Annotated in this window: 50 protein-coding genes and 1 pseudogene; 6 read left to right on the plus strand and 45 right to left on the minus strand. The window is 42.0% G+C overall.

The window, feature by feature from the left end:
- Window positions 1–219 precede the first annotated feature (219 nt).
- Window positions 220–423: a hypothetical protein gene (locus tag ABLT31_RS31060; RefSeq protein WP_367759016.1), complete on the plus strand. Its 204-nt coding sequence runs from the start codon at window positions 220–222 to the stop codon at window positions 421–423.
- A 391-nt stretch (window positions 424–814) separates the two neighbouring features.
- On the opposite strand, the gene ABLT31_RS31065 is transcribed toward ABLT31_RS31060, so the two are convergent.
- The 10 genes from ABLT31_RS31065 to lipA all read right to left on the minus strand — a co-directional run bounded on the left by ABLT31_RS31065 (window position 815) and on the right by lipA (window position 12,153).
- Window positions 815–2,695 (minus strand): sigma-54-dependent Fis family transcriptional regulator, encoded by a 1,881-nt coding sequence (locus ABLT31_RS31065; RefSeq protein WP_462976558.1) that lies wholly within the window; start codon window positions 2,693–2,695, stop codon window positions 815–817.
- A 347-nt stretch (window positions 2,696–3,042) separates the two neighbouring features.
- On the minus strand, window positions 3,043–3,867 hold the full coding sequence (locus ABLT31_RS31070; RefSeq protein ID WP_367759018.1) for an MIP/aquaporin family protein: 825 nt from the start codon (window positions 3,865–3,867) through the stop codon (window positions 3,043–3,045).
- Window positions 3,782–4,147 (minus strand): HPr family phosphocarrier protein, encoded by a 366-nt coding sequence (locus ABLT31_RS31075; RefSeq protein ID WP_367759019.1) that lies wholly within the window; start codon window positions 4,145–4,147, stop codon window positions 3,782–3,784. The genes ABLT31_RS31070 and ABLT31_RS31075 overlap by 86 nt, the downstream gene beginning before the upstream one ends.
- 49 nt (window positions 4,148–4,196) lie before the next feature.
- Window positions 4,197–5,252 (minus strand): 2,3-butanediol dehydrogenase, encoded by a 1,056-nt coding sequence (locus ABLT31_RS31080; protein ID WP_367759021.1) that lies wholly within the window; start codon window positions 5,250–5,252, stop codon window positions 4,197–4,199.
- Window positions 5,253–5,330: 78 nt separating this feature from the next.
- Window positions 5,331–6,098 (minus strand): acetoin reductase, encoded by a 768-nt coding sequence (locus ABLT31_RS31085; protein ID WP_367759106.1) that lies wholly within the window; start codon window positions 6,096–6,098, stop codon window positions 5,331–5,333.
- Between the two features lie 188 nt (window positions 6,099–6,286).
- Window positions 6,287–7,666, minus strand: a complete 1,380-nt coding sequence (lpdA, locus tag ABLT31_RS31090; RefSeq protein ID WP_367759023.1) for a dihydrolipoyl dehydrogenase — start codon at window positions 7,664–7,666, stop codon at window positions 6,287–6,289.
- 16 nt (window positions 7,667–7,682) lie between these two features.
- Window positions 7,683–8,924, minus strand: coding sequence for a dihydrolipoamide acetyltransferase family protein (locus tag ABLT31_RS31095; RefSeq protein WP_367759025.1), 1,242 nt, complete (start codon window positions 8,922–8,924; stop codon window positions 7,683–7,685).
- A gap of 27 nt (window positions 8,925–8,951) precedes the next feature.
- Entirely contained in the window at window positions 8,952–9,986 is a 1,035-nt protein-coding gene (locus tag ABLT31_RS31100) for an alpha-ketoacid dehydrogenase subunit beta (RefSeq protein ID WP_367759027.1), read from the minus strand.
- A gap of 23 nt (window positions 9,987–10,009) precedes the next feature.
- Window positions 10,010–11,005 (minus strand): thiamine pyrophosphate-dependent dehydrogenase E1 component subunit alpha, encoded by a 996-nt coding sequence (locus tag ABLT31_RS31105; protein WP_367759029.1) that lies wholly within the window; start codon window positions 11,003–11,005, stop codon window positions 10,010–10,012.
- Between the two features lie 278 nt (window positions 11,006–11,283).
- Window positions 11,284–12,153 carry a lipoyl synthase gene (gene lipA / locus ABLT31_RS31110; protein ID WP_367759031.1) on the minus strand — a complete coding sequence of 290 codons (870 nt, stop codon included), beginning with the start codon at window positions 12,151–12,153 and terminating at the stop codon, window positions 11,284–11,286.
- A gap of 320 nt (window positions 12,154–12,473) precedes the next feature.
- Here lipA and ABLT31_RS31115 point away from each other — a divergent pair, with 320 nt between their 5' ends.
- Window positions 12,474–12,677: an aspartyl-phosphate phosphatase Spo0E family protein gene (locus ABLT31_RS31115; RefSeq protein WP_367759033.1), complete on the plus strand. Its 204-nt coding sequence runs from the start codon at window positions 12,474–12,476 to the stop codon at window positions 12,675–12,677.
- 55 nt (window positions 12,678–12,732) lie between these two features.
- Here the strand turns inward: ABLT31_RS31115 and ABLT31_RS31120 are convergent, their stop codons facing one another.
- The 5 genes from ABLT31_RS31120 to ABLT31_RS31140 all read right to left on the minus strand — a co-directional run bounded on the left by ABLT31_RS31120 (window position 12,733) and on the right by ABLT31_RS31140 (window position 18,052).
- Window positions 12,733–13,860, minus strand: coding sequence for a GerAB/ArcD/ProY family transporter (locus ABLT31_RS31120; RefSeq protein ID WP_367759035.1), 1,128 nt, complete (start codon window positions 13,858–13,860; stop codon window positions 12,733–12,735).
- Between the two features lie 47 nt (window positions 13,861–13,907).
- Entirely contained in the window at window positions 13,908–14,135 is a 228-nt protein-coding gene (locus tag ABLT31_RS31125; protein WP_367759037.1) for a hypothetical protein, read from the minus strand.
- Window positions 14,132–15,313: a Ger(x)C family spore germination protein gene (locus ABLT31_RS31130; RefSeq protein ID WP_367759039.1), complete on the minus strand. Its 1,182-nt coding sequence runs from the start codon at window positions 15,311–15,313 to the stop codon at window positions 14,132–14,134. The genes ABLT31_RS31125 and ABLT31_RS31130 overlap by 4 nt, the downstream gene beginning before the upstream one ends.
- Before the next feature lie 3 nt (window positions 15,314–15,316).
- The gene (locus tag ABLT31_RS31135) at window positions 15,317–16,891 is read right to left on the minus strand and encodes a spore germination protein (RefSeq protein WP_462976559.1); all 1,575 of its coding nucleotides are present in this window, start codon (window positions 16,889–16,891) and stop codon (window positions 15,317–15,319) included.
- A gap of 339 nt (window positions 16,892–17,230) precedes the next feature.
- Complete coding sequence (locus ABLT31_RS31140) at window positions 17,231–18,052, minus strand: lipoate--protein ligase family protein (RefSeq protein ID WP_367759041.1); 822 nt, start codon at window positions 18,050–18,052, stop codon at window positions 17,231–17,233.
- A 348-nt stretch (window positions 18,053–18,400) separates the two neighbouring features.
- On the opposite strand from ABLT31_RS31140, the gene ABLT31_RS31145 reads away from it, so the two are divergent.
- Entirely contained in the window at window positions 18,401–19,882 is a 1,482-nt protein-coding gene (locus ABLT31_RS31145) for an aldehyde dehydrogenase family protein (protein WP_367759043.1), read from the plus strand.
- A 406-nt stretch (window positions 19,883–20,288) separates the two neighbouring features.
- On the opposite strand, the pseudogene ABLT31_RS31150 reads toward ABLT31_RS31145, so the two are convergent.
- From ABLT31_RS31150 to ABLT31_RS31230, 17 genes and pseudogenes are all read right to left on the minus strand, one after another.
- Window positions 20,289–20,708 (minus strand): annotated as a pseudogene (locus ABLT31_RS31150) (tyrosine-type recombinase/integrase); the annotation flags it as partial.
- A 233-nt stretch (window positions 20,709–20,941) separates the two neighbouring features.
- Window positions 20,942–21,073 carry a protein YhfH gene (yhfH, locus tag ABLT31_RS31155; protein ID WP_367759045.1) on the minus strand — a complete coding sequence of 44 codons (132 nt, stop codon included), beginning with the start codon at window positions 21,071–21,073 and terminating at the stop codon, window positions 20,942–20,944.
- An 89-nt stretch (window positions 21,074–21,162) separates the two neighbouring features.
- The gene (aceA, locus tag ABLT31_RS31160) at window positions 21,163–22,443 is read right to left on the minus strand and encodes an isocitrate lyase (protein WP_367759047.1); all 1,281 of its coding nucleotides are present in this window, start codon (window positions 22,441–22,443) and stop codon (window positions 21,163–21,165) included.
- A gap of 159 nt (window positions 22,444–22,602) precedes the next feature.
- On the minus strand, window positions 22,603–22,896 hold the full coding sequence (locus tag ABLT31_RS31165) for a hypothetical protein (protein WP_367759049.1): 294 nt from the start codon (window positions 22,894–22,896) through the stop codon (window positions 22,603–22,605).
- A 578-nt stretch (window positions 22,897–23,474) separates the two neighbouring features.
- Window positions 23,475–25,238 (minus strand): phosphomethylpyrimidine synthase ThiC, encoded by a 1,764-nt coding sequence (gene thiC, locus ABLT31_RS31170; RefSeq protein ID WP_367759051.1) that lies wholly within the window; start codon window positions 25,236–25,238, stop codon window positions 23,475–23,477.
- Window positions 25,239–25,474: 236 nt separating this feature from the next.
- Window positions 25,475–26,596 (minus strand): glycine oxidase ThiO, encoded by a 1,122-nt coding sequence (gene thiO, locus ABLT31_RS31175; RefSeq protein ID WP_367759053.1) that lies wholly within the window; start codon window positions 26,594–26,596, stop codon window positions 25,475–25,477.
- A 21-nt stretch (window positions 26,597–26,617) separates the two neighbouring features.
- Window positions 26,618–27,502, minus strand: coding sequence for a pyridoxal 5'-phosphate synthase lyase subunit PdxS (gene pdxS, locus ABLT31_RS31180; protein ID WP_367759110.1), 885 nt, complete (start codon window positions 27,500–27,502; stop codon window positions 26,618–26,620).
- Between the two features lie 103 nt (window positions 27,503–27,605).
- Window positions 27,606–28,331, minus strand: coding sequence for a GntR family transcriptional regulator (locus tag ABLT31_RS31185; RefSeq protein ID WP_367759055.1), 726 nt, complete (start codon window positions 28,329–28,331; stop codon window positions 27,606–27,608).
- A 78-nt stretch (window positions 28,332–28,409) separates the two neighbouring features.
- Window positions 28,410–29,177, minus strand: coding sequence for a sulfite exporter TauE/SafE family protein (locus tag ABLT31_RS31190; protein ID WP_367759057.1), 768 nt, complete (start codon window positions 29,175–29,177; stop codon window positions 28,410–28,412).
- Between the two features lie 85 nt (window positions 29,178–29,262).
- Window positions 29,263–29,967, minus strand: coding sequence for a GntR family transcriptional regulator (locus ABLT31_RS31195; RefSeq protein WP_462976560.1), 705 nt, complete (start codon window positions 29,965–29,967; stop codon window positions 29,263–29,265).
- Window positions 29,968–30,184: 217 nt separating this feature from the next.
- On the minus strand, window positions 30,185–30,535 hold the full coding sequence (locus ABLT31_RS31200) for a hypothetical protein (protein WP_367759061.1): 351 nt from the start codon (window positions 30,533–30,535) through the stop codon (window positions 30,185–30,187).
- 89 nt (window positions 30,536–30,624) lie between these two features.
- On the minus strand, window positions 30,625–31,413 hold the full coding sequence (locus tag ABLT31_RS31205; RefSeq protein ID WP_367759062.1) for an ABC transporter ATP-binding protein: 789 nt from the start codon (window positions 31,411–31,413) through the stop codon (window positions 30,625–30,627).
- A gap of 20 nt (window positions 31,414–31,433) precedes the next feature.
- A complete protein-coding gene (locus ABLT31_RS31210) occupies window positions 31,434–32,477 on the minus strand; it encodes a taurine ABC transporter substrate-binding protein (RefSeq protein WP_367759064.1) in 1,044 nt (347 codons plus the stop codon).
- 20 nt (window positions 32,478–32,497) lie between these two features.
- Complete coding sequence (locus ABLT31_RS31215) at window positions 32,498–33,451, minus strand: ABC transporter permease (protein ID WP_367759066.1); 954 nt, start codon at window positions 33,449–33,451, stop codon at window positions 32,498–32,500.
- Between the two features lie 487 nt (window positions 33,452–33,938).
- Window positions 33,939–35,219, minus strand: coding sequence for a Zn-dependent hydrolase (locus ABLT31_RS31220; protein ID WP_367759112.1), 1,281 nt, complete (start codon window positions 35,217–35,219; stop codon window positions 33,939–33,941).
- Entirely contained in the window at window positions 35,186–36,850 is a 1,665-nt protein-coding gene (locus ABLT31_RS31225; protein WP_367759068.1) for an amidohydrolase, read from the minus strand. The genes ABLT31_RS31220 and ABLT31_RS31225 overlap by 34 nt, the downstream gene beginning before the upstream one ends.
- Before the next feature lie 29 nt (window positions 36,851–36,879).
- Entirely contained in the window at window positions 36,880–38,379 is a 1,500-nt protein-coding gene (locus tag ABLT31_RS31230) for a sodium:solute symporter family protein (protein WP_367759070.1), read from the minus strand.
- A 285-nt stretch (window positions 38,380–38,664) separates the two neighbouring features.
- On the opposite strand from ABLT31_RS31230, the gene ABLT31_RS31235 reads away from it, so the two are divergent.
- Both ABLT31_RS31235 and ABLT31_RS31240 read left to right on the plus strand, forming a co-directional pair.
- Window positions 38,665–39,999: a helix-turn-helix domain-containing protein gene (locus ABLT31_RS31235; protein ID WP_367759072.1), complete on the plus strand. Its 1,335-nt coding sequence runs from the start codon at window positions 38,665–38,667 to the stop codon at window positions 39,997–39,999.
- A gap of 378 nt (window positions 40,000–40,377) precedes the next feature.
- The gene (locus tag ABLT31_RS31240) at window positions 40,378–41,253 is read left to right on the plus strand and encodes a DMT family transporter (RefSeq protein WP_367759074.1); all 876 of its coding nucleotides are present in this window, start codon (window positions 40,378–40,380) and stop codon (window positions 41,251–41,253) included.
- A gap of 158 nt (window positions 41,254–41,411) precedes the next feature.
- Here ABLT31_RS31240 and ABLT31_RS31245 read toward each other — a convergent pair whose 3' ends face one another.
- The 11 genes from ABLT31_RS31245 to ABLT31_RS31295 all read right to left on the minus strand — a co-directional run bounded on the left by ABLT31_RS31245 (window position 41,412) and on the right by ABLT31_RS31295 (window position 55,049).
- Complete coding sequence (locus ABLT31_RS31245; protein ID WP_367759077.1) at window positions 41,412–41,717, minus strand: GreA/GreB family elongation factor; 306 nt, start codon at window positions 41,715–41,717, stop codon at window positions 41,412–41,414.
- 1,183 nt (window positions 41,718–42,900) lie between these two features.
- Entirely contained in the window at window positions 42,901–44,451 is a 1,551-nt protein-coding gene (locus tag ABLT31_RS31250) for a BCCT family transporter (protein ID WP_367759079.1), read from the minus strand.
- Window positions 44,452–44,476: 25 nt separating this feature from the next.
- Window positions 44,477–44,920, minus strand: a complete 444-nt coding sequence (locus ABLT31_RS31255; RefSeq protein ID WP_367759081.1) for a RidA family protein — start codon at window positions 44,918–44,920, stop codon at window positions 44,477–44,479.
- A 63-nt stretch (window positions 44,921–44,983) separates the two neighbouring features.
- The gene (locus tag ABLT31_RS31260; RefSeq protein ID WP_367759083.1) at window positions 44,984–45,727 is read right to left on the minus strand and encodes an IclR family transcriptional regulator; all 744 of its coding nucleotides are present in this window, start codon (window positions 45,725–45,727) and stop codon (window positions 44,984–44,986) included.
- Window positions 45,728–45,761: 34 nt separating this feature from the next.
- Entirely contained in the window at window positions 45,762–47,210 is a 1,449-nt protein-coding gene (locus ABLT31_RS31265) for an aldehyde dehydrogenase family protein (protein WP_367759085.1), read from the minus strand.
- A gap of 21 nt (window positions 47,211–47,231) precedes the next feature.
- Complete coding sequence (locus ABLT31_RS31270) at window positions 47,232–47,987, minus strand: Ldh family oxidoreductase (RefSeq protein ID WP_367759086.1); 756 nt, start codon at window positions 47,985–47,987, stop codon at window positions 47,232–47,234.
- A complete protein-coding gene (locus tag ABLT31_RS31275) occupies window positions 47,978–48,988 on the minus strand; it encodes a dipeptidase (RefSeq protein ID WP_367759088.1) in 1,011 nt (336 codons plus the stop codon). The genes ABLT31_RS31270 and ABLT31_RS31275 overlap by 10 nt, the downstream gene beginning before the upstream one ends.
- A 1-nt stretch (window position 48,989) precedes the next feature.
- Window positions 48,990–50,705 (minus strand): hypothetical protein, encoded by a 1,716-nt coding sequence (locus tag ABLT31_RS31280; RefSeq protein ID WP_367759090.1) that lies wholly within the window; start codon window positions 50,703–50,705, stop codon window positions 48,990–48,992.
- A 475-nt stretch (window positions 50,706–51,180) separates the two neighbouring features.
- Entirely contained in the window at window positions 51,181–52,374 is a 1,194-nt protein-coding gene (locus ABLT31_RS31285) for a Ger(x)C family spore germination protein (RefSeq protein ID WP_367759092.1), read from the minus strand.
- A complete protein-coding gene (locus ABLT31_RS31290; RefSeq protein WP_367759094.1) occupies window positions 52,367–53,461 on the minus strand; it encodes a GerAB/ArcD/ProY family transporter in 1,095 nt (364 codons plus the stop codon). Before ABLT31_RS31290 ends, ABLT31_RS31285 begins: the two co-directional genes overlap by 8 nt.
- 22 nt (window positions 53,462–53,483) lie before the next feature.
- Complete coding sequence (locus tag ABLT31_RS31295; protein ID WP_367759096.1) at window positions 53,484–55,049, minus strand: spore germination protein; 1,566 nt, start codon at window positions 55,047–55,049, stop codon at window positions 53,484–53,486.
- 341 nt (window positions 55,050–55,390) lie between these two features.
- On the opposite strand from ABLT31_RS31295, the gene ABLT31_RS31300 reads away from it, so the two are divergent.
- Entirely contained in the window at window positions 55,391–56,002 is a 612-nt protein-coding gene (locus tag ABLT31_RS31300; RefSeq protein WP_367759098.1) for a YitT family protein, read from the plus strand.
- A gap of 91 nt (window positions 56,003–56,093) precedes the next feature.
- On the opposite strand, the gene ABLT31_RS31305 is transcribed toward ABLT31_RS31300, so the two are convergent.
- A complete protein-coding gene (locus ABLT31_RS31305; protein ID WP_367759100.1) occupies window positions 56,094–56,558 on the minus strand; it encodes a hypothetical protein in 465 nt (154 codons plus the stop codon).
- Between the two features lie 832 nt (window positions 56,559–57,390).
- A complete protein-coding gene (locus ABLT31_RS31310) occupies window positions 57,391–57,513 on the minus strand; it encodes a hypothetical protein (RefSeq protein WP_367759102.1) in 123 nt (40 codons plus the stop codon).
- Window positions 57,514–57,671: the final 158 nt, after the last annotated feature.

Here is a 57,671-nt window from a genome sequence, read left to right on the forward strand (position 1 = left end):
GAGTAAAGCGTTGATGAAGATACTTCCTGATTTGTTCTTCCATTTCCATCCTCCTCCTTTTGCCCTTTTACAGTCATTATAGCACATGGAAAGTGGGAGTGTCCCCATCCGTGTTCGTCCTCCGATTACGGAAGAACGTTTTACACATCAACGAAAGATAACCCACGCCTATTTCCACGTATTCTTCGCGACAGTGAAGAATGGAAACAGCGATACGCTTTGAGAACCGGAGTGGAACGCTGCATCAAGCGCCAAAAAACAGATTACAAACTTGAAGCTTCGAAGGGGCGTAGTTCCCGCCATTGGACGATTCGAATTTACCTGATTGCCATGTGTCAGCATGCAGATGCCTGGTTGGAAGAAGCGAAGAAGGCGCAACTTCCTTCCATCGATCAATGGTTTGACACACATCAAGCAGCCTAATTTTAAAAAAACGATCCAGTGACATTTATTTGGCATGCACTTTTTTGAAAACTGCATTCATAATAAGTACCCAGAAGCCAAAATAACTATCTTACCCCTCAGTCAGACCCAGAATTAAAACCTTAATTCCGAGACTCTACCTTTTTTAAGCAATAACTGTGCCAAAGATATAATTCTCAATATATCAACAGAATACTATGTTCCATGGGTCGTGGTTACCTCATTTCCTTGTATACAAAATAAGAAAATGTCTCATTCTGTTCCATTCTGTCCACTTACCAAAATTGAAAGAGTAAAAAATAAAGAAGAGATTCAAAAGAAAAAAGGCGGCCCTTAGAGCTTATTAGCCCTTTGGGACAGCCTTTTATGACACCTTTAGTGGTAGAACCTTTTATAAATTGAATTTCTGTAGTCTTTTATAGAACGTACTTCTGGGAACACCTAATAATTGAGCCGCCAACGAAACATTTCCTTTGGTTTTTTGCAAAGCATCAATCATTTGCTCTTTTTGGATTTTTTCTCGTAAAGAAAGCGAATAGTTGTGATTTGAAACTCCGATTTTTTGGTATTCAGTATGAGATGAGGAACATCTTTTATTCCAATCAAATGAATCCAGCCAGTCCAATATTTGGAATGACTCTTTCCTTCCACCCTGCGATAGGATTTGAAAACGCTCGAGCACATTCCACAGTTCGCGAATGTTTCCCGGCCAATGATATTCCATAAGCCTGTCAAAAAATTCAGAAGGCAGCTCTGCGTTCCAATGATGCGTTTGGCAAAAATATCGAACTAAATACGGAATATCTTCTCTTCTCTCCCGTAAAGGCGGAACTTGGATAGGATAAACATGGAGACGGTAATACAAATCTTCTCGGAATTTTCCCTCGTTTACAAGTTGTCGAAGGTCGCGGTGTGTCGCGGCAATAATGCGAATGTTTAAAGGAATCTCTTTCATACCCCCGACAGGAGTAACCTTGCGCTCTTGCAGAATCCGCAAAAGGGCTACTTGCATCGAATGCGGAATTTCACCGATCTCATCGAGAAAAATGGTTCCATGGTTGGCTTGCTCAAACTTTCCCTTGTACCCTTGACGACGCGCTCCTGTAAATGCCCCTTCAACATAGCCGAACAATTCACTTTCCATCAGTTCCTTTGGAATCGCTCCACAATTCACGGCAATAAAAGGCTCATGTTTGCGTGAACTGTTTTCATGGATCGTTTGAGCGATTACTTCTTTTCCCGTTCCCGTTTCCCCCAAAATATAGACGCTTGCATCTGTCGGTGCCACGCGTTTCATATCATCTACCGTTCGCTGAAAGGATTTACTTATGCCTACTTCACCTTTGAAATAGAACGGCTTGGTAAAAGACAGGGCATAGTTTAGTATATTCTCTTCTTTTCGTGCCGTTTTCATTAGATACATGCACGTTCCAATAAAACCGCCATGATCGTTTGAAAACATAGGTACTTCCATTTGAATTTGAAAACCATATTCTTTCATCTTATCGACTTTCATTCCCATCCATTCGGGTAGCTGGCGGATGGGTTTGCTTGCAGCAACCACGACTTGCTTACGATTGCAAATCAAAACAGGCTGATCCGTCTCGATGACATCCATAGAACAATGGATGAGTTCCATCTCATCCTTATGAAGTCGAATGCTTAAATCGCGCTCAATCGAATAAGCAGTCGATGTAACCATGCCAAGCATATAAGGATGGGTACGGTCTACCGGACAAGTCACATCAAGCACGCCAATGACCGTTCCATCATCGGTACGAATGGGAGCTGCAGCGCAGCTCCAACGGTGAGAAGCAATCGAATAGTGTTCCGTACCGGTGACCATAATGGGTTCTCCCGTTTGTAGTGCCGTGCCTATCGCATTCGTTCCCACCTCACCTTCTGTCCAACGTACTCCCTGCACAAAATTGATTTTTTGGGCCTCACTTTTGACTTCTCGATTCCCCGTTAAGTATAGAACATAACCTTCCGGATCAATCAATAGAGCCATCATACCCAACTCTTTCGTTAATGGTTTCATTCTTTCTAAATGAGGTTGGGCCATATCCAGAAGCAATGAATTCTTTTCTTTTTGGAAATGAAATTGATCATGTGTTAAAACATAACGTCCCCTATCCAAGTTCGGATTAACCTGCGCATCTCGGGATCGGTACCAGGATTCCATGATCTTTTTATTTAAGCGGGACGAATCAAGCACCCCTTCATTAACAAAACGCTTCCATGTATTTAAAGACAATGTTGTTTCCATCATTTAACCCTCTCCTATAACTTGTTTAAATATTACACTAGTACTATCTACATTTATTAAAATTAAGAGAAATTACAAGATCAAATTTCTACGTTTTAGCCATCCTACTTTTTCGAGACTATCCAATATGTTGAATAAAAAGCATAGAGGGAGGGATGATTGTGGGGTAAAACGGATGTCATGCAGACCTAATCTTATTATAGATGATAAAAGTTAGCGCTTTCAATATATATAAATTTACCTATAATTTGAAAACTGCTATTATCCAATCTTAAGGGTTTCATTTTGGATGAAACCCTTAAAAATTAAGTATTAAATATTTCTAATTTTAGATGTATAATAAACTTTCATTACGCTATTTTCGTTTGTTCTTTACTATATTTTTCGGACTTTTTATTTTGTAAGTGTAATACGACAATACATACAAGTAGAATTATACATAGTTCCAAGATGGCAAGTGAAGCATTTCCCTTATAAAGTTCCTGATAAAAAATGGCTCCTCCGACCCCTCCAAATATGGGACCTAACACTGGTATCCAAGCATATTTCCAATTGGAAGATCCCTTTCCTGAAATAGGAAGTATAAAATGAGCGATCCGTGGACCTAGATCACGTGCGGGATTTATAGCATATCCTGTTGGTCCACCAAGAGAAAGACCGATACCAACAACGAAAAGTCCAATAATTAATGGATTAAGTCCTTCTGTAAATTTATTTACACCAATGCCCAAGACGCCAAATACCAGAACGAACGTGCCAATTATTTCACTTAATAGATTCGCAAACGGATTTGAAATGGCAGGGCTTGTTGAAAAAACAGCTAATTTTAACTCTGGGTTTTCTGTTTCCTCCCAGTGCGGATAGTAAAGTAAGAACACAACGGTCGATCCTAACATAGCCCCCATCATTTGGCCTAAAATATAGATCGGAACCTTAGCCCAAGGAAATAAACCAATTGTAGCCAAACCCAACGTGACTGCGGGATTTAAATGCGCACCACTAATTCCACCTGCAATATAAATCGCAATCGTGACTGCTAAGCCCGCTCCTAATGTAATCACGATCCACCCTGAATTTTGTGCTTTAGATTTATTCAAAAGAACCCCTGCTACAACGCCCCCGATCAAAATCATAAGGATCATTGTCCCAACCATTTCTCCCAAAAAAGGTGTCATACGTCTTCGTCTCCTTAACTTCTGTATTATTTCCTTCGAGTTTAAAAACACTGGATAGATGCTCTATCGCCTCTAATGCATCAGGTCCGTCAGCTCGAATCATAATGTGTTTACTTTTTATTACTGCTAAAGAAAAGCTCAGAAGACTCTTAGCATTGGTTTTAAAATGTCTCATATCAATTATGACATCACTTTCATACGTGCTTGCCTTATTTACAAATTGAATAATTTTCTCCATCGATAAGTTTTTCGGAATATGAATGAACATCTCCTTTACCATAATCAACACCTTAACCTAAAGTCTCTTAAAATCACGTATACACCACGAATTACTTTGAATCTGGTGAGACAAGTATTTTTATATGTGACTTGTTTTTAACTAATTCTTCAAACCCTTCTTCAGCTATATTATTGATATTAATCTTTTGGGTAATCATTGAATCAACTTCTAATCTCCCTTCTGAAATTAACTGGATGACAGCAGGGAAAATATTCCGATAACAGATGATTCCTTTTAATTGGCGTTCTTTTAATACAAAATGATTCAGATGTATGGATACAGGTTTTTCCCATATACTTACAACAATAACTTGACCATCTGTTTTTGAACTGTTAATGGCAGCATTGATACATGGTTCAACACCTGTTACTTCAAAGCAAACATCCGCTCCACCATCGGTTATTTGATGAATGGTTTGAACGACATCTTCCTTTAATGGATTAATGGTATAATGAGCACCTAATTCTCTGGCCATTTTCTGTCTTTCTTCTGAGATCTCAACAGCAATAATACAACTAGCACCAGCCAATTTAGCCGCTTGGATGACGAGTAACCCAATGGGACCTGTACCAAAAACGACGCAGGTATCTCCCGCTCTCAATCTACTTTCTCTAACAGCATGTACCGCGACCGCTGTTGGTTCAACCAAAGCTCCTTGTTCGTAGGTCATATTATCTGGTATTTTATGTACCATGGTTTCTTTAACCATAGTGATTTCGGAAAAACCGCCTCCCCCACCACTTAACCCGTGGAACCCGAGTTTATCGCAAGCATTATATTTTCCATTTTTACATGGCTTACAAGTCCCGCATGCCAGTACTGGTTCTACGGTCACACGGTCGCCAACTTTTACCCGGGATACTCCTTCTCCAACTTCAATGACCTCACCGGAAAATTCATGTCCCAGAATTAGGGGAACCTTTTCATTCGTTAAAGGATGGGGTTCCTTAGGAAGAAAAATAGGCCCAGCTAGATACTCATGTAAATCCGTTCCGCAAATGCCGCACCATTTCACGCGAATTTTTACCATTCCTGGTTCAATCTTCGGTTCCTTCACTTCTTCCACTCGGACATGACGAATGTCATACCATACCGCAGCTTTCATATATAATCCTCCTAGTCAATATAAATATCGATTTTTTTGAATGGTGGGGAGTATCATCACGCTTTTGAATCTAAATTTTTAACTCATGACAATCCCGCCACAGATATTAATAGACTGACCCGTCATATAGTCTGCATCACTGGATGCAAGATAGGAAACTAGACATGCGACATCCTCTGGCCTTTCTACCCTACCGAGCGTGATCAGCTCAGAGTATTTTTTCAACGTTTCCCCTTTGGGTAAACCCAGATATTCCCCCATTTTCTGGTCAATAAGATCCCACATATCCGTACCTACAATTCCTGGGCAATAGGCATTTACGGTAATACCGTATGGTCCCAGCTCCTTGGCTAAAGCCTGTGTAAACCCAACAACAGCAAATTTGGTTGCACTATAATGCGACAATAAGCTAAATCCTGAGTGTCCCGCTATACTTGCACAGTTAATGATTTTTCCGCCTTTTTGGTTTATCATTTGTTTGGCAGCTGCCTGAGCACACAAAAATACCCCTTTTGCATTCACTGAGAAAACTCTATCCCAATCTTCTTCTGTTAATTCAATGGCTGGCTTCACTTGGGCTATTCCTGCGTTAGACACCATAATATCCAGCTTTCCAAACTCACTGACAACCTGGTCAACCATTCCATAGACTTCCTTGCTAACGCTTACATCCGCAACGATTCCCATCGACCTGCGTCCCAAATCTTGAATCTCTTTAACCACCTGATTGACCAATTCTTCATTAATATCATTGACGACAACATCTGCTCCGTCTTCGGCTAATCTTAATGCAATTCCTCTGCCGATTCCTCTTCCTGCTCCAGTAACAATAGCCACTTTACCCATTAGTTTCAATTTTATTACCTCCTGGTAATTAAGGGTTCTTGTCGAGTTGCATGGTCATGTAGGTTATCACACCCGATTATTTTTGAACAACCCCACCGCAGTGGGGTATTTCATAAGTTTCGATAAGTATTTAAAAGGGCTGACTTTCTATCGATATTCTTCTATCTTTCAAATTTAAATCGTTTTACCTAACTATGCACAGAGTGACCGACTGTACTTAACAGTGCTTCATGTATCGCTTCGGACAATGTAGGGTGTGCTGCTATAAAGTTTTCCATCGCATCCACCGTCATTTCCGCGTGCAGCATGACCGTTCCCTGCCCAATCAATTCGGTGGCACGGGGTCCCACGATAGAGATGCCAATGATCTCATTAAATTGTGGCTCCACCATGACTTTTACTTTTCCTATCTGTTCATTCAATATCAATGCTTTACCATTGGCAGCGAATGGGAATTCTCCGACCCGAATATCTCCATATTGCTCTCTAGCTTGTTTTTCCGTCATTCCAACACCAGCAATTTCAGGTGATGTATAAATACAGCGAGGAACAGCGCGGTAGTTTACTTTCACATCTTGTCCACAAGCATGGGAAGCGGCAATCGTTCCTTCATGAAAGGCAACATGGGCCAGCTGGATTCCTCCAACGATATCACCGCAAGCATAAATATGAGGGATATTGGTTTGCATATGTTCATTGACTTGGATCCCTTGCTTAGAAAAGAGAACCCCTATCTTTTCCAAACCTAATTCAGCCGTTCTAGGTTTTCTTCCAATGGAAACCAACACATAATCCGCGCTCTGTTCATGAAGTCCGTCCTTATTTTCAAATACAGCCTTCTTCTCCTTTGCATTCTGATTTTTTAAAGCCGTTGAAGTATAAATCTGAACGCCGGCCTTCTCCAGTTCTTTATGAAGCACAGCAGCAATGTCTGCATCTTCTCCCGGCAGAAGTTGATTTGCCATTTCTACAATCGTGACTTTGGTTCCCATCCGACTATAAATACTGGCGAACTCACAGCCAATCACACCTCCACCGACAATAAGCAGGGAAGAAGGGATGGAGGGCAGGGACATTGCTTGTCCGCTATGAATTACCCATTCCCCATCAAATGGGGCAAAAGGCAATGCAACAGGTTCCGAACCAGAAGCAATAATGACTTGACCCGCTTCAACCACTTCTTGTTTTTCTGCATCGTCTACCTGGATGCGATACCCGTCCAGAAATGAAGCTTTCCCCCTAATGACTTTGATTTTATTTTTCTTCATTAAATAGCCGATACCTTGAACTAGCTTTTTTACAATTCCGTTTTTATGCCCTTGAACTCCACTCCAATTGACCTCTACTTGGCTTAAAGGAATTTGTATTCCAAACTGCTCGACATGCATGACCTTTTCAAACATTTCAGCACTTTCAAGCAGCGACTTCGTTGGCATACACCCTTCATTTAAACAAGTCCCCCCTAAATCTTTTTGTTCAATTAGAGTCACTTGTTTTCCCTGCTGGGCGGCGATAATCGCCGCCACATATCCTGCAGGTCCTCCTCCAATAACCGTTAATGCCGTCATGAAATCCACCTTCTTTCTATAAGAGCATGCGAAATGGCTCTTCTAAATGTTGTTTGATTGTAAGAAGGAACTCCGCGGCAGGAGCTCCGTCCAATACCCGGTGATCGAAGGTAAGACTTAATGGTAAGATGCTTCGCTTTTGTAATTCTTCGCCTTTATAAACAGGTGTGTCTTGGACCGCTCCAACCCCAAGAATCCCCGTTTCAGGCAAGTTCAACACAGGTGTAAAATGTTCAACCCCATAAGCACCAAGATTGGTAATCGTAAAGGTTGAACCCTGCATTTCTTCACTGCCTAACTGACCTTGTCTGGCTTGCCCGGCCAACGATTTAATATTTTTGGACAAGTCTATCAATGAGCAATTCTGCGCATGACGAATGACGGGAACAACTAATCCTTTATCTAACGCAACGGCCATTCCCAGATGCACATGGCCAAACTCATGGATTTGATCTTCCACATAAGCGCTGTTCATGGACTTATGTTTTTGAAGGGAAAGAACAACAGCCCGTGCAACAAAATCCGTAAGCGTCAACTTGACTTCATATTGCTTCTGGGTCACTTCACTCATTTGTTTTTGAAGGACGACCAGATCAGTTACATCGGCTTTCATGGTTAACGTTAATTGAGCACTGTGACGCAGGCTGTCGTGCATACGGCTAGCAATCACTTTCCGTATGCCACTGACTGGAATTCGCTTGACTTGTTCCACATCTTGATTGACACGCTGCTTCATTTCTTCTTCCAGTTTGGATGGAGATTCAGATGAAGATTGACCCGCAATGGCCTGTTCCACATCTTCCTTGGTGATCCTGCCTTGCGGTCCTGTTCCTCGTATCAACTCGATGTTCAATCCAGCGGCTTCCGCCATTTTCCGTGCTATCGGGGAAATTTTAATCTCCCTTCTATTGGATTGAATGTTAGAAGAGGTGACAGGCTCTACTTCCGCCACAGCTGCAGCCACCTCCTCCTGCGCTATAAGGTTTGGTGAAGTCTTCGTATTTCCTCCCACTTTTTCATTGGGATTTCCGAGATAGCAGATGACCGTTCCAGGAGGTACACCTTGCCCTTCTGGCACAATAATTTCCAGCAGAGTTCCCTCTGCAGGAGACTCGTATTCCATTTCAATTTTCTCTGAATTGATATTCGCAATGATTTCCCCTTTAGATACAAAATCCCCCACCTTTTTAATCCAAACGGAAACCGTTCCTTCTTTCATAGATAAACCTAATTTAGGCATGACAACTTCTGTAGCCATTTGACTTCTCCCTCCTATCTGGTTGAATTATACATTGAGCAACGATTTGTCTCCGATGAGCTCCGATACCACTTCGATCACCTTTTGCGGTGTAGGCAAATAAAGATCTTCAAGCGGAGGAGAGAATGGCACGGGCGTATGCGGTGCCGTAATGCGCTTAATGGGCGCATCCAGCATATCAAAGGCTTTATCTGCAACCAAAGCCGCAATATCCGTTGCGATGCTGCATCTTGGATTCGCTTCATCAATCACAATCAGGCGATTGGTTTTCTCCACAGAGGCAAGAATCGTGTCCTCATCGAGTGGGGACAGGCTTCGCGGATCCACCACTTCCACTTCGATCCCTTTGCTCGCGAGTTGTTTTGCTGCAGTAAGAGCCGTATGAACTTGTTTACCAATCGCAACGATCGTGAGGTCTGTACCCGCCCGTTTAATGTCCGCTTTCCCTAATGGAATGGTGTAATACTCCTCTGGAACATCGCCGGTCATGTTATACAAAGTTTTGTCCTCAAAAAAGATGACAGGGTCATTATCTTCAATGGCCGCAAGCAATAATCCTTTGGCATCATAAGGTGTGGAAGGAACCACCACTTTAATGCCGGGAATGCTTGTGAATAGGGCATATAAGCTTTGGGAATGCTGAGCAGCTGCACGGAATCCAGCCCCATGCATGGTTCGAATGGTAACCGGTACTTGTGCTTTTCCTCCAAACATATAGCGGAATTTAGCACCTTGGTTCAATACTTGATCCAAGCAACTTCCAATAAAATCATTAAACATCAGTTCGGCGATCGGTCTGAGTCCAGTAGCCGCCGCTGCCATGGCTGCCCCCATATAACCAGCTTCTGCAATCGGAGTGTCCAAAACCCTCTCACGGCCAAATTCTTGAACCAATCCCTTGGTTACCCCCAATACACCGCCCCAAGCTTCATCGTCTTGCAAGTGGTCCACGGCAGCTCCGCCGGCCACGTCTTCTCCTAATAGAATGACATCTTCATCTTTTCTCATTGCGAGCTTCATCGCTTCATTAATTGCTTGAGACATACTTAATTTTCTTGCCATGTCATTTCCCTCCTCAAATTGGATTAATAAGATACATAAACATCGGTTAACAATTCTGATGCATCCGGATACGGGCTCTTTTCTCCAAATTCGGTCGCCTTTTCGATGGCTAGTTCTACCGCATTCTCCATTTCAACCAATTCGTTTTCCGACATGAGCTGTTGGTTGAGTAAATATTGTCTAAAGGTTTCGATGGCATCCCGTTCCTTCAGATGTTCTCTTTTTTCTTCTTCTTTTTTATATTTTTGAGCATCACCTTCAAAATGGCCGTAATTTCGATAGGTTACACACTCAATTAACGTCGGTCCCTCTCCCCTGCGAGCTCTTTCAATCGCTTCTTCCGCAGCTTGATAGACAGCCAGTACATCTTTTCCATCTACGCGAACGCCCGGCATATTGTAAGCGATTGCACGGTCGACAATTTGCTTGCAACTCGAAGCATATTCAAATGGCGTTGCTTCCCCATATCCGTTATTCTCGGCAACAAAAACGACCGGAAGCTTCCAAATCGCAGCTAAATTCAATCCTTCGTGGAAAGTACCTTCATTATTTGCCCCATCCCCAAAGAAGCAAACGCTTACAGCATTAGTCTTCTTGTACTTCGCAGTCAACGCCGAACCACATGCGAGTGGATATCCGCCTCCTACAATCCCATTTGCTCCGAGCATTCCTTTATCTAAATCCGCGATGTGCATCGATCCGCCTTTTCCTTTACATAGCCCAGTTGCCTTCCCGAAGAGCTCCGCCATCATCCCATCCAAATCACACCCTTTGGCAATACAATGGCCATGACCACGATGGGTACTGGTAATACTGTCCTTATCATCCAGGTGTGCACACAAACCAACCGCAATCGCTTCTTCCCCCGCATATAAGTGAACAAAACCAGGCAATACTCCCTGCGCAAAGATATCATGAACCTTATCTTCAAACTTACGAATTTCCAACATTTTTTGATACATCCAATTGGCTTTTTCCCGAGTCAATAAGGCACCCTTTTCTTTTTTTACTTTCAACATGTTCAGCCTCCTGTCTTCCTTTTTTATTAGATGAAAAGGTCTTCATTTATGAACCATGGATAGGAACCGTTGGTTTGACCTCTACACTCTTTTTATTTTGCAAATAACGTGCCAACTGTTTTATAGCGTTAAAATACGGATTGCTCTCCTATTGGATTGGACAAAATGAGATGGTGTCTCGTTTTGTCCAATCCTGTTTACTATGTACACCTCATTCTATCAACTTGGTTTTAAAACAAAAAAAAACGTGCCTGATAGGCACGTCGTTCATGAACATATCATTTCGTTCTGGATGCTTGAACTTGTTCATGGGCATGATAAGAACTTCGCACTAAAGGACCCGACTCCACGTGCTTAAAACCTCTTTTTTCTCCCTCTTCTTTTAACCATTGGAATTCTGTAGGAGAATAATATTTAACGACTTCGAGGTGCTGTTTGGTTGGCTGTAAATACTGCCCAATCGTAAGGATATCACAATCCACGTTGCGCAAATCATTCATGGTCAGTAAGATCTCATCCAACGTTTCTCCGATTCCAATCATCAGACTTGATTTGGTGGGAATAAGAGGAGATAACTCTTTTGACTTCAATAACAATTCCAACGAACGCCTGTATTTCGCCTTAGAACGTACGCGATCCGATAATCGTTCCACTGTTTCCATATTATGATTTAATATATCCGGCTTTGCATCCAATACCACACGGAGAGCATCCCAATTCCCAATAAAATCAGGGATTAATACCTCTACACTACACATTGGGAGTCTTGAACGAATAGCCCTAATGGTTTCAGCAAATATGATGGCTCCTCCATCCTCCAAATCATCCCTAGCCACTGATGTGACAACAACATGCTGCAATCCCATTTGCTCAGTCGCTTCAGCGACTCGATCCGGCTCAGCCCAATCTAGTTCAGTAGGTCTTCCTGTTTTGACGGCACAAAATCTGCAGGCTCTGGTGCAAATATCCCCTAGGATCATAAAAGTAGCCGTACGATTAGACCAACATTCATAGATATTCGGACATTTCGCCTCTTCACAAACGGTATGCAATGTTTTATTTCGCATCATCTTTTTCAGTTCTTTATAATTTTCATTCGTCGTACCCATATTTACTTTTAGCCAACTAGGTTTCCGTTCTCGTATCATAGCACACCTCCTATATTTCGTTTTTTAAATATGCAAATATAATGCCAATGGGTTAATGAATATACAAATAAGTTCATCTTTCTTACCTAACCAAAAGCAGACATTAAGAGAACCTTGTCTCATTTTGTTTTAAAAATGATGTCATGATATACAACCATTCCGATTCTTTTTTCAATAAAAAAAGACCATCAAAATGATTGACGGTCACAAAAGAGGTGTAAGTCCACGAAGCCACTTTCGATAAACGGCTAAGGACTCTAAAAATGTATTTGCAAATCTAGTGCCAACCTAGAAACTGGCATATGTTTTGCTTATTTAAATTGACATCTAAAGAAAAGGCAGGAACTTCAAAGATGAAAACAACAGATGATTTAATGGATAACATCAACAGGATGAAAAACCAATTAAATGTAATGTATAAAAAATATGAGGGTAATCTTCTTCATCCCGAGATATTAACATTAAGCCAAAAACTCGATTTACTCATTGTCTATTCACAAAAAGGAAGAAACCTAAAAAATTAAGTTTGGTGAATAGGTGAGGGTTGAAACCTTCACCCACAACCATATTTCGGTGCTGCTAAGTGCGATTATCCACCAAATTTGAATCCTCATCTGCTCCCATTAGCTTTTTACGGATAACGGCCACAAGCAGCATAAGCCCGGGGAAGACGGTTGAAATCAAGGTACCATAAAAAGGGTAAATGTTTGTTAGAAAATGGTTCATATCCTGCAGACTGGGTGCCGCCCAAAGTCCGCCTACAGCGGAAATAAAGCCGAAGGGAAGAACCAATTGCTTGTAATCGGATAGATTTAGCCATTGGGCTACCCCTAAGACAAGAACATAATAAAAAAGGGATAATTTGATAAAAATGCCTGTCACCCAAATGGCCATTACGATTGCTTCAAGATGCTCAAAAAAATGGGCGATGCTAATATGACGGGCTGCAGACATAAGAGGATACGTGATGTCAGCCGTGGTTTTAGCGCCATATAGGAAAAGAATGGTCAGATTTGTAGCCATTAACGTGAGCGTTATGGCAAGGATGGAGAACATTCCCCATTTCATTCCCTTTTCAGGATCTGTCAAAAAAGGAAGCAGCATGGAGATAAGAAAGGATTGGCTGAACCAAGTCTGTGGCAGGGCAGCTCCCATGAGCGGGGGCAGTAAACCATTCTCCATCATCGGAAACATATGTTTAGGGTACATATCCTGTATGAGTAAGACCATAATCAACACTAGCAAAAAAATATAAAACGGCAAAATGACATTGGCCGTTCTCCCCACAGCTTCTAGTCCGCTCCGAACCGTAAAGGCACAGATCAAAACAAGGCTCCCCATAATGACCATAAGCGGGGTTTTAGTCAGAAAAGCAGTCGCAATGAATTCACCATAATCTCTCACGATCAAGATGTCCGAATGAAAGATAAGAAACAGGAAGATAAAGCCCAATGCTTTTCCTGGTATTTTCCCCAAAATGCGCTCACTGTATTGGATAATCGTTTGGTTGGGGTAATATTTATGCAGCTGACACATGATAAACACGGTTAAAAATCCAATTAAGGAACCAAATATCGGCGAGAGCCACATATCTCGCTCGGCAAACTTGGCTGTAATTCCTGGGATAGTCAAAACGGCAGTCGCCAATACCCAGAGGTAAACAAGGCTCGCCATTTGAAAAGCTGAGATTTTTCCTTTTTCGATCATCTTTAATACCTCTTTTTTGTAGTTAACACTCCACAGGAGTTTAGGTTTTATCTATCAAGAATCTTCTCCAGCGGTTTGAAGATCGCGCGGACTAGCTGGGTAGGACCAAGCAGATCCGGAATAAAAAGAAGCAGGACTGCCAGTATCCATCCCAAAGCTATGAAGGTGATAAAGCTCGCTTTTTCCTTCTTCTGGGTCGGTCCCATCTTAGGCCATTCATACAAGGAGATAAAAATTACAATTCCCGTAATACCTATTACTGCTCCTAAGTTCAATCCTTTTCCACCTCTGCTCTAGACAAACTCGTTGGCTTTGTGGTCATTCCTGGCCTACGCACATTTGCCTTGATGTCGTATTCCACGGTTACATTTGGAAATATATCATCCCAATGAGACTTGGCTTCCTTCCACTTTTCAGGATAATTTCGATGAAAGGCCTCTGCAAAGCGGAAGACGTCCGTCCTCATTCCTACCTGTACATGATCAAGGGACTGGCTGATTCGTTTCTTGATGTCTTTCTCTATTTCCTGTTCAACTTCCATTGATTGTTCGGGATCCGTTATATCTAGACGGCTTGCATTTTGCACTAAAGCTCCTTGCGCTCTAATTATCGCCTTTATTTTCCATTCCCCATTTTCGATTTTGGGGATAAGTTCCGTATGTTGTTTAAACGGATCGAAGGATAATGTTCCTCCGCCCTCTGGAGAGTCTACGGTAAGTCCTACTACTTCAATATCATCCCGCAGCCATAATATTCCCCGTGTAGTTGGAAGATCCACTTTTCCGATCATTCGATCCCTCTTAAAGATAGCCGTTCCGACAATATTGGCAATGGTCTCCTCCTTCTTTTCGCCATGCTTGGGCGGCAGGTACCTTATTAGCGGAAGGACCGCTCCCCCTGAATCTGCGGTTGTCATCTGCTGAAAATCCTTTATTGTGACATTAACCCCTATCTCCTTTTCAGCTAACTTTCGGAGCACTTTGCCAATGTTACCCTCCAGAGGTGGCTGCAACTCCAATATATCCGCAGCCTTTCCTTCACTGACAAATAAGTGTGTTCTACCGCGTGGTTCCGGATGGCGCAGCAAATAATCCAAATCTCGATGAAGCCCATCTAAGGCATACCTCTCTCCAAAGATGTACACCTTGCAGTGCCCCCAGAAAATATGACGAGGGAGCTTTGAGTGAAGCTTGGACAAGGCATCAGCAAAGTTTTCCCCCTTTGCGGATCTCAGCACGCTTTGGGGTTCGCCCGCCCCTTGCTGCCCGTTCCCGGCTACACGAGGTATCAAAACTTGAATTGTCAGATCTAACTGATTATCTTGATCCTTGTCAATCGCAGCGGATTGTACAATTGCCATATCGTTAAGTTCCTTTCGGTCCCAGCATCCCGAAAGGAAAAGGACCGATAAAAAGAATAGAAAAACAAGTGAATTTCTCCTGCATATCGCCACCTTTCATTCATCTCCTCTAGTTGGATCCGGTTTCTGCCCCGACGTCTCCCGGTAAGCGTTGTACTCCCCTGTAAAGTGGGGGCGCGTGTTCATCATCCACCATGGGGATCGGATAAGTACATCTTTCCACTGCCGAAATTTCATCGGGGCCATGGGCGTGAGGTAAGGAACCCCGAAGGACCGCAATGTGCACAAGTGAGAAATGATAGCCAAGACTCCAAGCATGATCCCAAGCAAACCGAGTGAACCAGCAAGAAGAATGATAGGAAAGCGCATGATTCGAAAAGAAATTCCCTGAACATATCGGGGAACCATAAAGGAAGAAATCCCGGTTATGGCGACCACGATCACCATAGGTGCAGAAACGAGTCCTGCTTCAACAGCCGCTTGACCAATGACGAGAGCTCCAACAATGCTCACGGCAGCACCAATCTGTTTAGGAAGTCGAACTCCTGCTTCACGCAAGGCTTCGAAAGTAACCTCCATGATGATCGCCTCTACGAGTGCCGGGAAAGGAACGTACTCCCGGGAAGACGCAACGCTGACCAGCAAATCCGTGGGTACCATTTCCTGGTGAAACGTCAGAACAGCGACATAAAGAGATGGAAACAAAAGCGACATCACGAGGAAAATATATCTCAGCCAGCGGATCAACGTACTTGCCAAGAACCCATGATAATAGTCCTCTGGAGACTGAAGCAGAGAAAAAAAAGTGGTAGGAGCAATCAATACAAAGGGAGTTCCGCCAATAAGAAGGGCTACTCGCCCTTCAAGGAGATTGGCTGCCGCGACATCCGGCCGTTCCGTACTCAATAATTGAGGAAATGGGGAAAAGGGATTGTCTTGTATGAATTCCTCGATATATCCACTTTCCAGGACACCATCTATATTAATTCTCTGTAAGCGATTTTTCACTTCTTCAATGAGGTTTTTTTCAGCAACGCCTTCAATATACGCGATGTTGATCGCGGTCTTCGTGTATTTTCCGATTTTCATAGACTCCATTTTAAATGCTGGACTTTTAATGATCCTACGCAACTGGGAAATATTAACCTGTATTGTTTCGGTAAAACCTTCCCGGGGTCCGCGTATGGTGATTTCGGCCGAAGGTTCTTCAATTCCCCTTTTCTCCCATTTGGTCAGGCCCAATGCGATTCCCTGGTTTTCTCCTTCCCATAACAGAACCGGATTTCCATTAGAGAGAAATTCTACACATTCTGCAAAGTTTCTGATTTTTTCCGTATGCGAAACCGGAATTTTAGCTGATACCATTTCATGAATACTAGAGTAACCATCTGTAACTTGAAGCATAAGCGGACTTAATGCATTTCCATGCAACTCCTCCATATTGCTTAGACCTTCAAAAAAAATGAGGGCTGCCGGGGTTATTCCGCCGATTTTAAAAGAATGGAAAATGATATCCGAACATTTTTCATAAATCGACTGAAGGATCTTCACATTATAGTCTAAACTTGCATCTAATGATTCCTGCAGTTTACTATCCTGCTGACGGAGAGCAGGCTTTTCGTTTACTTGCAGCGTTTTTTTTCTCAGCCATTTGCTAAAGTAACGAACCACGGCGTTTACCCCCTTCCCTGTTTTGATGGAAAATATGTAAATGTATAAAACTTCGTTTACCAAACCTTTCTTAATTATTAATATTTCAAAGAGTCTCTTATCCTATTCGGATTTTTCTGTTCTTCCTTGGCGATAAAATTATGCTATCTTTACCGACTATTCCTGTATATAATTAATGATTCTTGGTAAATGATCTGTATGTTCTAAAGCAGTAATTACAGGCGTCTGTGTTTACACCCTTAGTTGTCACCCTTCAAAAGGGAACAAAAAGGAGTAGATTTATCAAATCAATGATAAACCTACTCTTTTAGACAACTTTAGCAATTTATCCCTAATTCCCTACCTTTCGCGTTTTTCATACCTATTCCTCAACTCAAAGATTGTCTTTTGAATTTCATCGTTATATATTGGATCATACTCCTTTATCTCTTCTATTTCGCCATAACTTTTAAGATACTCTTTTAAGAACATAACAAACATTTCAGAAGTAGAAATATCGGTCATTTCTGAAAGACTAGACATACTATACGGTTTAACAATGGGATAGCCTAGAGTTGAACCGTTTGAAGCACGTTCATAGAATTCGCGTACAATCGCCCCCCTTTTCTTCCCTCTTCCTTCAACCAATACAAAAGCTTGAACGACAACAGCCTTCGTTTGGCGCCTTTGCGCAATTCCACAAAACTTCTTGCCTTTTATACTCAAATCAAAATCTCCCGGACAATATGCTCCCTCAACCTCGCCTCTGTTGACTAAACCGATTTCACTCTTCAAACTTTCACATATTAGCTGGTACATTAACTCAAAATCCTGGCGAAATTCCATTCCTCCTTTGAGATTAGGCAATATAATTGAAATGTTAACGACCCCAGGATCTAATGGGACTGCGGCTCCCCCCGAATTACGGACTGTAACAGAATAACCTTGTCGTTCCAGCCATTGCATAGTTTCCAGCGCATTTGGAAGTTTACGATCACGCAGTCCCATGATAAAAGCCTTAGGATGGCGCCAAATATGAATAATGGGTTCAGATCTCTCCATTCCTACTTCCCGTCCGTAAACTTCGTCAAAGGCAAAAGGGAATAATATATCATGTGAAAGTAAAGTTGAGAATGTATCTACAATCTTAATTTTAAGGGGAAAATTAGTAATCGGCATCATCAAACAGACTCAACTCCTCTATTTAGTAACCTCTCCATTGTTCCTTAACCTCTATTTCCTTCTAGTTTAAGTTTCTTAAAGCAATAAACATACCAATCATCAATCTACTATTAGCAGGAACATCCTTTATCTAGTGATAGCTTTATTGGAGATAGACAAAATAGGAATAAGTCTCATTATGTCTAATCATGTTCATTCCTCTGGTATACAAACTTTTCTTATTTTTATTGATGATTAACCTCCTTCCCAAGGATTCGTAAGGGTTACCTATACTTATTGAAGATGGCATAGATCTTGCTTAATAAGTTGATCAGAAAATACTTACATCAATTTAGAGGAGGTTCTACTATGGAACAAACATGGAAAATTAGCAATCGAGTTCAGGAATTTTTAAAGGGAACGAAAAAGCTTTTAATTAATGGGGAATGGGTGGAAGCAATTTCGAGAAACACCTTTGAAACCCTAGATCCTTCGAATAAAAAAGTATTGGCGGTTGTAAGCCAAGCGGGACCGGAAGATGTGGATAATGCTGTAATAGCAGCTCGTCAGGCTTTTGAAAATGGTCCTTGGAAAAAAATGAGCGCTTCTGAACGTGGACGTTTGATTTATAAGCTAGCCGACTTAATGGAGGCTCATCAAGATGAACTAGCCCAGTTGGAAACCTTAGATAATGGAAAGCCTATTCGTGAAACAAGCAATGCAGACGTCCCCCTTGCCATTGATCACTTCCGCTATTACGCTGGGTGGGCCACCAAAATTGTGGGACAAACCATTCCGGTTAGTGGAAACTTTTTCAACTATACGCGACATGAAGCGGTTGGTGTAGTAGGAGCGATTATTCCTTGGAATTTTCCCCTTCTCATGGCTGCTTGGAAATTAGGAGCAGCCCTCGCTACGGGATGTACCATTGTTTTAAAACCGGCTTCCCAAACTCCTCTTTCCGCATTATATTTAGGACAATTAGCGCTTGAGGCAGGTTTCCCCGCAGGTGTGATCAATATCATTCCGGGCGCCGGACGTGCGGCAGGATCGGCTCTAGTGGAACATCCAGATGTAGATAAAGTGGCTTTTACCGGTTCGACAGCAGTAGGAAAAACCATTATGCGCCAAGCTGCCGGAACCATAAAGAAGATCTCTCTTGAACTAGGCGGAAAGTCCCCTAATATTATTTTGCCTGATGCTGATATGAGTAAAGCCATTCCCGGCGCTTTAATGGGGATTATGTTTAATCAAGGACAAGTATGTTGTGCTGGATCACGTCTCTTTATTCAAAAGAAATCCTACGATAATGTCGTCGCTGATTTAGCCTCTCTTGCCCAAAAAATTAAGCAAGGGGCTGGGATTGATCCTACTATCCAAATGGGACCATTAGTATCTCAAGATCAATTGGAAACGGTCAGCAGCTACATTGAAAAGGGCAGACAGGAAGGAGCAGAAGTAGTAGCCGGTGGAATCTACGGACATGGGGATGGCTATTTTGTAGCTCCAACGATTTTCGCTAATGTAAACGATAACATGACGATTGCCAAGGAAGAAATTTTCGGACCTGTCGTAGCTGCTATGCCTTTTGATGATTTAGATGATGTCATTCGTCGGGCGAACAATTCCGAATATGGTTTAGCCGCAGGTTTATGGACACAAGATTTGAAAAAGGCTCATTATGTAGCCAATGAACTCAAAGCAGGAACAGTCTGGGTGAATTGTTATAACGCATTCGATGCTGCTGCTCCTTTTGGTGGTTATAAACAAAGCGGAATAGGTCGGGAAATGGGAAGCTATGCTTTAGAAAATTATACAGAAGTCAAGAATGTATGGATTAATTTAGATTAATTAAGATTATTGGATTATAATTTCTGAACAGTGGAGAAGCTCAGCAATAGCTGCTGAGCTTCAATATTAAGAGTAAGAAGCAGACTACATAAATACAAGTATTGCTAGTTCCTGTCATGTCAGTTCATAGATTAGACAGGAAAATGGAGTACTTGTTACTCTAGATACTCTACTCCAACTTAGGAAGAATTCGTATCAATTCTTCCATTTTTTTCTTTTTAATTTGAACTTTGAACCTATTAATCAAGAAAATAATAAGCTTGTTTGATAAAGCCAGATAGTATTTTCTTTCAATATTGATACAGTCGATCAGAATTTGTATTTGTTATTTTGCCTTTTTCAAGCGTATCTTTTACAACATCCGCCGTTTTACTTCAAACAAAGCATACTCTTGAACTTTCAGCTACTACAACTTCGGTAAAGAATCAACTGCATCAGCCAAATCTTGATAACTATCCTTTAAATACCGGGAAGTGGTCGCAATGTTGCTGTGCCCGGCCAATCGCCTTACCTTCTCAATATCATTTCCGGTTGCCTTTAACATCCATTTGCAGAAGGTGTGTCTAAACATATGAGGGGTTAGCTTTCTTTTAGGAGTACTATAATTTTCGATCATTGTTTGGATCCCCCGTACTGAAAGCTATTGGTTCGCTGGCTGTAAAAAAACATAAGGGGAATTGGCTACATGATCCTTCTTTTTAGCTCTCTCTGACCTGAACTTTAACCAATCTTGCAGTTCATGAAAGAGAATATTAGCAATGGGGATGGTCCGCACTTTGTTCCCTTTCCCCAGTACCTGAATCCGTTTTAAGTCTAAATCCAAATCTGCTGATAACTAAATGACAGCGTGGTTTTATAATGCTGTTGATAACAAAATATTTTGGAAATTAAAAGACTTAGATATCTACCAAGAATTTTCAGCCGGAAAATACGTGTTTAATATAGCAAAAGTATTATTGAAATTAACCGCCTTATAACAAAAAAATATCCTGTCTATCCCTAATTTTAGGAACAAACAAGATACTATACCTCGTCTTCTAATTCCATTCCAGCACCTCTTTAATCTTCCCTTCGTCCAAAACAACGTTCACATTCATAGATATAAGATTCTGCTTGCTCTTCAAAATGCTCACCGCATTCTATACACTCTTTTGGCGGTATATTCTTATAGAAGTCTAGGTTTTTTGTCATTTTTATTCCCTCCGTCTATTGTTTCTTTATTAAATTAAGGAGAGTAGAGTATCATTCCCTACTCTCTAGCTTATTAATCTGTAATTGTTTTAGTTGTGTTGGAATTGTTCTTCTTCGGTAGAACCAGCCAATGCCGTTGTAGAAGACTTTCCACCTGTAACTACAAGAGATACTTCATCAAAATATCCTGTACCTACTTCACGCTGATGACGAGTCGCTGTATAACCGTTTACTTCTGCCGCGAATTCAGCTTGTTGGAGTTCAGAGTAAGCCGCCATGCCACGATCTTTGTATCCACGTGCTAATTCAAACATGCTGTAATTCAAGGAATGGAATCCGGCCAAGGTAACGAATTGGAACTTGTATCCCATTTTTCCTAGTTCCTTTTGGAAGTTAGCGATGGTTTCATCATCAAGCTTCTTCTTCCAATTGAATGATGGAGAACAGTTGTACGCCAGAAGTTTGCCAGGGAACTTGGCATGAATCGCTTCTGCAAAGCGGCGAGCCTCATCAATATTCGGTTCTGATGTTTCACACCAGATCATATCACAGTACGGAGCATACGCTAATCCACGTGCGATCGCTTGGTCTAATCCTGGCTTCGTATAGTAGAATCCTTCTGACGTTCTTTCACCCGTTAAAAATGGATGATCATACGCATCGGCATCACTGGTAATCAAGTTTGCCGCATTTGCATCGGTACGAGCAATAATAACGGTGGGTACCCCCATGACGTCGGCCGCCAAACGAGCCGCAATTAAGTTACGAACCGCCGTTTGAGTGGGAAGTAATACTTTACCTCCTAAGTGCCCGCATTTCTTTTCTGAAGATAATTGATCTTCTAAGTGAACCCCACCTGCTCCCGCTTCAATCATCGCTTTAGTTAATTCAAATACGTTCAAAGGTCCACCGAAACCAGCTTCCATATCCGCCACGATCGGAGCAAACCAGTACGTATCTCCCTTCCCTTCGGCTTGTTGAATCTGGTCGGCACGCTGAAGCGTTTGGTTAATCCGCTTGACCACCTGAGGAACGCTATTCGCTGGATATAAACTTTGGTCAGGGTACATCTGGCCCGCAAGATTGGCGTCGGCGGCTACTTGCCAACCACTTAGATAAATGGCTTTTAATCCAGCTTTGACTTGTTGCATCGCCTGATTTCCTGTAAGAGCACCTAAAGCATTGATATAGTCTTCAGTGTTTACAAGATTCCAAAGGCGTTCTGCTCCCATACGAGCTAAGGTTTGCTCGACAACGACAGAACCACGAAGCTTCACGACATCGGCCCCCGTATAGGTTCTTTCCACACCCTGCCAACGATCTAACTTCCAGCTTTCTTCAATTTCGCGAATTTGTTGTTCTCTAGTCATTGTTCATCTCTCCCTATTCATGTTTTGGTTTATATTAAATTGTTGTCACCAAAGGTAGTAAAACCATTTTGGATTATTCAATCACCAGCTTACAAACTACTAAATCATTCTCTGTATTATATTATATTTAAAATGTTATATAACAGTTTAGGTAAAAAATTACTCTTCGATATCTACACAGCACTCAACTGCTTCTTTGTAACTGGTGTGTTCTAGACTACAAGCTCGGCATATATTTCTCATTTCTAGTTCATCCATTTTACGAAAGATAACTACAGGTGTTTGCTTGGATTGGATATCAAGAGTTCCTCGTTTATTGGAGGTAAGGGTTAAAATTTCATTCCCATACACAAAAGTGGTGCCTTCCATTTGATCAGTAGTTCTTCCTAACCCTCTATTCTGGTAAATCCAACGTTCTACTAATTCTTTTCCTGTTGCTTTCGTAAGTTGCATGTTCTTAACACCCTCTCTCAATCTGTTATACACAAATAATAACACAATAATTAATTTTTGCAACTGTTATACAACATATTTTTTAGACAATATATCTTTTTTTATCTCAGCCGCGATGGTTGTACAAAAAAATGTGTTATAACATACGATTCCTCCTTTTCTTTGCTAAGTAAACGTAAAGTAATTCATTTGTGAATTTCTTGAAAAAAGTCCTTGGAGAAATTCCTATTTCCCCAAGGGAAGGAGGGAGTTGCAGTTATCATTACTTCTATAGAGTGTCAAACACTCCATAGATTGCTCGTGCATTTACACAGAGCAATCTTGTAGTGTTTGACATTCTGCATTTAGTCTGGGATAAACCAATAGATCTACCCTTTGCTTTAATAATACAAACTCTCGCATCGTTGGCATTTCGGACAGATTTTCATTAAATCGGATTCTATATAATGATGATTACAATAGGATTGAATCTTCTCTAAATCCTTTTTAAGCCTATTTATATCGCTTTCTAAACGGCGAATATCATTTTTTATCCGTATAACGAAGTTCATATTAGTTCACCCCAGGTTTGAAGTCTGCTACTCTCCATCATTTCCTATTCTTCTAAATTCCTTTGCTTTTTCTTCTAAACCGTTTTCAATAGCAAACTCTTCGGAAATTCCCTTTTCTTTTGCGTACTCTCTTATATCCTGTGTAATTCTCATACTGCAGAATTTGGGACCGCACATCGAACAGAAATGAGCTGTTTTAGCCCCTTCAGCGGGAAGGGTCTCGTCGTGGAATTCCATAGCTCTTTCAGGATCTAATGAAAGATTAAACTGGTCTCGCCAACGAAACTCAAAACGAGCTTTCGAAAGCGCGTCGTCTCTTCTTTGTGCTGCCGGATGTCCTTTAGCTAAGTCAGCTGCGTGGGCAGCGATCTTATAGGCAATAACCCCATCCCGAACATCTTCTTTGTTAGGAAGACCAAGATGTTCTTTTGGTGTGACATAGCACAGCATGGAAGTACCATACCAGCCGATCATGGCCGCTCCGATAGCTGAAGTAATATGATCATAGCCCGGGGCAATATCGGTTGTTAGTGGTCCGAGTGTATAAAACGGAGCTTCATGACATATCTCCAATTGTAAATCCATATTCTCTTTAATTTTGTGAATCGGAACATGGCCAGGCCCTTCTATCATGACTTGGACATCATGCTTCCAAGCAATTTTGGTCAATTCACCTAATGTCCGCAATTCTGCAAATTGGGCTTCATCATTGGCATCCGCTATGGAACCCGGTCGGAGTCCATCTCCTAAAGAGAATGAAACATCATAAAGCTTCATAATTTCACAAATCTCTTCAAAGTGAGTGTAAAGGAAATTTTCTCGGTGATGGGCCAAACACCAAGACGCCATAATGGAACCACCACGAGACACAATCCCCGTTACCCGTTTGGCTGTCAAAGGAATGTACCTTAAAAGCACTCCTGCATGAATAGTAAAGTAATCAACGCCCTGTTCCGCCTGTTCTATGAGCGTATCACGGAAAATGTCCCAAGAGAGATCCTCCACTACTCCATTCACTTTTTCAAGAGCTTGGTATATCGGAACAGTACCGATCGGAGTCGGCGAATTTCGAATAATCCATTCTCGGGTCGTGTGAATATTTTTCCCTGTCGATAAATCCATAATGGTATCCGCACCCCAGCGGATTGCCCAAGTCATTTTCTCCACTTCTTCTTCAATCGAGGATGTCACGGCAGAGTTACCGATATTTGCATTGATTTTAACATGGAAGTTTCTTCCTATAATCATCGGTTCACTCTCAGGATGATTGATGTTCGCTGGAATGATTGCCCGGCCGCTTGCTACTTCGCTGCGTACAAATTCAGGAGACACCCCCTCACGAATGGCGATAAACTCCATCTCAGGAGTAATAACTCCTTTTCGTGCATAATGTAGCTGCGTTACATTGCAATTTTCCCTTGCACGAAGTGGTTTTCTATTCAAATTGGGAAACATTTGTGGGACGGATTGCGAGTCCTTAGATCTTAAACCATCGTCTTCTGGTTTTCCCTCTCTGCCGGCATATTCTTCGACATCATTTCGTTCCATGATCCACCTGCTACGGATCGATGGAAGTCCTTGGTGAATATCCACGGTAAAGGTTGGATCCGTATATTTTCCGCTCGTATCATAGACATGGAGCGGTGAATTTTCTTCCTCCCCTGATGGACTTAAGGAGATCTCTCGTACAGGAACTTGAATATCCGAACGAGTCCCCTCTAAATAAATCTTTCGACTCCCGGGAAAAGGAAGAATACTAGGTTGGTTTGATAGAATTAGATCCGTTTTCAAGTTTGGTTTCCTCCTTAGTTATTTCACCGTAATGACGGCACTGAGATCTAGTCGTGTTATCATGACGTTCGTACCAGTGTTTGTTTTATTATAGTATCTGATAATTCATATAAAGTCAACAAATATATAAGTATTATAAATTATAAAATTACTACGCATTAAGGGCACTCTACTAACTTACCCATGGAATTCCATATAACCACCATAAACAAGTTCATAGATATTCCTTATTCCTTTTAACCTGTAAATCTCTCAGTTTGAAATGGGCGCAAGTCTATACCGTCCGGATTCTTTCCTTCCATTAAATCAGCCATCAACTCCCCCGTAATGGGACTTAATAAAACCCCGTTGCGAAAATGACCCGTAGCCACAAACAGTCCTTTACATTGATGATGTTCCCCAAGATAAGGAAGCCCATCAGGCGTTTGAGGACGCAGTCCTGTCCAAGCTTTTTCCCATTCTGCATGAACGATGCCTGGCAGCAATCTTTTCGCTTTTTCTATCAGCGTAGCAATCCCCTCTACTGTTACTTCTCGATTATAGGTATTCTCAATCATGGTGGCCCCCACCACCAGGCGACCACCTCTTTTAGGAACTAAGTAACAGCCATGTGAGAATATAGTGGACTCCAATAAGGGGGTTGGGGTCAGTACAGAGAAGCATTCTCCTTTGACCGGATAAACAGGCAATCGGATTTCCATCCGTTCTAACCACCGGCCACTCCATGACCCTGCTGTAACGATTACTTGCTCGCAGGTCACCTGTCCGTGATTTGTCACAACACCAGATATCCGGTTATCATCTATCACTAGAGATTCAACCTCAACAAACTCTCTTATATCAGTCCCTAATATGGCAGCAGCTCGAGCAAAGGCCAATGACAATTCAGGGGCTAATACTTGTCCATCATCTGGTAGATAGATAGCCCCCCGGATGGAGTCGGACAACCCTGGTTCCCTTATCCTGAGTTCTTTCTGAGTTAACCATTCTACCCGTTGATCCTCCTTTTTCTGAGCAACCATTTCTCGATGAAGCGCCTCCTCCTCCTCCAGAGAACAAGCGATCTTAAGCATCCCTTTCCTTACCAATCCCACATCGATTCCGCATAACTCCTTCAATTCTGCCGCTAGCACAGGAAACATAGCTCTACTTTTGATGGCTAAATCAAATAGAGGACCCGTGTCGAATCCCATCTCGGCTTGAGCTGCTATCATTCCTGCTGCCGCACCGGAAGCTTGGCTGGCTAGCCTCCCCTTTTCCAGCAATACAACTTTTTTACCTCTCTTGGACAGTTGATAGGCAATCGAACTTCCCATCAGCCCCCCTCCGACTATGGCAACGTCATAGATGGATCTCATGTTTATCCCCTTCCCCTTCTTTTACCAACCCCTTACGGCCATTCTCTCGTTCTCGAGGAGACGCGAGATCTCTATACCTTTCATGGCTGTACCCAAATTTTTAGATAGCTGACCAATCAGTTCATAATCCAAGTAATGTGTCGTTGCTTCTACGATAGCTCTTGCGAATCGTTCAGGGTGTTCTGATTTAAAAATGCCGGAACCGACAAAAACACCATCTGATCCTAAGTGCATCATCAATGCAGCATCAGCGGGCGTAGCTACACCCCCAGCAGCAAAATTAACAACGGGAAGCTTACCTTGCTTATGGATATATTCCAACAACTCAAAAGGAGCTCCTAGATTTTTCGCTTCAGCCATGAGCTCATCAGGGGACAGGGATTGAACTTTACGAATCTGGCTTTGCATCGTCCGTTGATGCCGTACCGCTTCCACGATATTTCCCGTTCCAGGTTCTCCTTTTGTCCGAATCATGGAGGCACCTTCTCCGATCCTGCGGAGAGCCTCTCCTAAATCACGGGCACCGCAAACAAAAGGAACGGTAAATTCTTTTTTATTGATGTGAAAACATTCATCCGCTGGTGTTAACACTTCACTTTCGTCAATATAGTCTACGCCTAAAGCTTCAATCACTTTGGCCTCCACAAAATGACCGATCCTGGCCTTTGCCATCACCGGAATTGTAACCGCATCCATAACCTCTTGAATAATAACGGGATCTGCCATTCGCGCTACTCCACCCTCCGCACGAATATCTGAAGGAACACGTTCCAAAGCCATGACAGCCACAGCTCCAGCCGCTTCTGCAATCTTTGCTTGTTCAGCGTTAACCACATCCATGATCACACCTCCCTTTTGCATCTCCGCCATCCCCCGCTTAACATTAGTTGTTCCATACTTCTCCATATTCATCACGCTCCCCTAAGGTTTTAAATGCTTTTCCGTATATTAAAGTGATTCGCCCATTAAAACATAATGATGTACGGACCAGATGATTCAAAAAAGGTTTCTATTCAAAATCAACGTTAGTCGTGTTCTTGCGATTCATTTTCATGACAAAAGAATACATATCGGAACGGTATAATCCTTTGTAATACTCCACCAAATGTCCTTCTGGATTGGTTATCATCCGTTCAATGATTAACAAACACATGGAATCATCCACTCCTAAATCTATGGCATCTTCTTGGCTGTAACCACAAGTAATGATTTGTTCTGCTTCCCAAAGAGAAACCCCAAGGTCACTTTCCAAAACATCATATAAGATTGTTGAATTTAAATCGTAATAGGCCAATTGACATCCTATTTCTAACGGATAATAATGTCTTTCAATCGCAACAGGTAAATTGTCTTTAGAACGTAATCGCTTAATGTGATATGACTTTTCATCGAAGCCATGTACATTTTGGATATTCTCTGGAGGTGTAACTATACCACAATCCAGTAATTGGATTTTTAAATTTTTAATAATTTCAGTATAACTGGTCATAAGCAGCCAGTCTTGAACAGGTTTCATCGATACAAAAGTACCCTTTCCATGCCTCCTTTCTACTATACCTTCACGCACTAAAGTAGAAACAGCTTCTCGAACCGTACTACGACTAACCGAGTACATTTCCATAAGATCTTTTTCACTGGGTATTCTATCTTTAAATTGACCTTGTAAGATTCGGGTTTCTAAAATGCTTTTTAATTGAACATGAAGCGGGATTGGATTATCAGCATCTAACCCCATAAATATCCCTCCTAACCTTCTTAAGATAGTGACGTACGTACCACTTAGTTTTTATTTTATACTAAACAACCTAAATAATCAAATAATTAATTCGCTTAAATTCTTGATTAAAGAGTATAAACCCGTACAAAACAAAAGGAGATAAATAAGATACTTAAAATATAAGGGAGATATCTTATTATGGATACAATTGCCTACTTTCACACCCATAATAGCAATAGGGATCATGACAAGAAGAAGAGGAGCGATATCCACACTCATTCTCCCGTTCAACGCGAAAATACTTAAGGAAAAGGGATAAATAAAAAAAAGAAAACTAATTCCCGTAGCTCGAAATTGATCTCGTTGATGAATTTTCGCGGATAGAACTAGCATAATAGGAGGACCCGGCAAGCCAACACTAGAAGTCAACAATCCGGAAAGCGCCCCAAAAATCCAATCATGTTTCGTCCATTTTTCCATCAGTTTTTGTATGAATGGACCAATGAATAAAAGAAAGGTAGAAAACAAAATAACGAGACTGACTACCACTATAAAAGAGCGGTGATCAAACAAACCAATCATCCATCCGCCAATAGGCAAGCCCACAAAACTTCCCACTAAAAGACGCTTTAGTAAGGGTTTATCCGTGTCCTTCCACACAGTCCTAACACTCCAGCTCAACGTAAAAAAAGAAATACACGACACTAATGGAATAGCCCAATGCGGATCAAAAAAAATCGTTAAAAAAGGTATGGCTATTAAAGCAAATCCAAAACCGGTCAACGCCTGCAATAGAGCGGACAGGAAAATAATCATGGAAGCTACCAGCCATTTAACATGGAAAAGTGAAGTAATTTCATCCATCTTGTATTTTTCTCCAAAGTTTTTTTCACTGCCCTCTCCGCTTGCCCATTCATATGTCTGAACAATCTAGCTACTCCATATTCGTTTATTTTCGGGTCATTTTCATGACAAAAGAATACATGTCTGAACGAAACAGCCCCTTATAATATTCCACGAGATTTCCATCCAGATCAGAAATCATTCGCTCGGTAACCAACAAACACATCGAGTCAGAAATTCCTAAGTGCTCTGCGTCTTCTTTACTGGGGTTCGTACAGGTAATGATTTGTTCCGCGTCCCAGAAATGAATACCTAAATCTCCCTCCAACACATCATAGAGGACAATCTCGTTTAAATCATAACCAGACAACTTTTGTCCAATCTCTAAAGGGTAATAATGATTTTCTATGGCTATCGGAACATTCCCTTTAAACCGCAATCTTTTAATGAAGGTCGCTTGATCGTCAAATCCACTAACATTTTCTAAGTTTTCAGGAGTTGGAACCACTTGCACATCCAATAGTTTTATGCCCATTTCTTTAATGACTTCACTAAAACCCGTCATCTTTAGCCATTCTTGGACAGGTTTCATGGATACAAAGGTTCCTTTCCCATGCCGCTTTTCTAGGATCCCTTCATGGACTAGCGTGGAAACAGCTTCTCTAACCGTACTCCTGCTAATCGAATACATATCCATTAGTTCTCTTTCACTAGGTATTTTATCTTTGTAGTGCCCTTGCAATATTTGATTTTCCAATATATCCTTTAATTGGACATGTAAAGGAATAGGGCTTTTGATATCTAATTCCAAAAAAAACACCTCCGAATTTAATTTTTAGGATAGCGACGTTCGTACCAGTGCTATCTTAATTATATTACAGTATACAAAAACAATCAAACGTCCTAATAGCAACTTACTTTTCATGCGAATCAGTTACAGTACCAAAGTAAAGAAGATAGAGCTCAATTTCCTTACATGGAAATCTCGGCCCTATCTTTTTTCGTTCGTTTCTGAAACCGGGCCCTTTTTAAATCATGTCTATGATGGACCCCTTTTGATTACAAAATTTTAAATAAATGTTCATGAGATAAAGGACACGATCGTCTGGGAATAAATCGAACATGAGTCGATTGATAACCAATTTATCTTCATGCTTCTGAAAAAGAATTTGCCTATCCTCAGATAATGGATGGTCTAATAAATAGGCACCCTCGAAATCTTCCATACTATCAATATACTTACGGGTACACACTCCTATCAATTGTTCGAATCCCGATTTATCCCGACATTCTCTTGTTATTCCAATACCTCCCATAGGTGATATTTCGATGTTCCAAAGGTAAAATTCGGCCTGAAACTTTTCAAATCCTAGATTCAATGTTTTCACCTCCTTTATTAACCTAAGTTGGTCTTCAAATGAAATGCAACAAAACTTTTTTCATCCGCTCCATGTATGTTGTAAAAGAGCTAATGTGTAATGATGTCTAAGATTTCTTCTCGGATATTAATGAAACTCTTTTCAGATTTATATAACCTACTCATTCCATCCCGCAGTTCATAAGGAATATGGCTCTTCATCTCTTTAACTATTCTTCCTGGCCTAGCAGACATAACGACAATATGCGTTCCTAGTAAAAGGGCTTCCTCCACATCATGGGTAATAAAGAAGAAGGTTTTATGGGTATCCTTCCATATCTTCCTTACATTTTCTTGCATTTGCTCCTTTGTAATGGGGTCTAATGCTCCAAATGGTTCATCCATCAACACAACCCTAGGATTATTCGCAAGTACACGGGCTATAGAGGCTCTCTGCTTCATTCCGCCTGATAACTCGTATGTTGCAGCTCTCTTAAATTGAGATAAACCCACCATATCAAGATAATGATCCACAACCTTATTTCTTTCTTCTGCTTTCATATTGTTCATCTTAAGGCCAAATGCCACATTCTCTTCAATTGTTAACCACGGGTACAGAGTATGCTGCTGAAAAACGACTCCTCTATGCCGATCCGGCCTTGAAGACATAGGGTTACCATCAAGTAAGATTTCTCCAGATGTAGGTTGCTGGAATCCAGCTAGGATTCTTAATAAAGAAGTCTTACCGCATCCGGAAGGTCCTAGCACACATACAAAGCTACCTTCTTCAATATTTAAATGAATATTTTGTAAGGCCCTAACTGTCCGTGAGTCAGACTCATAGATTAATTCAAGATTATGAGCTTCGATTACATTCACTTTATTAGCTGTGCTCTGCATAAGATTCCCCCATACCAGGATTATTGGGTTGCAGTTTGAGTGACAAATTCAGCGCGTATTGCCTCCTTATAGATATCGATCGGAGGGGCGGACGGAATCGTTTTTTGAATAACCATAAATTCACCCGTATCCATTAACGCATTTGCAAATGCTCCCTTTTTCTCGGACGTACCAAGGTATTCATGGCTTGCCTGTTCAGATGCATCTAGCCAAATCAATTGCGACATATAGAGTTCTGCTTCAGGTTCAGACACATTTAATTCTTTAGCCATTGCCTTTACAGCCTCATCCTTTGAACTTCGATAAAATTTAACAGACTGATCCAGTGTCTCAATATACTTTTGAACAAGGTCAGGATGTTCCTCAATGAAAGTTTTGCTAGCCACGCATACGTCTGCTGTAATAATCCCCTCTTTTGCCAAATCCCGGCTAGTTAATAAGATTTCTCCATTAGATTGCAGTATACTTCCTAGAATGGGATACCATACATACCCCCCATCGATGTGGCCTTGCTTGTAAGCTGCTAGCATATCTTGAGGCTGCATATCTAATAGAGTCAACTGAGAAGGATCTATGTCATTTACCTTCAATGCGGATAGAAAACTATAATGAGTTGTAGAACCAAATGGCACCGCTATCTTCTTTCCTATAACATCATGAATGGACTTGATGCCTTGGTCCTTGTTAACAACTAATGCTTCATTATCACCGATTACATCATGTAGCCAAATCACCTGGTACGGAAGATTTTGTGCTACCCCTGTAGCAACAGAGCTTGAGCCGATTAAACCGATATCGATTCCTCCAGATGCCATAGCTGTATTCACATCCCTTGCGGAATCAAACTGTTTAAGTGTCACTTTTACCCCTTTAAAATTCTCCTCAAATAGACCTAAGGATTTTGCGAGTAACTCTGCGTTAGGAATGACTTGATAACCTATACGAATCTCTTTGGCCTCCTGATCATTCGAATTGCCTGACTGACCTGTAGATTGAGCTCCACATGCCGATAACATCACCATTAACCCAATTACGATCAGCAGTTTAAGTTTGGCACTATTCAAATCGACACCCCCATTTATTATCAATCTTTACCTTTCCAAGGTATCGCCTTGGTTTCAATGACGCGGATCATTCTATCAAGCAAGATACCTGTAAGACCCATAATAATAATCCCGACAAACATCACGTTACTTTGCAAATACTTACTGGCATCCAGTACCATCCATCCAATTCCAGATGTCGACGCTACCATTTCTGCAGCTACTAAAGTTGTATAAGTAAAACCAATTGCCGTGCGCATTCCAGTGAAAATTTCGGGCAAGCAAGAAGGAAAAATGATAAAGCGGAATACTTGCCACTTATTTGCACCTAAACACTCTGAAGAATGAATTCTATCTTTTGAGACCCCTTTCACTCCAGACATCGCAGAAATGTACATAGGTGCAAACGCAGCTAGATACAGAAGCGCAATTTTAGACTCATTTTCGATACCGAACCATAAAATCAATAACGTGTAGTATGCCAAGGGAGGGAGCGGTCGGTAAAATTCTACCAGAGGATCGAATGCGGCCCTTATCTTGGGAGAATATCCGCTGATCAGTCCTAGCGGTACCGCCGTAACTAAGGCCAGTCCAAATGAAACAAATAACCGAAAAAAACTATCATATAGATGATACAAGAGACTGTTCCCTTTGTATCCGTTAACAAGAATATCCTCAAAGGACTCCCATGTCTTTTGGGGTGATGGAAAAAATGTTTCGGATACCAGATTTGCCTTTGTAATTAGATACCAAGCTAACAGCAATACAAACAAAGATGTGATAGTGATGACCGACTCGCTTTGCCATTTCTTATTGCTTACACCGGGTAAAACGATTGTTTTTCCTCTGCTCTTGCTAGTTTCCTTTACATAATAGCTTGTTTCATTTTCAGTCGCTTGGGGAACCGAATTGTCACTCATTCTTTTTCCTCCATCCACTTGATAAAGAAGCAGTTTTTCTTTTTCAATCCATTGAAATACAAACGTTCGTTTCAATTAACCCCTTCTATTCTTGTCCATATTGACTATACACCGAGATGATGTGAATTAGGAAAGCAGCTGATTCGTTGCAGGACCTTTATGAACCAATCATTGAAAGCGCATTCCATTTTGATCTCATGAAGCACATCTCTTCACCGACAACACATGCCATGAACGAAATCGACTGCTGGCTACATTTCTTCCATCCTCCTCCATTAATAGACATAACAAATAGATACGTCATGATATCGTACCAGTTTCAAGTACTGGAATTTACAGAAACTCTCTTGGTTGCGATATCACAACGTACGTACCAGTTAATAACTGTATTATTACACTTTATATTAAATCTGTCAAATATTTATTATAAATTTCAGAATAGATAACAAATAGGATAAAGTCAAACAATTAGGTGTTACAGGGCTAGAAACTATTACAGTACTACGAGGATATATTTTTCTGGGTACTCTAGCCTTTCTTGAAATGTAGAAACGAAAACGGATCATTTTACTAGGCGGCACAGTGTCTCATATAGTACCCTTGTTCCCAACTCGATATCCTCCCATGAGGTCTCTTCCTCTTCACAATGACTTTTCCCATCTATACTGGGGACAAAAATCATCGCTGTATCGGTGACCCGACTGAGATACATCGCATCATGACCCGCCCCGCTGATCATTCTCATCGAAGGAATTCGTTGTTCCTGACAGACCCTATCAATAACATCTATGACCCGTGGGGAGAACTGGATCGGATGATGGGTAAATATTTCTTCCACGAAAGCTTCCATTTGGTTTTGATGAGACAGGTCTGCTATGATTTGTTTTACCTCTTGGATGCCTTCAAGCAGACCTTCCAGTTTTGAGTGGCGAATATCTACCGTAAAGGTCGTACTTCCTGGTACCGCATTGACAATCCCAGGGGAAGTTTGGATTCTTCCAACCGTTGCCACCGTCCCATCCGCTCGACTCAGAGCCCATTGATAAATCGCCTGAATGATCTGAGAGGAGGTCACAAGTGAGTCCTTTCTCATCGACATCGGTGTTGATCCGGAATGATCAGATTGCCCCAAAATAGTGACTTCCATCCAGTAAAATCCGGAGATCCCTTCGACAATGCCAATCGACCGTTGCTTCGCTTCCAGGACAGGACCTTGCTCAATATGGAGCTCTAGAAAAGCTGAGATATTCTCCGAACGATGACTCCTCATCCCCTGAAAGCCGATTTTGCGAAGCTCATCCTCAAACCGCAAGCCATCACGATCTACACGGTTAAACACATAGTCATCAGTAAAAACCCCAGTTAGTGCACCGCTGCCCATCATCTGCGGGGTAAAGCGGGCCCCTTCCTCATTTGTAAAAGATACCACCTCAACCGGATGAACATGATCGATTCTTTCCTTTATCAGAGTTTCCACAGCCTCAAGGGCACTTAAGACACCTAGGACTCCGTCAAATTTACCGCCTTTTGGCACGGTATCCAAATGAGACCCAACCATGATAACAGGAGCCTGCGGATCCCTCCCCTCCAACCTACCATAGAGGTTCCCGACATCATCCATTCGCACCTTCATCCCTAGCTCTTCCATCCAGGATATGAATAATTGTCTAGCTTCCCGATCTTCTCGGGATAGAGCAAGCCGAGTAACCCCCCCTCTTTCCGTTTTTCCGATTTTGGCCATTGCCTGCATTCGCCTCTTCAGGCGCTCAATATCAATCATTTTATTTTCCTCCTCGCTATATCTCCTAATTAAGAGAACATATAATTCACTGATCGTTGAAATACCATATTCCCATCAATAAACGTTGCCAGGACGCAAATATCTTTAATCTCTTTTTTATCGCATGCAGTTGGATCGATGTCCAAGACGGCAAAATCCGCACACTTTCCGACTTCAATACTGCCTGTTTCGTTTTCCTCAAAATTGATGCGAGCCCCGTAGCTGGTCATCGCCTTTAATGCCGTTTCAACGTCACAAACCTGATTCCGGCCTAGAATCTGTCTCTCCCTCGTTAAGCGATTGACCGCTGACCATACAGAAAAAAGAGGGGAAATCGGTGTGATCGGGCAATCCGAATGGAGCGTGAACAAAATCTCCCTTTCCACCGCATCGGCCAACGGATTCATCCGTTCCGCCCGCTCCGCACCAAGAAATCTCCGCTTATGCCGATCTCCCCAATAATAAACATGGTTAATAAAGAAGGAGACAGCCACGTCAAGCGACTTCATACGATTCAAATCCACGATATTGGCTGTTTGAGCATGCTCGATGCGATGGCGGTGATCCCCACGAGGATGTTTGTATAACGCATATTCAAACGCATCTAAAATCGATTCAATCGCCCGATCCCCATTCCCGTGGATCGCAATCCGATAACCGCGCTGATGCAAATCAAGCACTTCCTGATTAAAAAGACCTTGATCGTGCAAGAGCTCACCATATAAATCCGGTGCACATTCGTAAGGAGTTCGCAGCGCCGCGGTCAAACCTTGGATCGAACCATCCTGAAACAATTTTGCGCTGTCTAGGCGGGCGCGGCCACGCGAACGGGCTTGGATCTCTTGGTCTAGCTGAACCGCAGAATACTCACCGAAAGGAGAACCTTTACGCAAGAGATGGTGCATCACCATCATCCTCATTTTCAGTGGGTTACGGCCTGTTTCAACAGCCTTAAGGTGAGCATTGAACTCGGAAATCCCCTGATCAAGACCAACGCCTGCGTCAGTATTCGTGGTAATTCCAAGAGAAAGATATTCGTGGGCACCATCCCCTACGAGAGTGGCCAGCCGATCCTCAGACAAAACCGGAAGCACGGATTGAACAGTCTCCATGGCCGGAAGCTCATGCAACACGCCATCTAAGCGTCCATTATGATCACGCCCGAAAAATCCGCCTCGCGGGTTTACGACTTGTTCATCAATGCCGGCCATGGCCAAAGCCAGGGAATTGACAGCTGCAAAATGTCCAGAGATATGCCGAATAAATACAGGATGATGGGGGGCAACACGATCAAGCTCCTCCCGGGTTGGATGGCGCATTTCATCTAGCAGGGTATCATCATAGCCCCAGCCCTGGATCCACTCTCCCTGTTGTTTTTCTTGAGCAGCTTCCTTAATCTTGTTGAGAATATCGTTCATATTTTTATTGTTTGGCGTGCTGCAATTCACATGATTTCGAAGCTGGGAATACATCAGCAAATGATTATGCGTATCAATGAACCCAGGGATTAGGGTCATCCCTTTTAAATCAACAACTTCCGTATGCGTAGAGATCTCTATCTCCCCACGAGGAGGCTCGCCTGAATTCCAAATCCCTACAATCCGTCCGTTGGATACAGCTACCGAACCGGCGCGACGATTATGGGCATCCAAAGTGATAACGTTTGCATTTTTTATAATTAAATCGATCTTCATCTCTCATTCTCCTTTTTACAGACAAGTTTTTAAACAGAGATTGATTTTTTATCGTTATAATCCTGAACTTCCTGAACTTCAGCTTTTGCGCTATCCAAATCCTCCCAATAAACCGCTCTCACTTGTTCCGTCTTAGCATGCTTGGTCATCAAACTAACAGTGACAAGCGTGAGCAAAGAGGCGAGAAAGCCAAATGCAGAATGATCGATGCTCAGATCTAAGTAGGGCCAGGAGAGTGTAGCGATCAATGCAGCCATCATGCTGCTTAAGGTTCCGATACTCGTAGCTCTCCGCCAAAACATCGTAGCCAAGAACGGAATAACAAGCACCGTTGCTGATAACCGCAAGGCCCATTGATACATGCTGATGATATCCGTAAGATTAAAGGCGATAATTAAGGCTAAGACGGAGACGATCACGACACTCAAGCGGGACACAAACATCAGATTTTTTTCACTTGCCTTCGGGTTGATCAATCGATGATATAAGCTTTTGGTTAAACTTGAACTCCCTTGCAAAATAAAGGAGTCCGCTCCTGTCATCAGTGCCGAAAGCAATCCTACTAAAATGATCCCTCCGATAGCTGGGGGCAGCAATTCGACGGTGATATAAGAGAATAGCAGGTCAGGCCTCATATCGAGTGGTGCGAATTCCCGAGCAGCAATACCGATCGAAAAAGGCAAAATAGTAATGATCCCCGTAATCATAAAGCCGGTCACGCCTGCCCGCTGGGCCACTTGCTCTGTTTTGGAAGCGAAGATGCGCTGCCATGTGGATTCCCAAACGAGGTAAAAAGGTCCGACAGATAAAGCAAACAGCAGGACTTCACTTAACCCGTCCGGACCGGCAGGACTTATATATTCCGGCTTCACATGGGATAGAATTTGAACTAGACCTCCACCCTTGACGATACTCGCAACAAACAAAATGACAATGCCAATGATAACGATGACACTCTGAATCGCGTCAGTTACGATCGTAGCGGTCAATCCGCCCAAAATCGTAAATCCAAGAATGAGCGCAAACGAGAGTAGGATCCCCATTTTAAACTCCATACCAAAGGCGATCTTAAAGACGGTACTCATCCCTACAATTTGCAGCGCGGTTGTCGGAATCGCATAGATGATTGCGGAAAGAATGGAAGGAATAATCCCTACTCGGTTTCCAAATCTCTCGCTAAACAAATCTGATAAGGTAAACAAGCGTTGTCTACGTAAAGGTTTACTAAATAGTAAAATAAGTAGGATACTAACAAGGATGGCCGGTAAAGCGAATTTGAAAAATCCGGATATTCCTACTGTAAATCCCATGCCAACCCATCCGATAAACACTGCTGCCCCACAAAAGGTACTTATGATCGTCCCTACTATCGACCAAAAGCCCATATTCCATCCCGCAACCAAATATTCGTCCGACGTTTTGACTTTCGTAAAATAATAAAATCCAATGGCAAACATAATGCTAAAGTATACGACGGTATATCCTAAGTACCAGCCCATTTCTTCAACTCCTCGCGTAATTTTCCCCAATGAAGGGAGATGAAAAAAGAACGTCTTCCCCTTTTATAAATCGATGATTCTTGTCCCCTTTCCGTCAGTATTTGTTCCTTTTTATAATAATTCGATAATTATTAATAGTACAATAACCGTATATAGACCATAAACATTAAGGTACTATTTAGAGACATTGACTCTTTATGTATTTTAAAATAAAATTATAAAAAATATAAAATTTTTAATACATTTCATCTAATCTTATTAATTTCATCTGAAAACAGCTAATACATAAACTTTTTGTCTTGGGAGGGTGGGGTCGTGGAGATTCGTGTAACCGTTTTTGGATCACCAGATTTAGTTCAATTAGTAGAACAAATAGCTGCTCAATTTGAGGAACTTACCCTATTTAAGGCTGTGTACGATGATCCCCATCAAGTCATAGACCTAGTAAATAAACACCACCATCATGGGGATATTCTTCTTTTTGCTGCCCCTATTCCCTATCTCATAACAAAAGACTACTTAGAACGAAATGATATCCAATTACATAAACCCCTCATTTTCGTTCCCTATCTAGGGACCTCCATCTATCCTGTTCTCTTTAAAACGCTCAAAGACTTCTACCCCAAATCAACCCAGGACATCACTTTTAGCATTGATTTCCTCCCTCGCTCTGAGTTAAGAGATTGTCTGGAAGAACTGCTATTTAAAGAGGACCAAATGTTTATTAAGGAGTGCGATTTTGACCAGGACTTAAGCGAACTCGTTTCCTTTCACTATCAGCTGTGGAAATCAGGTAAAATTTTGGTAGCTTTAACTACCTTTTACCATGTTTACCAAAAGCTGCTGGAGCTCGGTGTGAGGGCATATCAAATCACCCCAACGAGATCATCCATGCGTACGGCCTTGAAACAAGTGCTACTCGAAGGGAAGAGCTTGCATCAATTAGAGGGACAAATCGCCATTGGCATTATCGGGTTTAGCCATAATGAAGATGCTAAGAAGGGAATGATCTCAGAGTACCAGCTGCGCCGCAAAAAATTAGCCCTAGAACAAATGCTTCTCGATTATGGAGAGGAAATACAAGCCTTAATCAATTGGTCTGACCATGGAGAAATACGGTTCATCACAACGCGTGGTAAGATCAAGCACAACACAAACTTTTTTCAAAAAATACCGATCTTAAGTGAAATCCAAATCAAATTAAACCTATCCGCCTTTCTTGGAATCGGCTTTGGCTCCACTGCCAATGAAGCCGAGATGAGAGCCTATGAAGCCTTCTCCAAGGCAAAGTCGCGTGGCAGCGGAAGCTGCTTTGTAGTGGAATTGGATGGCCAAGTGCAAGGTCCCATCGGCAAGAGCTCCAATCTAAAATATTCAGTCCGAAGTAGTGATCCTGATCTACTTTCCATTTCCAAGCAGGTGGGATTGAGCATTGCTACTATTAATAAACTGCTTTCCTTATGTGACAACGCGGACAAATACAAAATGACGGCTTTTGATTTAGCATCAAGACTTGGCATTACCCAGCGAAGCGCTCGTCGAATTTTGAATAAGCTGGAAGAAAATAAATTTGCGGAAATTGTTGGCGAAGAACAACCGATTAATAAAGGCCGTCCTCGTCAGATTTATACCCTAACTCTTCAGCGATAAGAAATTGTCCAAAATCGAGCTCAAAGTAGCCATTCAAACTGTAGAAAATCTAAAAAGAGATGATGCGACGTCTATCACTTTGATTAGGTCAGTAGGAGCATCCATGGATTTTAGGAACACCACTCGGTAAATGAAAAAAGACTTGAGTCTTCACTTAAGAGACTCACGTCTTTTTTGTTATGAATCCTAAATTTTTCAATACCGTACTCCATTCGTTAAAGCTTATATGACTAATTCTATCATTTTTCTAAATTCATCTTGACTATTTAAAAGGCAAAAGCTAAACTGCGAATAAACAATGGTACGGACATCACGATTTCTATATATTGAATGAACAAATGAATTTTTCGTGAGACATCAAAGAAGGGATGGATGAACATGGAAGTATTAGCATTCTTGCTGGTGTTATGTTCTGGCATTATTCATGCGGTTTGGAATCTGTTCACGAAAACAAGTGTTGATAAAAAAACGTTTCTATGGTTTGTCCATATTATTTCTGGAATTCTGTTGCTTCCTTATTTGATCTCAGAATTGTTACATTCTGATATACCTATGAGAGGCTTTGGCTTCATTCTACTATCAGCTTTAATGCAAGCATGCTATATGATATTTATGTCCAAGGCTTATGAGTTGGGTGAAATATCACAGGTTTATCCAATCATGCGGGGAACTGGTGCTTTGCTGGTACCGGTGATCAGCGTGGTTCTTTTCAACGAATCGTTATCGCTGGTAGGATGGATTGGCCTTTCTTGTATCGTGGTTGGACTGTTCGCTATCAGTGGAGTCCAGTTTAACAACAAAGGCGGAATATTGGAACAATCCGATGGGAAGGGTTCATTGATAAAAGCTATCCTTATGGCTATGCTCGTGGGCGTATGTATCACCGGTTACATACTCATAGATAAGGTAGCGCTCAACTATCTTTCTCCAGTGTCATTAATAGAAGTATCCAATATCTCCATTATCTTGGCGCTAAGCTGGGGCACGCTGCGGTCTGGGAACCTAAAAAAAGAATGGGTGCTTAATTGGAGAACCATTCTCATCGGAAGTGTGTTTACTCCGGGATCTTATCTGCTATTCTTATATGCTATGACGCTAGCTCCACTTTCCCACATTTCTCCTGTACGGGAAATCGGTACTGTATGTGGAGTTCTACTGGGTGTACTGCTACTTAAAGAACAGCAAGGTCTACGGCGGATCATTCTTTCCATCGTCATTACAATAGGAATTATCACTACCGGTATATGGGGCTAGCCGCCTATCCAGTTTTATTAGGAGCAGAAGGAGCATCGGTGGATTTTGGGGACATCCTCTAGTTAAGAAAGACTTGAGACTTCACTTAGAGACTCAAGTCTTTTCGTATTTATACAGAAATCTAGGAATTTCACCTTTTTAAAATTAAATTCACATGGTTAACAGTATTGCTTAAATTCAATATCCTTGATAATTACATTAGCTTCACCATTTGGTGTAGTCAGGAGAATGGGTTCGTTAATTCCTCTTAACATTATTTGCCTTCCAATGGGCGAAAGAAAAGAAACGTATCCACTATCTGGGTTAGATTGATCTGGAAAACAAATGGTATATTTATCCAAATAATTTTCCTTAAGGTAGAGTAAAGTGACTTCACTCCCAATAAAAACAGTATCTAATTTGGAAGAAAAGCTATAATCAAATTCTCTTAAAAATTTTTCCACTTCTAAAATAATATCGACCAAAAAAGTTGTAATCCTTATCTTTAGTTAGTAGCTGCCAGATACAGATCAACTAGGTCGAGTCGATTTCCATCAATAAATATGAGTTGTTTTATTAAACTTCTTCTCAAGGGATGATTATAACTAAGGTTCATAATAGATACACCCCTTTACACGTTCATCACTCTTATTAAACATCATTTTCAAATTCATATCCCATACCTCCCTAATTTAAAAAGAAGTCCCATTGTATACCATAAATCTCTACTTCACTATAACCTAAAAATGAACAGAATCTTTCGGAAAAAACACGATAAAATATGCTGTTGTTCGTGTGTTTTAACAAATTGATTTTTGGCCAATGACTAATAGCTTCTCCAAGCATCTGGCCTTGCTCTTTCTATAATTAACGATATCGAATCCCGTAAATTTGTATAAGGAATTTATAAATATTCATGAATTCTCCTTCTAAGAAGAAAGCGGGTGTCCTTTTTGTCAGACCTGTATAAGTTTACTAAAACAAAAGGGAATTATTAAAGCAAAGATTATGGAACCTTTGCATTGGAAAGAACGTATGGATTTGTACGTGAAGATACATTGTATGAAACGAGTGGCTCTCAAGTATAACTTAGATTAATTCCCTTGAAATAGCAGCTGCTAGTCGTTGATAAGTGTTGATAATACTGCTTCGATTTAAAAAAGCGGTCTACTGTGTCGACTGATTCATAAAAAAGCCTCAGAAGATACAATAAGTGTATCCCCCAAGGCTTTTTATCTTTCCGTGTACTTATCCTTGGTATACGTTTTGTTTTTGCCCTTGGTTTTTCCATGCCTACGACTCTCAGGAATAGTCTCAAAGTAGGTCACTCACTTACCTTTAGACAAACATTACGAAAAATATATCAATGAATCAATGAATCTCTCTAAAGATTGATAATGCACCTTTTCTAAGATAGAAACCTATTATGGAAGCATTATCATCTTTTTTTACATACACCAAGTGGTACCTGCTTCTGATTGATCAATGTGTAGCCAGAATGAAAAAGTCTTTCAGGTTCCGAGTCCTTTTCATAAACCCTCTTGCATTCCAAACAATAATACATTTCTCGTATCCCCACTATCCTATCTTCACTTTGGATCCAAAGTAGCTCTATTAATAGTAATGTTGGAAAAATTATAATGGAACGAAGCACATGGCTTTACCTCTCTAGCTCACCTTTTCCATCAAGTTTTTTTCTTCCACAATCCCTTGCTCCTTTGCCAGCAGAACCGCTACTTTTGGAGCTAACCAACATACCGGCAGCAAAATCAAGGACACCGGAACAGCGGTTACGACGATGAATGATTGCAGGGCATTTATGCCTCCGTTGCCGATCGACAATAGAATCGCTGCGACTGCCCCCATCATCAAAGCCCAAAAGATTCTCATGCCAACCGATGGGCTGTTGTTGCCAGTCACGGCAGCAGATATCGTATAGGCCATAGAATCCGAGGTGGTTACGACAAACAGAATGGTAAGAAGGAGAAACGCTGGACCCATGATATAGGACAAAGGAAGCTCCTTTGTAATGGAAATCATAGCAGCCGGCAAGCCGTATTCGTTGAGCGGGCCGGAAATGGAACCCGGATTCAGCAATTCGAAGGAAATGCCGGAACCCCCAAGCACAGTGAACCAAAAACAAGTTACAATCGGCGAAATCACTGCTACTGCCGTAATAATTTCTCTGATCGTTCTTCCGCGGGAGATACAGCTGATAAAAATGGCCATCATCGGACCGTAGCCCAAGAACCAGCCCCAGAAGAACACCGTCCACCAACCAAGCCATTCCGAATTACCGCGGAACGTGCTCATCGCAATAAAATCCTGTAGATACATCCCGAACGAAGAGATAAAAGCGTTTACAATAAACTCACCTGGTCCTAAGAATAAAATGGTGGCCATTAAAAGGATAGCCAATACCACATTGAGATTACTCAAAAACTCAATTCCCTTATGAAGGCCCGTCGCAGCAGAAATGGCAGATATGGTCACAACGGCAATAATAATGTACAGTTGGGTTGTAAATGTATCAGGAATCCCCAAAATCTCCTTCATCCCAAAGCTGGCTTGCAAGCCCAAGAATCCGATCGGTCCTATCGTTCCCGCAACAACCGCGAGGATGGAAAAAGCATCCAGAGTTGTCCCCAATGCACTTTTGCTCATCAATTTTTCTCCAAAAATAGGATAGAGCAAAGAGCGCGGTTTCAGCGGCATCCCCTTATGATAGTGCGCATACATCATCACTACGACGCTCAGCGTCCCCAGGATGGCCCAAGCGAGAAATCCCCAGTGCATAAAAGCTTGAGACAAGGCAGGATTGACCGCCTGATCGGTTCCCGCTTGGATTCCTCCAAAGAGCGGAGGCGGACTCGTAAAGTGAAACATCGGTTCCGCTGCCGCCCAGAATACTCCACCGCCTGCTAGTAAAGTACACATGATCATCGAGATCCATTTAAAAGTGCCGAATTCGGGACGGTCTAATTTCCCCAGTTTCACCTTGCCATATCGGGAGAAGGCTAAAGGAATAGCGATGATAAAAGTAGCCAATAAAAGGACTTGCCAAAATGCGCCAAACCATTTAACCGAAAGTGCAAAAGAGGAATTGACAAAACTTGTTACCGCATCCATACTAATCGCAGCAGCGATGACAAAAACCAATAGCAAACCGCCGCTTAACCCAAAAACTGGCCAATCAACTTGAGACTTCTTATTATTCATGTCCCCTTCCCCCTACTTATTAGATTTAGTCCACTTCGACAACCATTTCCAACTCAATCGCTGCTCCTCTTGGCAATATGGCACCGATAGATGTTCGGGCATGTGTTCCGATTCCTTCCCCGAATACCGAAACTACCAAATCGGAAAATCCATTCATCACTTTGGCATGGGAGGTAAAATCCATCGTGCAATTAATGAAAGCAAGCACTTTCACGAACTTCTTAACATGGGAAAGATCCCCGAGTTCCTGCTTGATCGTAGCCAGCGCTTGAAGTGCCGCTTCCCGGGAGGCCTCATAGCCCTGCTCTACCGTAAATTCCTGCCCTAGCTTTCCAATATGGTCATACGAAAGGTTACCGGATAAGAAAAGAAGATTTCCCGTTTGAACGGCTAATTCGTAATTCCCCCCCTTCGCTTTCTTTTCCGGCAAGGTCAATCCTAATTCTGCTAAACGTTGTTCCGGACTCATCCCATTTCCTCCTCAAGTATAAAACGATTTTTATATAGCTTTTTAGAAAGGATACCCTTTCCTTTATTCGAAAGACGCCGAAATCGCTTGCGTCGCTTCTAATAGTACAGGTACAAAATGTACCATGGTTTGTCGGTTCCAGCGAAAGACAGGACCGGAGATGGAGACGGCTCCAACGATCCGCTTATTCTGATCCAATACAGGGGCCGATAAGGCACCCACATTCGGCGTTATTTCCTCTTCATTCGTGGCATATCCGTCGATAACCGTCTTTTCCAGCAAATCGCGGATGGATTGCTGCTGTTCCATCTGCAATGGAGACAGCACGCGGTTTTGCATCTCTTCATTCATAAAAGCCAAGATAGCCCTTCCGCTAGCCCCAAGATGCAGCGGAATTCGTTTTCCGATTCCGACACTTCGGCGAATTTCCTGCCTGCTTTCAAACTCCATCGCGCATATCCTGTTCACCCCGCTAGGAACATAAAATCCGACCGTCTCCCCAGTAACATCCCTCAGCTTGATGAGCCAAGGCTCCACCAATGGAGCGAGTGGCATCTCGGTCATAATTTTATTGGCATATTCCAAAAAAACAGTTCCTAAGGAATACAGTTTTGTTCGAGGGTCTTGATAGACAAGACCCTCCATTTTCAGGGTAGCAAGCAATCGATGAACGATCGTCGAAGACAAATCCAGGCTTTGGCTTATATCGCTTAATGCCTGCGGTCCGGGAACATCATTCAGATAGTTGATGATCCTAATGGCCCGCAAAACAGTTGATGATGTTTCTGATTTCGTTTTCGTTTCCATGACAGTACATACCCCCACTAGATCAATTTAACAGTTAACTTTTAATATATACTGTCTTATAGCGACAATAAAAGTCAACGGCTTCACGGCCAAGTTCCTTATTTACGCCTGAACTGGAGCTTTTAAATCCGCCAAACGGAGCTTGGTAGGATGTACCTGTCGTTGTCATATTGATTTTCACGACACCCGCTTCAATTCCTTGGGAGCACTGCGTCATGCGGTTCAAACTTTTCGTGCAAACGGCCGAGGATAATCCGTATTCTACATCATTGGCAATCTCAATCGCTTCCTCAACCGAAGTCGCCTCCATGACGCAGAGTACAGGGCCAAACACTTCCTCCTTGGCAATATTCATCGTACGGTTAACATTCCCCAACACGGTTGGGTTCACAAAATAGCCATGCTGCGTTTCCGGCATTTGCGGAACATCCCCGCCAGCCAAGACAACAGCCCCTTCAGCTTGGGCATTTTTGATGGATTCCAAGGTGGATTCCAATTCTCCTGCATTCGCTTGTGGCCCGATGTCAACGCCATCGGCAAACGGATTTCCGACTTTGATTTGTTTCGTTTTTTCCACCAGCTTGTCGGTAAACTCCTTCAGTACGGCAGTTTGAACAATAACTCGGCTGGTTGCTGTACATGCCTGACCGGTTTGTCCAAAAGCACCGCGAACAGCAAGATCCACAGCCTCATCAATATCGGCATCATCAAGGACAAGTAACGGATTTTTTCCACCCATTTCCAACTGAGCCGGCTTCATGTCCTTGCTGGCTTCCGCATAGATTAAGCGCCCAACATAGGTGGAGCCCGTAAACGTAACGGCCTGGACGGCCGGCTGGTGAATCATAGGGGCTACAAGTCTACCCGGTCCGATCACCATGTTCACGACTCCATCTGGCAATCCGCATTCCTGCAAGATTTCCATCAGCTTGGCTGCTACCACCGGAGTATCCGAAGAAGGCTTGAACACAACCGTATTGCCGGCAACCAAGGCTGGGGCAATTTTCCATGCCGGAATGGAAAGCGGGAAATTCCAAGGGGTTACCACAAGAACCACCCCAAGTGCTTCCGGGACCAGCTGGATCTGGATATCCGGACTGTCTGAAGCAACCAGCTTCCCATTCATGCGCGTGCCTTCACCCGCATAAAAGCGGATGATGTTTACTGCATACGTGACTTCTTTTCTTGCATCATTCAGCGTTTTGCCCATCTCTTTAGAGATCTGCTGCGCTAGTTCCTCTTGTCTCTCTTCCATTCGGTCTGCTACTTTGAACAGAAAGGCCCCTCTTTGCGGAGCTCCAATTTGCTTCCACTTTGCCAGCGCCTTTTGAGCGGCATCGACGGCTAATTGAGCATCCGCCTCTGTCGATTGCTGGATTTGGGCAATGACTTCGCTTGTATTAGCCGGGTTAATTACCGGAACCAATTCTGTTCCATGCGGTACTGTCCATTGGCCATCAATAAAGTTTTTTAAAGTTTCCATCGTTCTCTCTCCCATCTTAGATTAATTGGCTCCTTCGCCGGCTCCGCGCTGGCGGGATAATTCCGTTGCTTCGACAAGTACCCGGCTCGCCACTTGTCCTAATTCTGCCCATGTGTCCGCATCCACTTCTCTTCCTTGTCCGTTGGACTCATCAAAACGGACCTGAAGTTGCTCCGGTTGCACCATGTGGATATTTTCTTTTGCATTATTCCATGCGGTCAGATCCGTAAAGAAGGGGAGATAGTTCCCATTGGCACAAATAACCAGAAAACTATTTATCTGCTTCACCTCCACACGTTGGGCAAGCATCTCTTTGATTACGCAGGGCTGTAGGTTACCCTCGGTAATAAAGGACCAGTTCTGGCTATTCTTTTCCATCCAGTGGATCGCGCAGGACATTCCTCGCTTTCCGACTTGCCGTACGTTTTGTATCAAGGCATCCGATCCTTGGGAGTTTTTTACCTGTACTACCCCGATTCCCATTTCGAATGCTTTGGCAAAAGCTAAATCCACTGCTACTCTTCCAGTCAGAAGCACATGTTGCCCTCCGCCATCCACAGAGACTAACCGGTCATCTTGGGATGAAATCGAGATCCGGGTAGGATCCGACACTTGCAGGGCGTTGAGATCCTGAGCCAACCGGACAATGCCGTACATGCCGGTAAATTCCCCCCAAGCGACCATTTCCGCGCCCTCTTCTGCAAGGCCAATCGGAAGTCCGCAACCTTCCAGCACTTTTTTGCAATGAGTATAAAGTTCAGGATAGCTTACACGCATACTTTGATCTCCTTCTCCGCTTTGAATCCTTCCGTGAAGAACCGCAGCCAGTTGCCGCCCATGACCGCTTCCACTTCAGATCTTGAGAAGCCTTTAGCCAGCAATGCTTCAGCAATGCCTGGAAAATCAGCAGGTCCTTGGAACCAAGCCGGCCATTCGGGCCACGAAGGATTAGCGGCAGAACCGGCTCCATAATTGATTTGATGCGTCCATCTTCCCATTCGCATCCACTTGAGGAAGTCCTCTCCCCAATTCAGCGTCAAGTCCGTTCCGAGAGCCACCTGTTCCACTCCCATGAATTCTACGGTCTGGGCTACCATGCCGCAGAATTCATCCAATGTCGTTTGTGCTCCATTCATAAGGTATGGGTAGAGGCAAAGCCCCAATACTCCTCCGTTATCCCGAAGGGCTGTCAGCACTTCTTTTGTTTTATTCCGCTTGGTAGGATAGATCCAAGAAGGATTGGCATGCGTAATAGAAACCGGTCTTCGGGAATGCGCAATCGCATCCAATGTGGTGCGGTCTCCTACATGGGATAAATCAATAATCATGCCCACTCGGTTCATCTCTTCCACAACTAGGCGTCCAAAGCGAGACAAGCCGGTGTCAACCTGCTCATAGCAACTGCTTCCGATCAGGTTTTGGTTGTTATACGTCAGCTGCATGATTTTCAGGCCAAGCTCCGAAAAGACTTCCACTAAGGATAAGTCATCTTCCAGAGGAGAAGCATTCTGCGTTCCCAGGATAACGCCTACCTTCCCAAGGGATTTCGCATTATGAATGTCTTCTCCTTTTTTCACGAGCATGACCAAATCAGCATTGTCTTCGATAAACCGATACCATTTCCCAATATTCGTCAGCGTTTCCCTGGCTGTCTCCCATAACGCCACACACACATGGACACACGTCACATTCCCTTTATGAAGTTCAAGCAATAACTCGCGATTCCAATTGCTTAATGTCAGACCATCAATGATGATCATCTTTTCTCTCGTTGTCATGTTATTTCTCCTCCCATTTCGGAATAGCCGGGAAAATCCAGTCATCCTTGAAGTCTTGTCCAATCTCTTCTACCAAAGGAGCTCCTTGGAATAAGGTAACCCGAACCCAGCGATTGGATTGCGGATCGAATCGCTCAGCTCCGAAAAATGACAGCTTGCAGCGCAATAAATGGACCGGCAATAATCCTTTGCCTAACAAATTCCCATGAATTTCACCATATTCAAAGTTTTGCATGGATTGCATTCGGCGAATGATCCACTTATGTTCAGGGAAGCGAATCACAAAGGCCGCTACAGTTTCTTCTTCCGATACCCTTTCCAAAGTTTGGGTAAGCTTCTGCACCCGTTCCGCAATATTGACCGGCATCTCGTGCTCTTCTCCGATTTCTTCTCCCCGCACTCCCATCCGCGGTTCTTCTTTTTCCGCCGACCGGTACCAGAAATACATCTTCTCATCCGAATTGGTGAAATCAAATTGAAAAGCCCAATGGTAGTTCTCCTTTACGATCCTCTTTAGCTCCCTAATAGGCATGGCCGGTTGCAAATCATAAAATTCTTCAATAGAAGTGTTTTCTTCAACTATCGCTACCTTAGGATAAAGTTCGATCAATAACGTATTGATAAGTTCCTGTGTCTCTATTCCCGTTGTGGTTTCAGCTATATTACTCAGCAAGACCCAAGGCTTGGCTGGAATTTGCTGTTGCATGGTTCCGTTCTCTATAAATTCAATGATAACGGGCCTCAAGGATTGAAGCTCCTGCACTAGTTCGCTAGGCTGGGCAAACGCTTGGACGTGCGCCAGCGGATATTCATTAAAATAAGCGATGCTGCGATCCAGCAAGGCCAATAGTCTCTCGCCTTCCGCCTTCGAACCCTCGGCCTGCTTCACTTTGGCCAAAGCGTCTTCCTTCATTTTTATCCAGGTATGGATCAACTGAGGGTGAGAGATCAAATAAGGCACCATTCCTAATCCCGTCGCATTCCCTACTCCCAAATATCTTTTGATTTCGGGATGAAGCTTTAGCGCATTCGGATTTTTCGCTTGAGCGATATGATCCACCAGTTCAAAGCTGAATTGCCGGATCAGATACACCGCAAACATCTGCGCCCGGAAAGCCCCATAAAACGGATGATCTTTATTCATTCTTTCATAGGGGGCAATCCCGAACTTCCCATTCCCGTAAACGGCCGTCGTCCGGATCAGATATCCTGTCTTGGCCAGAACAGATGGATCCGGCTGGGATCCACTCGTCAACTGTTCGATGATATAGTCGAACAGCCGCGTACTGCGATTGGCCCGAGACCATACCAGATCCATGCTTTCTCCACGGCCTGCTTCCTGTTTCGGCAAATTGCTGCGAAGCCGTTCCATCATATCTTTCGTTAATGGACCTTCGGATAAGGCAAACGTGATATCCCACTTCTCAGAGATGACACGATCGCTTCGTTCCTGATCATCCAAATGCTGAGAAAAGACGATAAAATAAAACGTTTGTTCCTGTATTTCGATCGTATAGCAAGCTTCACCATATCCGTTTTCATCCAGATCAAACTGTACCCGCTCAATCTTCCATTTTTCTTTCATCATTTTCCGCAGCATGCTGCGGCTGAAACTTAAAGCGGTAATCCGGGAAGCTCCCAACCGCTCCGGAACCATAACCTCTTGTGCAGACCTTAAATTTGCTTGTGTCTCATTCTTCTCATGAAGTAAATGCACAACCCCACCCCCACTTGCATCAAGTTTGATTCAATTAAAATTTCGATTATCGGAATTTAATTCCGAATAATATCTTTGTGGTCTTATATTAATCGCTTTCAATCGATTCGTCAATGATTTTTGCGATCATAGTTATTTGATTTTTTTCCCACAACAATTGAGGTATCTTTTTATTAAATAAAATCCTTTATACTGGTTAATATTTCAAGGAAATGAGCTTTATAAAAACGCAAAAAGTCCCGTACTCTTAAGAGTTTGCGGGACCAGGTAATTTCTATTCTTTTCGTTTAGTATCTTCTAGGATTTAATAATAAGCTTCTGGTTCTTTCTATTTTTATTTCCCTCCGACTTGCGAAAGGGAAAAGCATATTCATACTCTAAATCCCATGATATCAACATTGAAATGGGATCTTTCTATTACCCTTACCATTTAAAACCTCTTTAATTTAAAATCTTGACAATCTATACAATGGAATTAATTCTTCCTTCCCTTTGTACCAAATTCACGAATTTGAGCATTTACCCTTACCTCAACTGGAACCGCACTAAATCTGCTTTCCCAATTATCTTTTACCTTCTCCCATACTTCAGGATATTGGAAACTCAACTGCTTACCAAAACCGGCAACATCAACTTTCAACTCTTTCTGGATCTTGGCCAAGGCCTTATCTACCGAGCGATTAATTTCTTCTTCCATTGTTTGTTCCATTCTTTGAATATAGCTATGATCAAAGGCATCCTCAGAAACTGCCCAATCTTCCCTTAAAGCACCTTCCGTTTCAACTTCAACAACAAAGGATATTTTGTCTCCTTCAACATATGGTTTGATCTTTCTTTTTATTTGATCGACCTCATAGATTACTATCTCATCTTTGTTGTCGTCCTTACCTTCTACAACACCCATTTTTCCCTTTCCGTTAATCCAATTCAACCCCTCCATCTCCGCTTCACTTAACCACCCTACCATCTTATGGCTTTTTCCTTGAATAACCGCAGCTCCTGAAATCCTTGATTTCTTTTGAGAGGTAATCACCCGTTGAACAATGAAACTAGTTTCAGCCGTAAGTTTTTCCGACATCTCGCCTAAATCTAATTCTGGAGCGATCCGAAGATTCCTTTTAGCATTATCTGTAATTTGTAACATTTTAATAGCTAAGTCATTTACGAGTATTGGCTCACTTTCAAAAACATCTCTTGCACGTCCCTGTGCTATAAATAATTTTATAGTTCTTCTTGTTTCCTGATTTCGCAAGAAAAAATTAACTAAATTACGCAAATCCATGGAACTGGCCACGTCCTCACTAATTATTATTACTTTCAAATGCTCGTAGTTTGGAGGCAGCTCTACTGTAGTTGAAAGTTCCCGTAAGATCTGAAAAACGTTATCTCCTTCACTAATTACATTCTTATAGTTTTTTTTATTCCCACCACCATTAATTCCAGACTTCATTTGAGGGATAACAAAATGGTTTACGATGGAAATGTGCCTTATCTTTTGCATACCATCCCCTTGTTCCTTCTCTTCCTCCGCTTTTACTTTTTCAAGTTTATCTATTCCTAATCCTAAAACGAAACCAATATCCTCAATTTCCCTACGGTCCCAACAACCAGCCATGATCATGAAAGTAAGGAGCACACATATCAAAAGGATCCCCTTCACTCTATTCATTACCTATTCTCCTTGCTTTAGCAATCAACCATAAAAGGAGTGGCATGACTCCGGCTAGAAACATTCCCCCATATGAGAGATACTCTCCCACATTAAATGCATTATTCAAATCATCTGGGTACATCGCAACCCAATAAATACATGGAAATAGACCGTAGATGAAATATGAGATTTTTTTGCGGAATAATTGTGCTAATCCAAGGCTTGCTATGTATTGAGCTATAAAGAAAGTGGTAAACATGTACATGACAAAGATCAGCACAAGCAATGACTCCAAACGTTCAAAAAAACCGCCAGGCAGCTCGAAGCTCATGGCCAGTGACATAAGAGGCCATGTTAGCGTCTTTACTTCTTCAAGTGTCAAATTCCCTATCGTCATGACCACGATTAAGGTATAAATAGGAATAACCACACTGATCCCAACAAGAGTAGACTTGATAACTTGATTGGGATGTTTCATAAATGATGTAAATATGAGCATAATTTCGAATCCTAAAAAGGGAAGAATAGTGCTTTGTATGCCTGTCAGTACAGGCATTAGTCCTTTGGCAAGGACTGGACGAAGATTATCGACTTCAAAATCTCGGATACTTAATAGGAGTGTGACTAAAAGAATGAAGAAAATGCCGGGAAAAAACAATTCGCAGATACGTGCAATCGGATTGATTCCACCTGCCACAAGATACGTAGACACCCCCATAAAAACAAGAATCACGACTTCAATGGGTGTCTGGTCTAATACATACATCCGGATCACTTCACTCATCAGCCGTGCTTCATATCCGGCATAGCCAATGAAATAGATAATCATCATTAGACTTAATAAGATACCTAGCAGTTTTCCAACAATACTTTGATTGAATTCGAAGAAGGTTTGGTCATGGAACCTTAGGCTTAGCTTCCCTACGATATATCCCCCCAAAAGGGCAAGAAAGCCGCCAAGGATGACAGAGATCCATGCGTCCACTGTACCTACCGTTTCCGCTACGATACGAGGCAAGGTAATGGATCCCACTGCAATGAGGTAATTCATGATCATTAGGGATGCCTGTGTCGTTGTAATGCGATCTCTTGGATTAGTAATCACTATATACCTCCTGGACCTGAATCTATTGCCGAGTCTTATCGCTAGTTCGGTTCATTTTTGGACGCCTTTTCATCATCATGAACGGGACTCGAATGAGCATATCCTTCCATCCCCCTCGTCGGTATGGGGAAAATGGAGCGGAATAATCCATCCCGAAACTTTTCAGCCTTACAATATGTACGTTAATTAAAATATAAAACATAATAACTCCATACAAACCAAGCACGGCAGCCGCCAGCATCATGCCAAACCGAAGTGCTCGGATGGCAATTGCCGCTCCATATTGAGGAAAAGCAAAGGATGATATAGCCGTCATCGCAACAACAATAACCATGATCGGGCTTACTATCCCCGCTTCCACGGCTGCCTGACCAATGACCAAACCTCCAACAATACTAACCGACTGACCAACCGGCTTGGGTAGGCGGACCCCGGCTTCCCGAAGGATTTCAATGGTTACTTCCATAATTAATGCTTCAACAATGGCCGGAAAAGGAACACCTTCCCTGGTACCGGCAATGGAAATAGCCAACTTCGTTGGAATCATCCCTTGATTAAAGGAAGTGACGGCAATATAAATGGAAGGAAGGAATAAGGCAATGAATGCGGCACCGTACCTCATCAACCGAATGAGTGAACTTGGAATCCAACGCTCATAATAATCTTCAGGCGAACTCATTAGCATGGACAAAGAAACCGGTACAATCAGGGCAAAAGGAGTTCCATCCAGCAATATGGCCACTCGTCCCTCCATCAACGCGCTTGCCACCCGATCAGGTCGCTCCGTATTTTGTACCTGAGGAAAAATGGAAATGTAGTTATCCTCAATCAGCTGTTCAATATAACCAGATTCCGGAACATCATCAATGTCAATCTTCTTGATTCTTCTTTTCACTTCATTAACCAATTCCTGGTTCACAATTTCCTTGATATAAACAACGGACAGATCTTTCATCGCTCTCCGTCCAACCTTAAAGTTCTCAATCGTGAAATTAGGATCTTTGATCCTCCGCCTTAAAAGGGCGGTATTGTTACGAAGAGTCTCTACAAATCCATCCCTTGGCCCGCGAACGAGTGATTCCGTCACAGGCTCCTCCATGGAACGTTGCTCCCAACCGCTGATACCCAAAATCAAAACTTCCTCAATTCCATCGATAAGCAGTACAGCATTCCCGGACAATATTTCTAAAATGCAATCATTCAAATTGGTGACGTGCTTGATTTCTGTTAGAGAGATGACCGATTGAACCATCCAATTTTTCAAGAGGATAGGTGAAATGGAGACTTTATCTATCATTTTTTCTAATGACTGTGCTTGCATCAGCGGTTTCAAGACTTGTTCATTAAGAGAATCCTTATGCACCAATCCATCTACATAAATAATGGTAGCCATGTTTTTAGTCATGCCAACGCGAAATTCACGAAAAATCACATCAGGGCTATGGCCAATTTCTTCACGAATCTCCTGAACATTCTGCTCTAAGCTAGACGACATTTTCTTAGCGGTATAACTAGGTTCTCTCTTAGGGGCGGATTCGTTTCTCTGTGCTTCACGCCTTCTCTTCTTGTTTAGAAAGTTTTTAAACATGTGATTTACCTCGTCCTTCGGCGCTTCATTCAAGTAGCATGGTGGAAGATATTGGATTCAACCCTAATTACATGTACATTATTTCCGTATTTATTTGCGCTCAAACACTAATGAAGTAAATGAACAGGCCGACGGTCATCTGTCATATTTCCAAATAGGTTCTTGAAAAAGTTAGTATTACAAAGATTTAAGGAGAAACAAATAAAAAATAGCTTATGTTTGCGTTTTACGATTCCGGGTGAATTCTCGACAAAAATCAATGTCCGTGACATTATAGATACTGACATCATAACCAGTATAAACATATTGGTTTGATACATCATAAAAAGGGAAGGATTCACATGTTAAGAAACTATATCATTACGTATTCCATTTCATTATTTCTTGCTCTCACGTATACACTGTTCGTGCTTCCACTCCATATTCTTGATGGCGGATTGATGGGAATCTCCATGATTCTTCATTATGTACAGGGCTGGAACACTGGTGCCGTGTACTTGTTGATAAATACACCGATTTTCATATGGGCTTATTTCGTTGATCGTACTCTTTTTAAAAGGTCTATTTTCGGTATGTTAGCATTTTCTTTAAATATGTATTTGTTGTCTCCACTAGAAAACGCCATTCATCCTAATGAGTTATGGGGATTGGTATTTTCAGGGCTATTTATCGGGATTGGATATGCTATTCTAGGATCCTTGAAGGCGTCTATTAGCGGGATGGCGTTAATCGGTATAAAACTCGAAGAGTTACGCGTTTCACGTTTAAGTATTGTTATGCTTATTACTGATTTTATTGTAGTGTTTATGGGGGGATTTATTTTTGATTGGAGACAATGTTTCTTGTCTGTAGCCTTTATTGTGTTTTTCGCATTAGGAATCGAGTTTTATAATATGGCTCAATATACTTTTCTGGTTAGGAAAAACAGGAATGTTTTAGGGATTCAGAAATAATCCAGCTCGAATAGCAGAATAAAAAATCTCATGAGCAACTGAAATGTTGCGTCATGAGATTTTTACGTATCTGTCGTTATTATAAGCGGCTTTATTCCGCTGTAAATTTAAATGTTTTTGTTTCACTACCTTCAATCGGTTTATGATCATTTCCGACCAAACCAATAACAAGCGTATGTTCACCTGCTTTTACGTCTTTTAGTACAATATTGTTTGGTTCTGTAACAACTTTAAGTGCTTCTTTCGGATTGCTAGGGTCTGTATCTAACCAAATGTGAATATGCCCTCGACCATTTTCTGCTTCTTGGTGATCTTTAAAATTTACCAGCTCAAACTCTGCTAAGGAGATAGACAATTTCACATCCCCGGGTTTAACTTGGTCTCCGTCTTTCAAGCCCTCTACCGAAAATGTAGGAACAGATGCCTGATCTTCTTTGGGTGCAGGAGAAGGGGAAGTTGCCTCCATATGTTCTTTAGAGGATTCTTGACTTGTACAACCTACCAACCCGGTTAAAACTAATATACTTGTTCCGATAATTAGCCAGTTTTTTTTCATAGCTATTCTCTCCAAACTTGTTTAAAATTTTTAGACAATGATTTCATCAACCTTAGTTAAAAATTAATTGACTTCTATTGGTTATTAAGGTTTGTAAATTAATTCCCATGCGGAGCTTTCCCCACTCCAAAATTTCTTATTCATCGTGGAATGGACTGCGACTTGGTTTTACCGTTGACATAAAGTGGACATGATTGGGCTGTACGCCTATTTTAAAAATTCAAGCTATCCGTATCAACCGCAGATAAACATGAGCCTATCCCTTTTCTGTACAATTTTTTCATATCCCCTCTCCTTTAACTTGATGGTTGTATCAAGAAAATGCGTTGTACAGACGATTCCTCCTTCTCTCTTTGATCAAAATTTTTATCCGTTTGCTGAAGTAAACGTGGAAATTAATAACTCGGTTTGGTTTTAATGAAAAATAATTAATTTATAAAATTCTTTAAACTCCTTGGGGAAATTTCTAAACCGTTTTCAATAGCAAGTTCTTAACAAATTCTTAGCAAACTCCCTTTTCTTTTGCGTACTCTCTATTGTCCTGTGTAATACTTCATAATGAAGAATTTGGGATTAAAGGGTACTTAAATATCCGAATTAGTTCCCTCAAATAAATCTTTCAATTCCTGTTGAAAAAGACGAATACGAGGTTGGTTTGATAGAATAAAATTAGTTTTAGAGTTGGTTTCCTAAGTTATTTCACCGTAATGGCAGCAACGAACACCAACTACGTTATCCTGACGTTCGTACCAGTTTTTTATTATATTATCTACTAATTGATGGAAAGTCAAATAAATAAATATAAAGAATATGAATTATGGATCTCCATTCATTAAGGCCACCCTAAGCTTTTTCTCTTGTCTAGGGAGATCAGAACTGCAATTTTCACTTGTACGTAAATCGCTGATAAGCTTTCGTTCCGATGAGTCAGATGCTGAAGACTTAAGACTTGCACTCCTCCTTGCTCTATGTTTCTTAAGGAAAACTTTGGAAGTCAGAGTTTTTACTGGGACTGTTATCTAACCTTGATTTAATAAATAATAAACAGAAGGTTCATTCTATACAACGTTGTCGGAATGTTATTATTTTTGTGTTGACGAAACATCCAACTGT

Source organism: Ammoniphilus soli, assembly GCF_040813775.1.

Excerpts from the sequence above, each read along its gene's own strand:
- ABLT31_RS31085 (WP_367759106.1), bottom strand. The coding sequence starts at position 6,098 with ATGGGTAAAGTGGCTATTGTTACTGGAGCAGGAAGAGGAATCGGCAGA.
- ABLT31_RS31070 (WP_367759018.1), bottom strand. The coding sequence starts at position 3,867 with ATGACACCTTTTTTGGGAGAAATGGTTGGGACAATGATCCTTATGATT.
- ABLT31_RS31205 (WP_367759062.1), bottom strand. The coding sequence starts at position 31,413 with ATGCAGAGCACAGCTAATAAAGTGAATGTAATCGAAGCTCATAATCTT.
- thiO (WP_367759053.1), bottom strand. The coding sequence starts at position 26,596 with ATGAGATCCATCTATGACGTTGCCATAGTCGGAGGGGGGCTGATGGGA.
- ABLT31_RS31305 (WP_367759100.1), bottom strand. The coding sequence starts at position 56,558 with ATGAAAAAAAACTGGCTAATTATCGGAACAAGTATATTAGTTTTAACC.
- ABLT31_RS31265 (WP_367759085.1), bottom strand. The coding sequence starts at position 47,210 with ATGGAAACTTTAAAAAACTTTATTGATGGCCAATGGACAGTACCGCAT.
- ABLT31_RS31250 (WP_367759079.1), bottom strand. The coding sequence starts at position 44,451 with ATGAATAATAAGAAGTCTCAAGTTGATTGGCCAGTTTTTGGGTTAAGC.
- ABLT31_RS31240 (WP_367759074.1), top strand. The coding sequence starts at position 40,378 with ATGGAAGTATTAGCATTCTTGCTGGTGTTATGTTCTGGCATTATTCAT.
- ABLT31_RS31285 (WP_367759092.1), bottom strand. The coding sequence starts at position 52,374 with ATGAATAGAGTGAAGGGGATCCTTTTGATATGTGTGCTCCTTACTTTC.
- ABLT31_RS31270 (WP_367759086.1), bottom strand. The coding sequence starts at position 47,987 with ATGCGTGTAAGCTATCCTGAACTTTATACTCATTGCAAAAAAGTGCTG.
- yhfH (WP_367759045.1), bottom strand. The coding sequence starts at position 21,073 with ATGACAAAAAACCTAGACTTCTATAAGAATATACCGCCAAAAGAGTGT.
- ABLT31_RS31065 (WP_462976558.1), bottom strand. The coding sequence starts at position 2,695 with ATGATGGAAACAACATTGTCTTTAAATACATGGAAGCGTTTTGTTAAT.
- ABLT31_RS31190 (WP_367759057.1), bottom strand. The coding sequence starts at position 29,177 with ATGGATGAAATTACTTCACTTTTCCATGTTAAATGGCTGGTAGCTTCC.
- aceA (WP_367759047.1), bottom strand. The coding sequence starts at position 22,443 with ATGACTAGAGAACAACAAATTCGCGAAATTGAAGAAAGCTGGAAGTTA.
- ABLT31_RS31185 (WP_367759055.1), bottom strand. The coding sequence starts at position 28,331 with ATGGGGTTAGATGCTGATAATCCAATCCCGCTTCATGTTCAATTAAAA.
- ABLT31_RS31100 (WP_367759027.1), bottom strand. The coding sequence starts at position 9,986 with ATGGCAAGAAAATTAAGTATGTCTCAAGCAATTAATGAAGCGATGAAG.
- lipA (WP_367759031.1), bottom strand. The coding sequence starts at position 12,153 with ATGATACGAGAACGGAAACCTAGTTGGCTAAAAGTAAATATGGGTACG.
- ABLT31_RS31255 (WP_367759081.1), bottom strand. The coding sequence starts at position 44,920 with ATGAGTCCGGAACAACGTTTAGCAGAATTAGGATTGACCTTGCCGGAA.
- ABLT31_RS31260 (WP_367759083.1), bottom strand. The coding sequence starts at position 45,727 with ATGGAAACGAAAACGAAATCAGAAACATCATCAACTGTTTTGCGGGCC.
- ABLT31_RS31300 (WP_367759098.1), top strand. The coding sequence starts at position 55,391 with ATGTTAAGAAACTATATCATTACGTATTCCATTTCATTATTTCTTGCT.
- ABLT31_RS31075 (WP_367759019.1), bottom strand. The coding sequence starts at position 4,147 with ATGGTAAAGGAGATGTTCATTCATATTCCGAAAAACTTATCGATGGAG.
- ABLT31_RS31295 (WP_367759096.1), bottom strand. The coding sequence starts at position 55,049 with ATGTTTAAAAACTTTCTAAACAAGAAGAGAAGGCGTGAAGCACAGAGA.
- ABLT31_RS31275 (WP_367759088.1), bottom strand. The coding sequence starts at position 48,988 with ATGACAACGAGAGAAAAGATGATCATCATTGATGGTCTGACATTAAGC.
- ABLT31_RS31095 (WP_367759025.1), bottom strand. The coding sequence starts at position 8,924 with ATGGCTACAGAAGTTGTCATGCCTAAATTAGGTTTATCTATGAAAGAA.
- ABLT31_RS31120 (WP_367759035.1), bottom strand. The coding sequence starts at position 13,860 with ATGATCGAAAAAGGAAAAATCTCAGCTTTTCAAATGGCGAGCCTTGTT.
- ABLT31_RS31080 (WP_367759021.1), bottom strand. The coding sequence starts at position 5,252 with ATGAAAGCTGCGGTATGGTATGACATTCGTCATGTCCGAGTGGAAGAA.
- ABLT31_RS31225 (WP_367759068.1), bottom strand. The coding sequence starts at position 36,850 with ATGAAGATCGATTTAATTATAAAAAATGCAAACGTTATCACTTTGGAT.
- ABLT31_RS31145 (WP_367759043.1), top strand. The coding sequence starts at position 18,401 with ATGGAACAAACATGGAAAATTAGCAATCGAGTTCAGGAATTTTTAAAG.
- ABLT31_RS31165 (WP_367759049.1), bottom strand. The coding sequence starts at position 22,896 with ATGCAACTTACGAAAGCAACAGGAAAAGAATTAGTAGAACGTTGGATT.
- ABLT31_RS31140 (WP_367759041.1), bottom strand. The coding sequence starts at position 18,052 with ATGATGCCGATTACTAATTTTCCCCTTAAAATTAAGATTGTAGATACA.
- pdxS (WP_367759110.1), bottom strand. The coding sequence starts at position 27,502 with ATGGAGAAGTATGGAACAACTAATGTTAAGCGGGGGATGGCGGAGATG.
- ABLT31_RS31105 (WP_367759029.1), bottom strand. The coding sequence starts at position 11,005 with ATGTTGAAAGTAAAAAAAGAAAAGGGTGCCTTATTGACTCGGGAAAAA.
- lpdA (WP_367759023.1), bottom strand. The coding sequence starts at position 7,666 with ATGACGGCATTAACGGTTATTGGAGGAGGACCTGCAGGATATGTGGCG.